The organism is Geitlerinema sp. PCC 9228 (assembly GCF_001870905.1).
In the GTDB taxonomy this organism is placed as follows: domain Bacteria; phylum Cyanobacteriota; class Cyanobacteriia; order Cyanobacteriales; family PCC-9228; genus PCC-9228.
This window is the reverse complement of record NZ_LNDC01000074.1, coordinates 1-49,541: the sequence shown is the minus strand read 5'-3', so window position 1 is coordinate 49,541 and position 49,541 is coordinate 1. Positions and strand designations below refer to the sequence as shown.

Below are 49,541 nucleotides of genomic sequence, written 5' to 3'. Positions count from 1 at the left end.
TGAGAAGATGGGGTTGGCGAAAAGGCGCAAATTCTGGATGCTGGCGGAAATTATTCGCTAGGTCTATCGCTTCTTGAACCAACGGAGGTTGCAAACCAGGATCGAATTTTTGCAGCGTATCTATACTATCGATGTCGCCTTCCAGCGCCTGGTGGGTTAGCTGACCGATGCGATTTTCATCCAAACCTTGACCGACACCTGGATGTCCATATATATAGTTTAATTTAAATTCCCACGGACAACGATGGTACACGCTTAAAGCCGTAACCGGTAGTTCCCACAATCCCAATCCCGCCGAATCCAACAGGATTTCCCCGTTAGCCGATGGCGGTTGGGGAAGGGGAGGCGTTGGCGGAATGGCATTTTCGGAAGTGTAGGGAATGGCAGTGGGAGAAATATTGGCAGCTTGCAAACCCGGTTCGAGAATATCTAGCTTGCCGCCTTTTTCATTGCTAGCGGTTAGCAGCAGAAAATCGCGACTTCTGGTTAAAGCCACATACAACAGTCGCTTGGCTTCCATCTCTTCCCGCTGTTTTTGCTGTTGTTTTAGAAATCGATATAGCTGGGGTTGGCTATTTTTGTCGGTAGCGTCGCCAAACTTCAAAGCCACCCCGTATTCCGGATCGAAATAAATATCTTCGCCTTGGTTATTTTCTTTACGACTCAAATCGGCAACGATAACCCACGGCCATTCTAATCCTTTGGCGCGGTGAACGGTCATCAAGGAAACGGCGTTTTCGATTTCTAAAGGCAGTCGGGGAATGGAAATTTCTTCGGCGGCTTCCAAACTTCGCAAACGTCTGACTACGGCGAAAACGTCGAGGTTGCCGCTTTCCAAACGACGAATTAAATCTCGAAATCCCCGCCAGTCGGCTTCCCGTCGCTGGGCATCTGGTAAGTTGGTAATAACGGCAGTGTAGCCAGTATAGGAGTCTGCCAATTGTAGCAAACGGGTGGGGGGTTCGATGTCGCGATCGCTTCTTAATTGCTGCAAAACCGATAGCGGCTGGGAAATTTCCGGATGCTGGCAAGTTTGCAACCGCTGCCACCAAGATTCGCTATCATTATTATTAGCGATTTCGTACAAAACGCGATCGCTAACGGCAAAAAAAGGACTCCGCAACACCGCCACCAACGCCACATCGTTTCTCGCATCGGCTAAAAACTGCAACAATGCCATAGCATCTTTGGCTACCCGGGTTTGCAGTAAATTTTCTCCCCCCACAATCGCCGCTGGAATGCCAGCCGCCGCCAATGCTTCTGCATAAATATCCAACGGCGACCAACTTCTCGCTAAAATGGCAATATCCCCAGGCGCGATCGCGCGTTCTGTTTGTAGCTTAGAATCGTAAATTGGGGTTTCGCTATCCAAAACCCTACGTATTTTCTCGGCAAGATAGTTCGCTTCCACCCGCCGTCGCTGGTCTATGGTAATTTCCTTATCGCCACCAGTTACCGTTGCCACCTCCACATGCGGCGGTTGCTGGGGTGCCGACTGGCGAAAAGCGGTTAAATCTTGATGGTTTTCCGCTAAAATAGGTGTAAAAATGTGGTTAATGCTGTCCACCAATTCCACATGGGTGCGAAAACTTTGCTGTAAATTCACCTCAGTGCCACCGGCAGCCAAAATTTTATCGCGAAATTCCCGAAACACCCGCACATCGGCACGGCGAAATCCGTAAATGGATTGCTTGCTATCCCCAACAACGGTCATTTCTGCGGTTTTGGTTAGATATTCTAGCAACTTTGCCTGTACGGGATTGGTATCTTGAAATTCATCTACCAGAAAAACCTGCCATCGCCGGTGGTAATATTTGCGAACTTCCTCCCACTGCAACGCCTGCAATGCCTGTGCTTCCAAATCGGCAAATCCCAATTTCCGGGTTTGCTTTCTTGCCGCTGCAATTTCTGCGGATACAAGTTCAAAGGCTTCTTGCAAACTCGGCAACGCTGCCGCCAGTTGTTCGTCTGCTACCAGCGATTGACCAAGACCATCTTTATAAGCTTCTTTGATGGTTTCTTTCAGGTTTTTCAACGCCTTTTTGACTTCTTCAAATTCCCCCGCCTGCCATTTTTTCTTGCTTCCTTTGCGCAGGTCAATTTTACAAATGGCATCTAAATTCTGTATCGATGGCGTTTCTTCTGCTTCCCATGCTGCCATTGCCGCTACGGCTGTTTGACGGGATTGTTCCAGCGCGTCGTTTTCGGCACCGCTATATTGAAATAAAATCTCTTTCGCTTCTTGCCATGGGGAACTAGAATGCAAATTTTCCCAAAGCTGCTTTTTTCTTTCTTTGGCAAAATTGAGGATGGTTTCGCGAAATGACCCTACTGCTAAGGCTTCTGATGCCGAAATCGGATCGTTAAGGAGGCTGTGAATTGCTTTTTTTAGCAGCGAGTAGGGGATTTTCTCAAAAATTCTTAGGGGTAAATTTGCGATCGCTTTTTCGCGAACCTGCAACTGCCACAGTTTGCCTTCCTGTTCGTCCAAAATTTCAAAATCTGGGGGCACATCTGCCTTTTGTGGGTGTTCCCGGCAAATACGCGCGGCGAGAGAATGCAGGGTACTAATGGGGGCAGCTTCTAACTCGGCAAAGATATCGCTGCGGTGGGGAAGGCGATTTTTGACCAGGCTGCGAATCCGCGATCGCAATTCGTCGGCGGCTTTGTTGGTGAAGGTGACGGCAACCACTTGCAAGGGAGATTTCTCTTTTTCCTGCAAGTAATACAAATACCGTTCCGCTAGCATATGAGTCTTCCCCGTTCCCGCACCAGCAGTAACCACCACGCTTGTGGGTGCGCAGACGGCTTGTTGTTGGGTGGGGGTGAGAGGCATAGGCGGCGGCAGGGAGATTGGGCAGATGATGTGGTTATTTTATCAGATGTCGCCGGAACGGGGCAACCAAATTTCAAAGGTGGTGCCTTGGTTGGGGGTGGCGTAAAAGTGAAATTTACCGCCGTGTTTGGCGGTGACAATCCAATAACTCAAGGCGAGGCTGGTTTCTTTGCCGGCTTTTTTGTTGCGGGAGAAGGAGTCGAGGATTTCTTTTTGCTTTTCTGGGGAAATACCGGGTCCGTTATCGGCGATTTGAATGCATATCCATCGCTGTTCTAACTGTTTTTCCCGGGCGTTTTTGGGTGATTTTTCTGCAGGTTCGGAAAGTAGTTGGGTGATAATTTCTATTTTAGGTTTTTGGTAGGCAGGCAAATAAGGTTGCGGGCGATCGCTTTGTTGAAATTCTAAGGAAAAGTTCTGGGATGTGGCTTGATTGATTAACGCATCCACGGAGTTGCTGAGGATGTTCATAAAGACCTGTGAAAGTTGTCCTATATAACAAGGAACTGGCGGTAAATTGTCGTAGCGACGGACAATTTCAATATCTATGGTACTGCGACTTTTGAGCAATAAAATAGCACTTTCTAAGCTTTCGTGCAAGTTGGCTGGACGGGGATAGACTTCGTCGATGTGGCAGAAGTTTTGCAAGCTGGTAACGAGGGTTTTAATCCGTTCGGCACCGTTTTTCATACTCGCGATCGCTTGTGGCATATCTTGTTGTAAAAATTCAAATTCTACGTCTTCTTTTAACTCTTGAATTTCTTCCGGTTCGCTGTTAAATTGTTTTTGATAGGCGGTTAGAATTTCTAGTAAAATATCAATATAATTGGTAATGTGGGATAAATTTCCCCAAATAAATCCCACCGGGTCTAAAATTTCGTGTGCCACCCCATCCACCAAACGACCCAAACTAGCCATTTTTTCGTTTTGAATCATTTGTGCCTGTAAATGTTCGAAACGGGTTTGGGTTTCGATGCCGCGAATTTGCCAGTAAGCGATGTTGAGTTCGTGAACGTTCAGCAGTTGGCTGTTGCCACTATCTTGACGCACCACAATTGGTTCTCCTAATAGTTCTGGGGAACGTCGCAATGCCTGTCTGGCAGCTTCTACGACTGGGGTATGTTCGGAAAGCAACAAAACTGGCGATCGCGCGTAGCTGTAGAGAATTTCTAAAGGTTTGTGCCAAAATAATTCTTGACCCCCAGGTCGCATTAAAAATTCCATAATTCGCTGGCGAGAAATCATACCGACATATTCTCCTTCTGCCAGCAAAACCACTCCTGGCAGTAAAGGATATTGGTGAAAAATTGGCACAATCTCTTCAGCGGCAAACGACCAATCTACCTGAAATTGATAGAGTGGCAGTTCCCCAATGGTTGACTCCAAGCTTAAATAGCGATCGCTTTGCAAAAAAAAAGGCTTGGGAGGTTGGCGATGGGAAGTCATGATGGAATTCAAAAGACAATATCGACACTAGAACTATTGTACCGTTTTTCTTGAAAGGATATAACCCAAAATCCTACCGAGATGGCTGCGAAAATTGGCGGCTATAGTAGCGAGTGGAAAAATTTTGTGTTGCTTTTTCTTGGTTGAACTCCAATTGATTGAAAGAATTCCTTGCATTCGGCAACCAAACTGCACGAAAAATGGTATGTTCGTGGTATAGGACACTTAATTCAGAACAGCATGGGAGACTGTGCTTTTGCTATTGGGGTGACCTACCGACAATTTCTGATTTGAGGTTTGACCATGCAAGAAAACCAACCCCATCCCACCCCAGGTTTCATATCGCGTTCGGTAATGGCTCTCGCTCTTATTATACGGATTTTTCAAGGAATCGGACTGGCAAGTAGTTTGGATAAACTTGCGATCGCGCTTGTATCACTCTACCAACGCTATCTCTCTCCCTACAAAGGATTCCGCTGTGCGCATAAAACGCTTTATGGGGGAACTTCTTGTTCCCAATACTTTCAGACGGTTGTTCGAGAGAAAGGTTTGGTGGCAGCGATTCCAAAATTCCAGCAACGTTTGTTAGACTGCAAGCAGGCAAATGTCCTAATACACGCGCAAGATAACTCCGAAGAGAAAACCAAAAAGAAAAAAAGGATAGGTTCTTCAACTGCAACTGCTGCTACTTTCCTACTGGCGGCGATAGCAGCAGTGAGGGGGAATTTTGCGATACGCCAGATTGCGGATTTGACTTTGGTAATTGCGATATGCCAGATTGCAATTGCGATATACCAGACTGTAGTTGTGGATAATACGAAATCCGCACTGCAAAACCGATAAATCCCCCAAGCTAAAACTTCTGGTTGTCTCTCCCCCTCCTCCCCCCTCCTCGCTACTCTTCTGTCTCTATCTAAAATGTGGTTTTCACAAATCGGATTTGCTATAACAGCCAATTATCCCAAAAAGCCAAGGGGAATCACCTGCAAAATTGGCTCCCATGGTTGACAGCTAGCAATTTTGTTTCTATAATAGGGAAAAAGATAAGATTCGGGGAAAAGCTGTTTTTTTTTGAGAGCTTTTCACTCAAATATCCAACCTGCCCAAAAATACTTTTTCGCCGCAACGCCTTCTCTATCTTCCCAGCTTCTATTTATTGCGATGGCGGTTCTACGGGTAATTTAATTACAAACTCCGTTCCCTTATCTGGTTCTGTATGGAGTTCCAATTTGCCGCCATGCTTGTCGGTAATAATCTGATAGCTAATCGCCAATCCCATACCAGTTCCTTTGCCAAGGGGTTTGGTAGTAAAAAACATTTCAAAAATGCGTTCTTGAATATCTTGGGGAATGCCACCGCCGTTATCAGCAATTTTAATAACGATCCATTGCTTGTCGTCTTTGGTTTCTTGGTAAGTAGTAATACCAATCCACCCTTCAAAATAGATCCCTTCTTCTTCCTTTTTCTTCAGCCGCAGGTCTTCCAAAGCATCGCTGGCATTAACGATTAAATTCATAAACACCTGGCTCAGCTGACCGGAATAGCAAGGAATTTGGGGGAGTTCGCCATAATTTTTCTCTACTTGAATATGGTATTTCAGGCGATTGCGCAGAATTAATAGCGTACTTTCAATACATTCGTGAATATCGGCCACTCTACGTTCCCCTTCGTCAACCCGAGAGAAGTTGCGCAGGGTTCCCACAATTTTAGTCATCATGTCGGTTCCCGTTTGCATTCCCTCCACAATTTTGTTTGTGTCTTCTAAAAGAAAATCCAATTCGATATCTTCTTTTAACTCTTGCAACTCTTCGGAATATTCCACCTCTTCTTTTTCGTATGTAGAAATCAATTCCACCAAATCCTTGACATAGGAAGAAAGATATTGTAAGTTGCCGGAGATAAAATTAATCGGATTGTTTAACTCGTGAGCAACGCCAGCCACCATTTGTCCCAAACTGGCCATTTTCTCAGTTTGGACCATTTGATTTCTGGTTTGTTCTTGCAGTAGCTGAACGGTGAGTTCTTGAATGTAAGCTTGTGCCAGGAGAAGTTGGTGAACGTCTAACAGTCGGTATTCCCCTTCTTGAATGGTAACAACCACCGGTTCGTACAAACATTCTGGCGATCGCTGCACGCATTGTTTGGCCACATCAATAATCTGCGTATCCAACGAACAAATTAGGGTATCTTTGGGAATAAAAGGACGCAAAGAATATAAAGGACGGCGGGAAAAAAGTTCGATGCCGTAAGGACGGCTCATAATTTCAAAAAAACGCCGCCGCGATAGCATAAAAGCGTATTTGCCTTTTTCCGTTAAAATCACCCCTGGCAACAGCGGATTGTTCTCAAAAGCTTTTTCCACCTTTTTCCCAGGCTGCGACAGTTCGATTTGGAAGTCGTATAGAAACAGTTCTTTGACTGTAGACTCCAATCCTAAATTTTTGACCGAATCGCTCAGATGCTGCGGTAGGTTTTCCGACTGTAGCATATGTAAAATCATGGCCCTTCCTGGAAAAGGGAGCTAGCTGCAAGATGAACCGGGAAAATACCAATCTTTTAATTTGGAAAAGCCAGTCAAGGAATTTTACTGGAGGAGATGAGCACTGGTGCTAAGCTACACCGAAGCATCGGAAAAAGTGCCAAGGGCATCCCTTTCTCCCCCTATTTATTTTAATAGTCACCGGGGCAAGTTGACTGCGAGAATTTGTTTCTTAACTTAGTATTAACTTCATCTTAGCTACTAACTTTCTGTGGTTTCATGAGATTCCGTTTCCAGAATATCGACCGTACCTTTGGTCCCATCAATACGAACCCGCCAACCATTTTGCAAACGCCTGGTGGCATCTTCCACATCCATAACTGCGGGAATACCGTATTCGCGGGCCACAATGGCACCATGGGATAGGATACCCCCCACACTGGCGACAATACCAGCAGCGCGAGATAAAATTGGCACCCAACCAGCATCGGTATAGGGAACCACCAAAATGGTAGGCTGGTCTAAGGGTGGCATGGCTTGCAGGGAGGTAACCACTTGCACCATGCCTTCTGCCTGGCCGGGACTGGCACCAATTCCCCGCATGGTTTGGGTGGCCGGTTTGGGGAGAGAAAAGGTTTTGGGGGGATCGTTGCCGTAAACGACACTGGGTGGGGGTTGCATTTCCCCATCGCGATTGACGCGATCGCGACGATCGCGCAATAGAGATAAACTATACTGTTGTAGCTGTTCGTCGCCAGCCACCAAACGGCGAATTTCCGCTAGTTCCAAGAAAAATATATCATCTGCTTCCGATAAGATGCCCCTTTGCACCCAGCGATCGCCAATAGCCAAAAACGTCCATCTCAGGTGAGCCAGGAGTCGGTTGTAGCTTTTCGCCACCTGTCCTTTCAAATTCAAGCGTTTCTGAACCGCAGACACCCGCCAGGAAAAGGACCAATTGCCAAACCGCTGGCGTTGGGGAGAAGATATCGTCTCGGTAGCAGTTTGATTGACGGTGGTTTCGCCGCTGATGAGTTGTTGTGCAAACAGCCGGCGTAGAGGTTGGGGGTCTTCCTGCCAGGTAGGAACAGCGATATCAGTAGCCACTTCGCTGAGGTAGCCGTAGCGTTGGACGATGCGGTCGAATTGCTCCAAAATCACGCCACCGTCGCTCATTTCTGCTAGGGTAGCAAACAAGGATGCTGCATCGGTCTCGGGTTCCAACTCCCCAAGCAAATGACGTGCGTTATCAGCCAACTCTTGCAGCGATCGCGTTACCGCCACTTCCGGCAGCTTGCTGTTGTTGAGATTTTCCGGTTTGACCCGCAATAGCGATCGCCGCAGGGACAAACTCAGCGGTGCCAAAATATTGTAGTAGGTAGTGGTTTGCAAAGCCTGCAAAATCCGATCCACCCGTTCTAATAATTCCCTTTCCGACATGCGGTCTAAGCGATGGCCGGTGCCGTAGCCACCATCGCGCCGCAGCTGCAACAGCGTTGGTGCCAACAGCCGCCGGTGGTCGCGCTTAAAATCTTCCACCAACCGCATTTCCCGGCGCAGCAACCGCCACAATCCCGGGATATTGCGCACAGTAGAAGTCCAGGGTGGCTTGCCTAACTTGCTGCCGCGGGTCAGAAATTCCAAGCTTTCCGCCGGCAATCCCATACGACGAAAGATGTCTGCCAGCAAGGAAGCATTAAAATAGGCTTGGGAAAAATGTAGGGTTGCAGTTTCGTTAAAATCCAACCCCCGCGCGCGATCGCCGAGAACGATGGTAAAGATATTTCCCCATACCCCACAGGTGAGGGGACGGTTGATGGACCAGGTCAGCGGACGAATGACCCCCGGAATCACCTCGGCGGCAATTTTGCGGGTCCAAATCGGCAGCAAAGTGGTAATGGGACGGGATTGCAACACCCACAAGCGATCGCCATCGTAGGTCCATTCGATATCCTGGGGAATGCCGTGGTATTGCTGTTCGATGTGACGCGCCAGAAACGCCACCTGTTGAATGAGTCTTGGCGAAGCTTCTTGACTTTCTCCTTCAACCGGTAAATCCACATCTTCCGGCAATACCCAACTGCGATCGTCCACCAATTCGTTGGGAACGGAGGCACGAAATCGCTGCGGCGTGGTTTGACCGGAAACCACCTGCGACGGCGAACCAGCTAACGCTTCGATGAGAACGCTATCCCCTTGACGCAACAGCGGATCGCGGCTAAAGGCCACCCCAGAAAAGACCCCTTGAATTTGCTCTTGAACCAAAACCGCCATGGCATCGGTCCGCAACTGCTGCGACTGGCGGTAACCAACGGCGTGGGGACGTTCGGCTGAAGACCGACAGGTGGAAATGGCACTGGCGAGGGATTCTCTAGAGGTTACGTTTAAAACCGTTTCGTACTGTCCGGCAGCGGAAGCTCGTTGCGAATCTTCTTCAATAGCTGAAGAACGGACGGCCAGAGGCTTTTCCTCAGAAGGAGACAGGAACTTTAACAGCGGTACCGGGTCGTCGCCGGGAGGCAGAACCCAACCCGAGGGAACTGGATATCCCCAACGCTTTAGCTGGGAGAGGGTAGCCGCTTTGCCACCAGCTTGGTCTACTTCCAAAGAACGGTCTAAGGACATGATGGCGCGATCGCCTCGAAAGAAGCGAAATAATTTGCGGTTTTCCGGGGTGGTGTTCTCAGCAGGCAAATCCAAATCGTCTTCCAATTGTCGGTAAATCCAAGCCAGCAAACTACTTAACGCCATCGCGGCGAAAACGCGATGGTCCCGCGGATTGTGCATCAATCCCATCATAAGGGGAAACAGCACCAATACAGCAATTTTTCCCCGCTGGCGTTCCCGAAAAATGGTGAAGCTAATCCCACCAATCAGAAACACCAAACCGGCTACAATCGGGTCGTGAACCACAACCCCCCACACCACATTGGTGGTACCGGCTCCTTTGCCAAACCAGTAACGTCCGGCAACCAAAGCCATTAACGCCACCAGTTCCCACACCGGCGTGGTGGGAAAGAGCGATCGCGCCAGCCAGACAGCGGCAATGCCTTTGAAAGCTTCCGAAAGCACCGCCAACACGCCTACCAGCGTTCCTCCGTGGTAAAAAGCCGCTTGAACGCCAACATTTCCAGTTCCCAATTGCTGGAGTTTTTTGCCAGTGAGTGCGTAGGTAATCCAGGCAATCAGCGGCAAACCACCCAGCAGGGGACAAACGATTAAAACAATCGGCGCGTAGTATAGTTCCAACGTTACGATCCTACCCGAGCAGCCGGCGAATAGTTTTGCTACGAGTTTATCCTAGCAAAAGGTGGAGAGGGATATGGGAGCATGAGACCATGGGAGTATGGGAGAAAATCATTCATTTTATTGTACTTTTTTATTTCCCCTATCTCCCCCATTCCCAATTTCTAAATTAGGATGAACCTATGGTGCATACATTACCGGTTGGAGAATTATATTTACAACAACAGGGAAGCGGATTTCCGGTGCTTTGCTTGCACGGACATCCTGGTTCTGCTAGTGCGATGTCTGTGTTTACCCATCATTTATCCCAACGGTTTTGGACCTTGGCACCGGATTTGCGTGGTTACGGTCGCAGCCGTCAGGATGCATCCTTTTCTATGTCCGACCATTTGCGGGATTTGACCGCATTGCTCGATCGCTTGGCGATCGAACGATGCGTGGTGCTGGGATGGTCCTTGGGAGGGATTTTGGCCTTGGAGTTGGCGTGGCAATGTCCGGAACGTATTGGCGGGTTGATTTTGGTAGCAACGGCGGCCAAACCCCGCAGCAACCATCCGCCGGTTACTTGGCAGGATTTGCTGTATACGGGTCTGGCTGCGGCTAGCAATTGGCTGCAGCCGGGAAAACGCTGGCATCGAGAACTTTTGGGAAAGCGATCGCTTTATCGGTATCTTTTGCAACAGCATACAGAACTAAGTTACCGCTATTTGGCTCGCTGGGGAATTTCGGCGTATTTGCAAACATCGGCGGCAGCGCGCCAAGCACTCTCAGCCGCTTTACACTCGGGATACGATCGCTTGGCAGACCTATCCCAAATTCAATGTCCGGCTTTGGTTTTAGCTGGCGAATGCGATCGCCATATTACCGCTGCTTCCAGCTACGAAACCGCACAAAAACTGCCAGGCAGTTCCTGGCAATGCTACCCTGAGACAGCACATTTATTTCCTTGGGAAATTCCCCAGCAAGTCCTCACAGACATTGACGTTTGGTTCGATGTCTATCAAGGTGAATTGGTATCGTAAGAACCCTCTTGCGGGAGATCCAGTAGGTGGCGGCGTTCTAGCCAGCGGTGGAAAACTGCGGATCCCCCGCTTGGCTAGGGAACTCGGTTTCTTCCTCCTGCAAAACCGTTACTTTCTGCGGTTGGCAGCGTTTCATTTGTAGCGAGGCAATGCTGGCACCTTCATTTTTTAAATCTTCGATGTAGCCGGCGTGCATTTGTTCGGCATCCCTACGGGTTAAAAAAGGACCAAAATAATAAATGCACCTGGGATTTTCCGTTTGAATTTCTACCCACCAGGCTTGTCCAAAAAAGTTGAGCAGGCTAATCAATACTTCCTTCATAATCAAGAACCTCCGAGAGAACGGAAACCGCATTTACAAGTAGATCGAAGTGCGGTGTGAAGACAAACAGTCAAAGGAACACCAGTTTGTCGGTGGTTCGCCATTGGCAAAAAGAATTTCCCAAATATCCCTCAGGTCTGGGAATCAAACGGGAATTGGTTGGCAAACAGCCATGGATAGGAACGGATAACCTGTGACAGCCGGTCCTTATAAGTCCTTATTTACTGGCGTTTTCTAATTTTCTACGCCAAATTCTACAAGATGGCAATTGCGATCGCCACTTGGATCGAGGTCCGGTTATATAGGTATCAATGGCTGTCAGTTCTTAGGCGTCCTATCTCCACATCACTATAATCGATCCCCAAAATGTTGGCGATAAATTTCATAAAGAGCAATTCCGGTAGCCACGGATACATTCAAACTCTGGGTTTTTCCAGACAAAGGGATGGAAACTAGAGTATCGCAGCGTTTCTGGGTCAGCGAACTGATGCCGCTGCCTTCCGATCCCACCACCAAAACCGTAGGTTCGGTAAACCGTACTTCATGGATGGGGACACTTCCTATCACTGCCGTGCCGTAAATCCAAAATCCTTCCTCTTTTAACCAGTCTAAAGCGCGATTTAAATTGACCACCCGAGCAATGGCTAAATTTTCTAACGCGCCTGCTGCTACTTTGGCTACTGTGGCACAAACTGATGCCGACCGCCGTTGGGGAATGATGACTCCTTGGGTTCGGAAAGCTTCCGCTGTCCGCGCGATCGCACCTAGATTGTGGGGATCGGTAACGCCATCAGCAGCAACCAACACGGGAAAATCAGTAGCGGCTTTGGCGGCAGCGACTAACTCTTCCAAATCTTGGTATTGATAGGCTGCCATTTGCGCGACAATTCCCTGATGGTTGCCTCCCTGGCTGAGGCGATGCAGGTGTTGGGGATCGGTTTTTTGGATAACAGTTCCCTGCTGTTTGGCTTGCTGCAACAGGGGTTGAAAGCGACTGTCTTTTTGTAAGGATGCGACTAGCCAAATCCGATCGAGGGGTCTTCCCTGTTCCAAACAAGATAAGACGCTATGGCGTCCAAATACAATATCTGTTGAAGATGCTACTGTTTCTGTAGCTTTTTGATGGGATTTTGCGGAGTTTTTGGCTTTGGATTTGGGTTTAGAACGATGACGGGGAGAAGCAGCCATAAGAAATTACCAAAATTGCCAAGAAGCTTTCTGTTTTCCCGACGGCGAAGCGAAGGGCCCTACTTCGATAGGGTAGTCGCCAAATTTATAATTATAGCGCAATTGAGATCTCCGATGCTACGACGGTTTTTCAAGATTTTTTCCAGATGGGAAAGTCCCTAGCTTGAGAAGGGAATAAAAAGTCATCGCTTGGGGATTGATTCTATTTATACAAGTAAATTTGAAAGCCAAACTCCATACAAATTTAACTAGAAAAATTAAAAGTTGCTTGGAAACAATCAAAAACCATGTTTGGCTACACAAAAGTTAAGCCAATCTAACAATCTATCTTATAAAGAAATTTTTATCTGATTTTTATAGAAACACTCCCTACCATATATCCATTTTTGGCAGATATTTTGCCTTCTAGCCCAGGGAAAAGAGGTATAGAACTTCACAAATATTGGGTAAAGAGAAAGTTAAGGTCTGTAGGGGAAAACTTGTGGTAGATTGGTAGGCGATCGCCAACCACCCCAAGGCCATTCAATCCCATCCAGACGGGAAAATGGAATTTCATGCAAACGATGGCAAACCAACTGTTCGCGATCGATCGCAGTTGCCTGCGATGAAAGGCTGGCAATTCTCGTGGGAAGGTTAGTCCCCATCCAGATACAGCGACCACATACCAAGCAATTGCGGATATTCGCCATGGCTGTTGGTTTCGATGAAGATGGATTTGACTGGTGTATCCGTTGGTTCTGGTGTGGCGGATTGGCTTGGCATAGGCAAGGTTGGCTTTGGCAGAATGGGTCGTATCGGGAACATTGGCAATACTGTTTGTCTCAATGGTGGCATGGGTGTAGCAATCGGAAAAGCGATTCTATGGCTATACAAAAGAAGGGAAATCCCCTCTCTTGTTCCCAAACCATCGACCTCAAGTATCTAGTTTTCCCCAATTGGTTGGTTCCCCTTGCTATGTGGGAATATCTAAAGGTAAAGCCTCTTTAGAATCGAGGAAGTAGCAGGCTCTGAGCCTAACCATTATTACCAGTGCTTCGGAGATATTTGTTTATGAGTAAAGCAACCACAGAAGCCAGCAATCCAGAGCTTCCGGAGGTGAACGAAACATCCAGTGTCGTTTTAATTGTAGACGACAATCCTGCCAATTTAGGCGTTCTTTCAGATTTTTTAGACGAAGCTGGATTTGAGGTGTTGGTGGCACAGGACGGGGAAAGTGCGATCGCGAAGGTGGAGTATGCCAGCCCCGATATCATTTTACTGGATATCATGATGCCGGGGATTGATGGCTTTGAAACCTGCCGCCGCCTGAAAGCCAATACCGATACTCAAGATATTCCGATTGTTTTTATGAGTGCCTTGGCGGATACGCCGGATAAAGTAAAAGGGTTGTCCATCGGTGCTGTTGACTATATTACCAAACCTTTCCAACAAGAAGAAGTACTGGCGCGGGTAAGGCTACATTTAAAGCTGCGGTTTCTCACCAAACAACTGGCGGCACAAAACGAACTCTTAGAACAACGGGTGCAAGAACGCACGGCAGACTTAAACAAAGCCTTAGACGAGTTAAAAAAAGCGCAAGTTAAACTTATCCAAAGCGAGAAAATGTCCAGTTTGGGACAGCTGGTGGCGGGGGTGGCCCACGAAATTAACAATCCGGTTAATTTTATTTATGGCAATTTGGTCCACGCGAAAGATTATACGGACGATATTGTGGAAATTTTACAGCTGTATCGCGATCGCTACGCCGATAACGACCCGGAAATTGCCGAAAAAATCGAAGATTACGACCTGGATTTTCTGGTAACCGACTTACCCAAACTTTTACAATCCATGCAAGTGGGTGCCGATCGCATTCGTTCCATTGTTTTGAGTTTGCGGAATTTCTCCCGCATGGACGAAGCGGAACTAAAATATGTAAACATTCACGAAGGCATCGACAGTACGTTAATGATTCTACACAACCGCATCAAAACCAAACACGACCGACCGGGGGTGGAAATTCGCAAGGAATACGGGGAACTTCCCCAAATAGAATGCTACGCCGGTCAGCTCAATCAAGTTTTTATGAACCTGATAACCAACGCTTTGGATGCGGTGGACGAACGTAACAAACAGCTTTCCCCAGAGGAAGTGAAAGAATATCCCGGTTACGTGAGCATTCGTAGCTGGAGTTCCGAAGAACGCGATCGCATTTTTGTGGAAGTTTCTGACAACGGTCTGGGAATTTCTGAAGAAACCCGCCAAAAAATCTTTGAACCCTTCTACACCACCAAACCAGTAGGGAAAGGAACTGGCATGGGACTAGCAATTTGCTATTCCATTGTCGTAGATAAACACAGCGGTCAGATTAGCTGCCACTCCCAACCAAACCAAGGGTCTACCTTCTTGGTGGAAGTTCCGGTGCGCCAATCCCATCACGACACTTAACGGTTATCTGCAGGTGATTCTATAGGCGGAAAATCAAGTTGGGAAAGCAGTTGCTGCAGCCGCTGGCGGTCTTGTAAGTAGAGGTAGCCAATTAACGTTTCCAGGCTGCTGGCTTGTTGGTAAATTTTGCGGTTGAGGCGTCGCGGTTTTCCCGTGGCGGCGTTGCGACCCCGACGTATAATTTCCAATTCCCCTTCGTTGAGAAAAGGTTGTAGAATTTCTAAATAACGAGCTTGGGTTTCCGCGCGTACCTGGGTAACCACTTGTTGGTGATATAGTTGTTGCTGTTTGGGGGGGAACAGATATAGCGAACGGACGTAGAGTTCGTACACTGCATCGCCAAGATACGCCAAAGCAGCCGGGGAAAGCTGCTGGATCTGTTCCGGCTTGATATGGCTGTCGAAAAAATGCTCCCTATCGGAAGTAGCAGTCCCATCGTAGGTGGGGAAATCTTGAGACATAGAAGCAATATCGGAGAATCGAACAATTTGCGATCGTTTTTTGACAACGACCGCAGCGATCGCGACTACAATCTATCCGAACCAAAAAACAAGCTACCCAGAATCGCTTCTGGATAGCCAACCAGCTATTCAAACCCAGAATCACTGCTGTTCCAGGTTCTTCAAAGCATCTTCTACGGAAGATTGCAACGAGAGGAAGTTTTCCAAACGCACCAACTTAACAGTTTGGGTTACCCGTGCGTTGCTAACGATTTGTACGGTACCGCCGGCATCTTGTGCCTTTTTGACCGTTTGCACAAGTGCACCTAATCCAGAACTATCTACAAAATCAATTTTCGATAAATCTAAGATTATATTCACAGGTTTATCCTGAATGCATTTTTCCATGACCTTTTGGAAGGTTGGTTCGGAAAAAGCATCCAACAAACCCGTGAGGCGGATAATTTGACAGTTTTCCCTGACATCGCGAGTTCCTCGTAAGCTCACAGTCAGGTTCAGCGGATCGGGAATAGCCACCTCCTAGCTTGACTGTCCACAAAGCAGATAGTTAAGTATACCAAATTTTGGCGATCTTGTCTAGAGTCCCCGGTACCAGGGCAGCCCTTTGGGACCCAGTTCGCCATTGGCCAATATTGCTACTAGTTTACTGCAAATTGATACCACTGACAGCAAGCGATCGCCTTCACCCTAACTTGGCAGTTTTTTCCTGGCGATTTTGCCGCATAGCAGCGATAAACTGCTCGAACAAATAATCGGCATCGTGGGGACCGGGACTTGCCTCTGGGTGGTACTGTACCGAAAACATGGGAAGAGACTTGTGCCGCATCCCCGCCACCGTGCGATCGTTAAGATTTAAATGGGTAATTTCTACATCCGCACCCAAAGAATCGGCACTGAGTGCAAACCCGTGGTTTTGGCTGGTAATTTCCACCCGATGTTCCAACCCAGCCGGCTGGTTCAACCCCCGGTGACCGAACTTCAGCTTAAACGTTTCGCCGCCGAGGGAAAGTCCCAAAATCTGATGTCCCAAACAAATCCCAAACATGGGTTTTTGGGTATTGAGCAATTCCTTCGCCGTGGTAATGCCTTCCGAAACCGCCGCCGGGTCGCCAGGTCCGTTAGACAAGAAAATGCCATCGGGGTCGTACTGGAGAATCTCCTCAGCCGAAGCATTGGCAGGCACCACAACCACCCGACAGCCGTAGCTAGCCAGCCGTCGCAGGATATTGCGTTTCACCCCAAAATCAATCGCCACTACCGTCAGGGGTCGTTCCCCATCGCTTTCCGTTTGCGGCGGAGGTCGAAACTCCCAAACCGATTGGGTGGGTTCCGACCATTCGTAGGTATCCTGGGTGGTTACCTGGGGAACCAAATTCAAACCGACCATTTCCGGTGCCGATTGCAATTCCACCAGCAGTTCGTTGGCATTGAGAATTTCTGTAGAAACCGCACCATTCATGGCCCCAACCGTACGAATCTTGCGGGTAATGGCGCGAGTATCCACCCCATAAATACCAACCACATGCTGCTGTTGCAAATAGTCCGGCAGCGATTGGGTAGACCGCCAGTTGCTGGGTCGGCGACAGATATTGCGCGCCACCGCAGCTTTCACCTGTACCCGCGAGGATTCTTCGTCATCGGGATTGACACCAGTATTCCCCAATTCCGGATAGGTAAACGTAACAATTTGTCCGCAGTAACTGGGATCGGTTAAAACTTCTTGATAGCCAGTCATTCCCGTGTTAAAAACGACCTCTCCCAGTGCCGTTCCTTTGGCACCAAACGACCAACCCCGGTATACCGATCCGTCTGCGAGCACCAAAATCGCTGGTTGTGCTTCCAAAATGGGCATAATAAACTACGAAGCTCGTTTGCTGTTATGTTGCTGTTATCACGAGATTATACCTATGAAGTCCTTTCTAAGTGCATTAATTTTTACCACAGGAACATTTTTTCTCATCCCCGGTGCCACTTCCCAGGAACAGCCTGGTTGCTTCATGGTTTCCCCCAATGGTGAAATTGTTGACCTGAATAATGTCTGTCAGGGTCAACAAGTCGAACTAGAAGCTTCGCCAAATAGCAGCAGCAACCAAAACGCGCAATCGGGGGTCTATGAAATTCCCATCCAACGTCGCAAAGGCAGGGTTCCGGTTGTGGAGGTTACCTTCAATGGGAACCAAACCTTTGAAATGCTTTTTGATACTGGTGCCAGTGGTATTTTAATTAGCGAACAGGTGGCGCAGGAGTTGGGTGTCGAACCGGAAGGTACGGCAATTGTGGAAACGGCCAGCGACCGAGAAGCGGAATTTCAAACCGGTCGTGTAGACTCTGTAGAAGCCGGTGGTTTAAAACGGGAAAATATCCGCGTCGCTATTGGCAATCGCATTGATTTGGGGTTGTTAGGACAAAGCTTTTTTGGCGATTTTGACGTAACCATCCGGGAGGATGTGGTGGTTTTGCGCGAACGTGACTAAAAAAAAGACCTCATTTTAGATAGTTTACCAGCTCTTCTAATTTCGACCAAGCCGTACCAGCAGATAGGATGTCCTTAGCCACAGTAATTCCTTGAATATGGTCTCCCATGGGTACGGCTTCTCCTACTTGTAACGCCAGGGAAGCATTTAACGCCACCACATCCATTTGTGCGGCGGTGCCTTTTCCTTGCAAAACTTGCCGCAAAATATCGGCGTTTTCTTGTAAATTGCCACCCCGCAAAGCATCTAAGCCAACTGGCAACAGTCCAAAGGCTTGCGGGGTCAATGTCGTTAATTCTACTTCCCCTTGGGATAAAATGGCCAAATCGGTAATGTATCCCAAACCGGCTTCGTCCAATCCTTCCCGACCGTGTAAAACAATGGCACTTCTGGTCTGTAACAAATTTAATGCTTGTGCCAAGGTTTCCACCAACTGGCTGTCAAAGACTCCTAAAACTTGACTGGTGGGTCGTAGGGGATTGACCAAAGGTCCGAGTAAATTAAAGACCGTACGCACTTTCAAGGTTTTGCGAATGGGTGCCACGGCTTTCATGGCTGGGTGCCATCCCGGTGCAAATAAAAAGGTGATGCCTACAGCATCCAAGGCTTCGTAAACCCGGTCGGGATTGGCACTCAGATGCACTCCCAAGGTTTCCAAGACATCCGCCGAACCCACTTTGCTGGAGGCGGAACGATTGCCGTGTTTGGCAACTTTGACGCCAGCGGCTGCCGCTACAAAGGCAACGGCGGTGGAAATATTGAAGGTGGAAGCACCATCGCCGCCAGTGCCGCAGGTGTCGATGACAGGTTCATCATAAGAACGGTTTGGCGTTTGTAAAGATTGCGCTTGCAATACTTGGGCCATTCCTGCTAGTTCCGTGGCAGAAACGCCTTTGGCTTGCAATGCGGCTAGGATGGCACCAGAAAGCATGGGAGGAACGCTTTCGTTTAGCCATCCTTGCATGAGTTCGGCGGCTTGGCTGCTGGTGAGGGATTGTTGGTCCAGCAGTTGCTGTAGTAAAGTTGTCCAGTTAACGGTTGGCGATACGGTAGACTCGGTCATTCGTGTTCAATTTCGGCGCACTTTGGTTTATCGTACTACTTGTTGGGGGGTTTGGCAGCAAGCGATCGCGTCAAATCTTCCTATGGGAGAACTAGGGAAAAATTTAATTATCAATCCTGTTATAACAATCTAGTTCCAATTTTTACAGACAATATGTTTGCCAACCAAGATACAGATACGCCGAACAATCAAAATATCATTGCCGAATTTTTTCCGATTAACAGAGATAAAATTCCGCCTCTATACGCTTATAAAATCCAAGTCAACGGTAGCGATAGTTACCGCAAAGTTGGCGCTCAGCTCTCCTATCGTTTGAGAACGGTTTTTGCTGCCAACAACCAGGATGCATGGTTTTGGTCGCGAGGTTTTTTAATTTCCACCCAACAAAAAAGTCAAACGGAACTCAACGAAGCTTTGAACCAAATTTGGGAACAACATCCCCAGGATTTTTACCATTTACATGCGATTTTTCCCGATCCTACTTGGCAACCCCATCCCCAAGCGATCGCAGATTACGTCAATCGTACTTTGCTTCAAGATAAAAGAAAACCCTTCAACCAAAAAATCCAACAAATTTTAAAATCCTATAGTCACACGATTCAAAATCTAACCGTAAGACGCAATTGGTCAACGCGCGGTTGGGATATTTGGGGAGAACCTGCAATTTCCATTTCCATTACGTCTGAGTTGCTGTACAGTATAGATTTTTACAACTTTGCGAACAGGCAGAATCATATTGAAGAACTGATTGGCTTGTGGGTTTTGGTAAAAGCTCAAGATTTTAAAGGAAAAATCGTACAAATTGTGGGTCAGCTGAAAGAACATCGAGAACGCTTGCTGGCACTTACCAAAAATCCAGCCACCAAAGAAAAGATTCAAAACGCACCAGATGAAGAATGGTTGGTAAAAATTGAAGCCAATCGCAGAAAATACGACTATCTCATTTCCGCTTTGCAACCCATCGTCACAATGAATACTTTAAAAATATTCAATCTAAACGCCGAGAAAGTTGTGAACGATCTGCGGTTATCTCCCGAACAACGCTACAGTATTGTAGATAAAATTGTGCAGGTTTTGCATAAACACTTGTACAGTTCTCAATACCAAGACCAAAAGAAATATTTTACATCGGCTTCTGAAATTGCCAGTTCTAGCAGGCTCAAATTTGGGAATAATCAAATCGTGGCAGCCAATAATGGCAAATCCCTATTGCAAAGCCTGCAAAAATTTGGCGTTTACAAAAAAAGATCGGATTTTCAAAGCAAACAAATTAAAGTCTTTGTTTTGGATTGCCGTCCGCAGAGTAATAAAACTAATTTCAGTCAAAATATTAAAGATATATTCCACAAAATAGGATTTGATATTGGTTTTAAAATTAGCAAAACCACCATTCAGAATTTTTCCCGAGTAGAACTAGAAAAAGCCGTACGCGATGCACAAGCCAAAAATCCCCATTTATTGCTATGTATTTTACCAGATCGTCTTGGCAATCAGGAAGAACCTTACGAACTATTGAAATCGATTACCATCAACAACGACTTACCCAGCCAGTGTATTTACGAATCGACCCTTAAAAATCAATATGCTTTGGGAAATATGGTATTGGGAATTTTAGGAAAAACGGGAAACATCCCCTTTGTTTTAGCAGACCCCTTGCCATTCACCGATTTTATTGTGGGATTGGATGTAGCGAGGGAAAAGAAAAAAGATTTGCCTGGTTCCATCAATACCACAGCTATTGCCAGAATTTACTGCAATGATGGCGATTTGGTGAAATATACCATCAACGATACGGCCATTGAAGGGGAAACGATTCCCGATAAAGTTTTGGAAGCCTTGTTTCCCTACCATCATTTTGCTGGCAAACACGTCGTTATTCACCGGGATGGGTTATTTCGTGGCAACGAAAAAGCCGCTTTGCAGCAACGAGCCGTACAATTAGGTGCTACTTTTTATTTAGTGGAGATAATTAAAAACGATGCGCCTCGATTGTACTGTCAAAGCGAGAAACACAAAAGCGATGAAAATCCCCATGGCATCATTCAGCCTGCCAAAGGAACTATTTTTAAAATTAGCGAGACGGAAGCATTTTTGGTTTCGTCGCTGCCGCCTTTTCAAAATTCCACGCCGCAACCTTTGCATCTTCGTAGCGATACATCATTAGGAATTGACAAGGCGATAAAATCGGTATTGGCACTAACGCTTTTGCACTACGGTTCCCTCAGACCGCCAAGATTGCCGGTTTCTATCCATTACAGCGATAAAATTGGCTATTTAGCCTTGAGAGGTATAAGACCCAACAATTCCCAAGGTCAGATTCCCTTTTGGTTGTGACCGCGAAAGTGGTACAGTATCAAGGCGCGATCGCGTCATACCATTGTATTGGTTTGCCGTTCGCGTGGGGGATTCCCAAAGCATCAAATGCTGTTGCTGGTATAAATTTTATTTTCCCAAACTATATAAATAGTCAAGAGCCAAAACAACCATCCATGCGAACTCCCAAAAAAGTAGAACGAGTGCGGGGTGTTAGCGATGTTCTCTGGGACACCTGCCATGCCGACCAAAAAATCCAAACCATCCTGCAAAATAGCTTTGAATCCTTTGGCTATCGTCCCATTGACGTTCCCATTATCGAACATACGGAGCTATATTTGCGCAAATCTGGCGAGGATTTAATTGCGCGTACCTACGATTTTACCCACCACAACCGCCGCCTGTGTTTGCGGCCGGAACTGACGGCTTCCATTGCGCGTGCCTATATCGATAACCTGCAGGCAGAACCGCTGCCGGTACGATTGTACTACCAAGGTCCGGCGTTTCGCTACGAGAAGCCGCAACGGGGGCGATCGCGCCAGTTCAACCAAATGGGAATCGAACTCATTGGCGCTGCTGGTGTAATGGCGGATGCGGAATCCATTGCGCTGGCTTGCAAGGGATTGGAACAACTCGGTCTCAAAAATTACTACCTGGCCTTGGGAAACAATCAAGTTCTGGGAACGTTTTTGGAACGTCTCCAGCTAGAAAATCGCCTGTGTAGTTTCCTCATGGCTAGCATGGAAACCCTACGCAAAGAAGGAAAACACCAGGTCATCCAACGTTTGCAAGAAATTTACCCCGATTTTGAACCGTACACCGAAGAAGACCCCACCGCTTCCAATCCCGAGGGAACCCAAAAACTGGTGCGCCTGTTCCAACAAATGGGCGATCGCGAAGCCAAATCCGCTATCCTAGAACTAATCGAGAGCATGAACATCCGTCTCGACCGCACCCGCGACCCGGATGAAATTGCCGACCGATTGCTCGCCAAAATCCGCCGCCAAGACCAAAGTCCCATGTTAAACCATGCTTTGGACTTCATGCAGGAATTGAGCCAGTTGCGGGGAACCCCCGAAGAAGTCTTTCCCGCCGCCGAAAAACTGCTTGCTTCCCACCACATCGAAAGTTCGGCACTCAACCACCTGCGGGAGTTAATTACGGCTCTCGATGCCTACCATATCGACAAAAGCCGCATTTACGTGGACTTTGGCATGAGTCGCGGTTTGCAATACTACACCAGCACCGTCTTTGAAATTCACTACGACACCGGCAAGGAAACCCGCCAGTTGTGCGGTGGCGGTCGATACGACGAACTAATTGCCACCCTCGGTTCTCGCAAAAGCATCCCTGCCACTGGCTTTTCCTACGGCATCGAACGATTGCGTTGGGCCAGCGAACAAGAAGGATTGCTGGAAAAAACGTCGCGACCTGCCGATATTTTAATGATTCCCGTCAGCGAAGGGGAAAACAGCTATGCCATTGAAGTGGCGGAGAAACTGCGCCAGTACCAACTGCGCGTGCAAATGGCCATTCGCGGCAAGCAACTGTCGAGCAACTTCCAATATGCTGACAGAACCAACATTCCCTTTGCTGTGGTTGTCGGTTCGGAAGAAAAAACCCAAAATTTAGTCAGGGTTAAACATTTGGCTTCCGGACAGCAGCAGCAATTTTCCATTCCCGAAGCTGTTGAATATATCCAATCGGTGCAGCAGTCCCCCTCTTAACGAAGATACTCCTAATTGAGCGAAGGATACGAGTCATGCAATCGTCTTTGAGACTAGCCATTCCCAGCAAAGGTGCCTTAGATTCCGACACCAGAGCCTTTTTAGCCGCCTCGGGGTTAAAAGTATCCCGACCCAACGAACGCCAGTACGTCGGCAGCATCCCTTCCGTACCCCATATTTCGGTTTTGTTCCAACGCGCTCCCGATATTTTTACCAAAGTGCGCGAAGGTAGCGCCGATTTGGGAATTACCGGCTACGATGTGGTGCGGGAAATGGGGGTAGACCACGACGATGTGATTACCATCCGCGAGCGTTTGGGATACGGAAAATGCCAGTTGGTGCTGGCGGTTCCCGATAGCTGGTTGGATGTGAACTCCATCGAAGACCTGGCGGACCTAACTTTGTCGTTCAAGGAAAAAGGTCGGGAGTTGCGCATTGCGACCAAATATCCCAATCTCACCCGCCAGTGGTTGTATCAAAAACGGGTGATTTACTTTTCCCTGGTGGAAGCTCACGGTGCCATGGAAGCCGCTCCCAGTATGGGATACGCCGATGCGATCGCGGATGTGACCTCCACCGGCACCACCTTACGGGAAAATCGCCTCAAACCCATTTCCGGCGGCACCATGCTCGACTCGCAAGCTTGTCTGATTGGCAACAAACGATTGCTGGCTCGCGACCCCGAAAAGCTCAACACCACCAAGTTGATGTTGGAGTTAATCGAAGCGCAAATGGAGGCGAAAAAATATATCTCCATCAGCGCCAACGTGCAAGGCAACTCCGACGATGAAGTAGGCAAATCCCTGATGCAAAATCAGGAACTAGCTGGTGTGGCTGGTTTGCGCGGACCGACGGTGTCTAAAGTATATTCTGGCAGTGGCGAAAATAACTGGTATGCCGTCACCATTGTTGTGGAAGAAAAACGGCTCATGGATGCCGTAAAACACTTACGCAATGCTGGCGGTCAGGATATTACTGTTTTCTCTCCCAAGTATGTATTCCGCGAGAAGTCGCAAAATTACTTGGAATTCCTAGAAAAATTGGACCTAGATGGGAAATTTGAGGAAATTGCCAGAGCTTAATTGCTTGTATAACGCGACATATCCAACATAAAAATCATAAATTCCTTGGGTGGGCATTGCCCACCTTACAACAAAGTTGCTGGATGATAAGTGCCAAGAAATTGCTAGAGCTTAATTGCTTTGATGGCGATAAATTTCCAACATGAAAATCAGAAATTCCGTAAGGTGGGCATTGCCCACCCTACAAAAACTGGAGCTAAATGGGAAATTGCAATGCAAGATTCCCCGCACAAAAATCAGAAATTCCGTGGGTGAGCAATAATGCCCACCCGACAAAAACGGCAATTTAGACTTTGACTTCTTCTTCCGATTCTGGCGCTGTTTCTAGAAACTCAGCGGTTTCCGTAGGCTGCTGGAACACTGCATACAAGGCCCGAACCGTAAAGATAGCCATTGCCGCAGCGCCGATAGCGAACATGATATCCCCAGGCATGCGCAACCAAACCATAGTTTCTATCCATGGAGAATGGGTGACCTCAGCACTGCGTGCAAACCAAGTGCCGTGGTTGACCGACTGCACCAATTGGTAAAAGCCGTTGGGAATCATGGACAGTACCAACATCAACACCAAGCCGCCGTTAATCGACCAGAACGAGAAACGCAGCAGTTTTTCGTTCCAGGCACGGTCGGGTACGATTTCCCGCAATACGAACAGCATTAGTGCCAACGCCAGACAACCGTAGACCCCAAACAAAGCCGAGTGTGCGTGAATGGGGGTGGTGTTCAAGCCTTGGGAATAGTACAAGACAATCGGCGGATTGATTAAGAAACCGAAGATGCCAGCACCCACCAAGTTCCAGAAGCAGGTCGCCAGGAAGAAACGCAGCGGCCAGCGATAGAATCCTTCTGCTTGCCGGGACAAACGCAGGGTTTTCACAATTTCAAAGCCAATTAAGGTTAGGGGAACCACTTCCAACGCCGAGAAAACCGAGCCAATGGCGGCAATAAAGGCTGGCGTTCCTGCGAAATAGAGGTGGTGCAGGGTACCGATAACGCCGCTTCCCAAATAGAGAATGGTGGTGAGGTAGGTGGCGCGTAGAGCGGAAGATTTTTTCAAGAAACCAATTTGACTGCACAAATAAGCGATCGCAACGGTAGCAAAGACTTCAAAAAAGCCTTCTACCCACAAATGCACCACCCACCAACGCCAATACTCAGCAACGCTCAGCGGCGTTTCGTTGGTGTACATCAATCCTGCGGCGTAAAACACGGGAATGGTAATGGAACTGTACAGGAAGAAATGGTTTAACCCAGTGCGGCTGCCTTCCCGTTTCAGAGCTGGGGTAAGCGCGCGGACCATCAACCACAGCCACAGGACCATGCCAGCAATGAGCAACAATTGCCAAACGCGACCCAGTTCTACGTATTCATATCCCTGGTGTCCGAACAAAAAGCTCATGTCGCTGCCGAACATGCCGTGAACGCCTCCCAAAGAACCAATCATGGAGCCGACCACGACCACAGTCAAAGCCACCAGTAAGCCACTGGTTCCCCAAACTTGTTTTTTGGGTTCCCGTTTGCTAAAGCGAGGACCAAAATACAGACCCGCTGCCAGCCAGCAGGTGGCAATCCAAAAGACAGCTAGCTGCAAGTGCCAGGTACGGGAAGCGGCATACGGCAAGAAGCGGTCTAAGGGAACGCCGTAAAAGCCATCGCCTTCCACGGCATAGTGTGCCGTTACCATTCCCATGCCAATCTGTATTAAGAATAGCGCGATCGCGACTCCGAAAAACAAACTGGTAGCTTTCTGGGAAGGCGTTGCCAACCGGATGGCAGGACGTTCCGCCACTGGCTGCACTTCGTCCCCTTCTTGAACCAAATACAGGAACAAAAATCCGCCAATGGAACCAATTAGAACGATAACCGAAACAATGGACCAAATAACGAACTGACCCGGCGCTTCGTTGCCAATGAGTTCGTCGTGAGGCCAGTTCGCCGTGTAAGAAAAAGGCGCTCCCGGCCGGTTGGCAGAAGCGGCCCAAGCGGTCCAAGTAAAGAAAGCCGTCACATTGCGAATCTGGTCGCGATTGCTAAACCAATCCCTGGGAATGGCATAGTCAGCAGAACCGTTGGCAAGCAGTTCTTGATAGTCACGAAAAACTTGTTTCAACCCTTGCGCTTGCGAGTTGGTCAGCAGTAGGTTTTCCGTGTCCTCGTCGTAACGATTGGCTTTGAACTGCTCTCGCACCCGGGTTTGCAAGCTGGCTCGTTCGGCGGCTGGCAAGGATTCCAGGTCTTCTTGGGTGAACTGGGGGTCGTTTTGATACAACACGCCAGCGGTTGCCAGTCCCCAGCGATGCAAGACATCAGCAGTCCAATCGGGAGCCACGTAGCTGCCGTGTCCCCAAATACTGCCGATGTGCTGTCCGCCGCGTCCGAGATAGGTTTTTTGACCTTGTTGGATTTGCTCGCCGCTGAGGATGGTTTCTTCTGCCGGAGATTGAATGCTGGCAGGGATGGGAGGTGCGTTTTTCCAAATGGCCGCGCCTGCGGTTAGCAGGACGGTAAAGGTAACGATACAAACAAAAACCAACCAAGCGGGTAAGCTCAATCCTTGGCGTTTTGGCTCTGCTGTGGCGGTGATACTTGTGGAATTTGCCATGGGTCAATGCCAAAATTTACACAACAGATATATTCAAGTTAGAAAATTTAAACGGTTTCTAGTTGCTGTTTTTGGTCCTGTTCCCGCGCATCTGCCGAAAGAACGGCGCACAAAATCGCGATCGCGCGTTGCCATTCCCAGCGCACTCGGTCGTCGTCTACCGCATCAAATAGACCAACCAGTCGGGGAATCGCCTGTTCTAGGGATGGCGGTGGCACGGGACGGTGCAGTTCCACCAAATGTTGGATGCTTTCTTGATTTTTGAGAAACTGGGTGACCCAGGTGGTGGTATGGTTGGGACTATCTGGCACGCGCTGAATCCCCAACTCATTTTGCAACCAGTCATAAAAAGCTGGTAGTTTGTCCACCATCACTTCTTTGGCCGTTGGCAAAGTTTCTTTCAACAAAGCCGTATCCAAATTGTTGAGTTGTCGTTGAAATTCTGGGTCTTGGGTAAGATTTTCCACTCCCAATCGCAGCATGCTTTCTACAATGGGATAAGGTAGATTGAGATATTTCGTAAACGTTTCTACAGTTGCTTGAGATTCCATAAGATTGTAAGATTTTGAGAAAGAACGGTTAGGACTGAGGTTTCGTGGCGCGAATGACGATATATCCCAGTTCGTGACGGTATTGAGAAAAGACCCGCCGCATTTGCAAAATCCGCCGTCGGAGAACGGGTCGGCTAGCAACATTCCACAAAATCTTGGCTGTGGAACCAATGCCTTCATCGCGCACCAGTTGCCTGGGGTCGAGCAATCCCATGGAACCGGTTTGATGTTGCTGTACGGTCAAACCAGCTTCGGAAAATAGGTTCATCCAGTCGGTTTCCGATAGGGGTTGGGAGTTGGTGCGGATGGTTTGGGATAAAGCGCGATGGATTTCTTCGTATTCGGAATTCGCTAGCAACTCGTGGGAGAGAAACGTGCCGCCGGGTTGGAGGCGATCGCAAATACCTGTCAATAATTTTCGTTTGGCGGGGGAAGACTGCATGGTAACAATGGCTTCGGCAATGACAAAGTCGAATTGCTGTTCGATTTCGTCCAAATGAAAAATACTGCCTTCCACCACGCTGACCTGCTCTTCCAGACCCGCTGCGGCAATGTTGGCACGAGCGCGCGCCACGCTGTCGGGATTTTTCTCAATTCCCACCACGCGGACCCCAAAACGCTGTGCCAGTGCGATCGCGGTATATCCAAAACTAGAGGCCAGCTCCAAAACCGTTTGTCCTGGCTGCATATTACCCCAGGCTAGCAATTGCTCGGTAGCCGCTTTACCCCCGGGTCGGAGCATGGTTTTGCCAGCGGCTGCCAAAACTTCGTGGCCTGGCGCTTTTGATAAATCGACGGCGGCACTCATAAATGCCCTCCCAACTCAGATGCTAGGTCCAATTTGACAAATTTTTTCAACTGCGTCTTTGAGCTACCTCAAAGAAACGCCACAATCTCTCAATGCTAGAAATGCAGTAGTCTGTTTTACCAATACGCCTTGGTTCGGAAAAATGTTATGATACCATGACATTTAGCTCGTTGGTCGCATAAAAGTCGATGAGATATAACTCAAGTCAGACAAAAGTTCGCGGTAAAAGCAAAGGAGGCATTTTCCAACGGTGGAGAAGCTTTTTTGCCCAACTTTCTGGTGCGGCTCTCCACCAACCCAGATTTCCCATCCAACAGGTTGCTTTCTCTTATATCAGTAGTTTTATCGGAATTGCTGCCTTAGCTTATCTGAGCGTGAATACTGAGTATCCGCTGATTGCAGCACCTTTCGGTGCCACCGCCGTCCTGGCTTATGGCGTTCCCAGCAGTCCCCTGGCACAGCCGCGCAACATTATTGGCGGCAATTTCATGGGAGCTATCTCCGGTATTGTTGCTTTCCAGTTATTTGGCGATGCGCCTTGGGTGATGGCGCTGGCTGTGGCTACCGCTATTAAATTAATGCAGCTCACCAAAACCGTTCATCCTCCGGGTGGTGCTGTGGCTTTGGTAAGTGTTATGAGCCATGCCACTTGGACGTTTTTGGGAACGCCAATTTTGGTGGGATCGATTATTATCGTGTTGTGGACCTATGCATTCTGTAAAATTGTCCCGGGAAGACCTTATCCCAGACATTGGTTTTAAGGTTTTCACTATTGCGATCGCTGATAAAAAGCGATTTGGCAACAGCTGAGAAACGATGTTAGGAGCGCTTATGGTTCCGTTTTATAAAATTTTTGAAAACACCACGGGAGTTCAGTACGAATACTTAACCATTCGATACGATATCAAAGGACGCGGCATTACCGGGGAATTTGACTTTCTGGATGTCAATGGAGAGCGGGTTATCGATCGCGGTGGTGATGGCGACACCCACTTTTGGGGCGATCGCGAATCTAGCTTATTTGAAAAGTTAGGTAAGGCCGGTTGGATGCTGGTGAATCACTCCGAAGGGGGAGCAGAAGAAATTTTTCACTTTGCTACCTTTATGCGGCAGGTGCAATATGACGATAGCGATTCCCCACCCCCTGTCAAATACGATGAGTAAGGTAGGGATTGTATGTTTTCCCGTCATTTCATATCAACCCTAAGGAATTTATGAATCCTTCCCTCGAACAGTTGAGGCGCATCCGGTTTTTTGCCGACCTTTCGCCGAGCGATTTGCAGAACTTGCAATCCCATACGCGCTTGCATACCTATCAAAAAGGGGAAATTGTTATGCATGAGGGCGATCGCCTGCCACCTTGCTTGCATATTTTAGAGCAAGGTCAATTGCACATCAAGAAAATCTCTCCCAAAGGTAAGGAAAGTTGGGTGCGTACGATTTCCAGTGGAGAAATATTTGCTGCTCCTGCGGTTTTTGGCGATCGCATGGCACCGGCTACCGCCATTGTTGCTATTAAATCGCAATTGTTGCTCATTCCCAAAGCAACCTTATTGGCAACCATTCGCAGCCAACCAGACATAGCTTGGCAACTTTTGGAAGAATTCAACCAACGCTTGCAGCAACTGCACAATACCGTCCACGGATTGATTTCCGAACCAGCCATCGTGCGTTTGGCGCGTTTGTTGCTTTGCGAGGCTTGTTTGTACGGTACCCAAACCACCCAAACCGGCGACCAACTACAAATTCAACTGTCCTACTATCAAATGGCGCGTCGCATTGGCATTACTTACGAAGAATGCGCACGATTGGTGAAAAGCATTTCCCATATCATTACCTACCAGCGTGGCGGCAAAATTCATATCAAAGACTGGCAAGCGCTACAAGGGTTGGCGGAAGACGAAAATGCTACAATTGATGGCAGCGAATAGGAACGGTATTCCAGATTTTCGTGCCAGGCGCAATCAAATAGATATTTGCCACTTGTTCTCAGGTAAACCAAAAGGAGATATTCATGGCGGAACTTACTTCATCGAAGCAATCTTTCAACACGCCGCTACAGGAAATTATTGAATATCCGGAAAGCGGCATTCTCAGCAAGGTCATTGTCAAAGACCAAAATTGCCAGCACACGCTATTTTGTTTGGGAGAAGGAAGCGACCTAGAGGAACACACTTCTACCCGCAACGCCACAATTACTGTCATTGAAGGCAACGGCCAGCTCACTTTGGAAGGTCGCGATATTACCCTGCAACCGGGGGTTTTTGTTTTTATGCCAGCCAATGCGCCTCACGCACTGAAGGCAACGTCGAATTTAGCCTTTTTGCTGACTTTATCGGAACCATCTCAATAAAAATAATAGCGATCGCCCTTAGAAATTAAAATAAAATCAAAAAGGCGATCGCATTTTTTTAAAAAACCTACTGCGGGGTTTTCTGCAAATCCGGCCGTTCGTCAGGGAGAATGGCCCCTTCTACGGGACATACTTGCAAGCAGATACCGCAGTCAATGCAAGTATCGAAGTCGATCCAATACCAATCCGTACCCTTAGCATTTTTCCCAGGACCGGGATGAATGCAGGCAACAGGACAGGCTTCTACGCAATCGGCGACCCCTTCGCAAATGTCAGTAGCGATGGTATGAGACACGGTGTGTTCTCCTTCCTTCGTTTTCTACACAAGATAAGCAACGATAGTCCATGTTTTAACCTAGCGCAACCATGTGGCGAATGGGAACGATGGGTTCGATAAAACTATTTCATTAAATGGGAAGCCAAATGCACTTGGGAGTCAAATTTTTTCAACTCATCCACCGAAATGGGACCAAATTTCAGAGTAACTGGAACGTCCACCGTACAGTCTACTAACGTCCCTCCCATATCGTACTTGCTTTGACCACCATCCACAATTTTTTTGGTTGATTTTTGTTTAAAGTAAAATATTTCTTAAAAAGTAGAAAACGATATAATTGTAAATAAATTATATTATTTCTGAAAAACAACGATTTTCTGGAATTTGCCAATTGCCCTGGTAGGGGCGCTCACACGTTGCGCCCCTACAAAAATGCTCTATTATCTCTTGCAGACTATTAAGGAAATGGTATTAGTAAGAAGCAATTCCCAACCTACAAGTTTCTGAGAATTTCTTCAGCACCTTCTCAACACACACTCAGCCGGTCTTAGGCAGTGCCTCAGCCAGGGGAGAGAGACTTAATAACTAGACTGGGATATTTTCCCCGTTGGTTCTCAAGGGCGCTCACGCGAAGCGCCCCTACTAGCCAGGTCTTCCCGCAAGACCTGCCGCTTTTCCTCCCTTTGAAACCTCTGGAGTGTGCCTATGCCAAAAACCAAAGCCATTAGCTTCTCTGTTGGTGCCTTGCTGTCGGTGATGGCTGTTGCTGCTTTCGGGGAACCGGCTTCCGCGCAAATGCTGTGCGGTGGCGGCGACCACGGCAACACCACCGAAACCAGCGATTCCTCCGGGAATCAGGGCAACTAACTTTTCACAAGCATAACCAAAAAGCTATCCTCCAACCGCTATTCTCTCCACGGGAATAGCGTTTTCTATGTGTTGGCAAGCAAAATGATTTGATATGAGTTTAGAGTTCTGGTTCACATTTCCTATTTCCGTTCTCATTGCCACCATCGCCATGGCATCCGGCGTAGAAGGCGCTACCTTTTTCACGCCTTTGTTTATTTTGGGATTGGGATTGCCAACCGAAGTGGCTATCGGTACGGGATTGATTACAGAAGTATTTGGCTTTTCTAGCGGCTTGTATGCCTATATTCGCAAAGGCTTAATCGACTACAATCTCGGTAAAATGTTGCTGGTGGTCAGTATTCCGGTTACCCTACTGGGAACGTGGGTGGCGAAATTCATTCCCGACGATGTTTTAAAAGCGATTTTGGGTGTAGGATTGTTTGCGATCGCGTCTAGTTTTCTGCGAACCCCAGAACCAGAATCGGAAACCGTCGCACAAATCGACCGCGATATTTTCCAGCAACAAGACAAAGAACCGCAAACCTGTATCACTGCCAATACCGGCGAAACTTTCTGCTACACCGTCGCCAATCGTACGGAAGGACGTTTTCTCATTGGCATTGGGTCTTTGTTTCTGGGTATGGTTTCCACAGGATTGGGAGAGTTAAATGGTTTTTTCCTGATTCAGCGTTGTCGGGTTCCCAGTAAAGTTGCCGTTGCCACCAGCGTTTTTATCGTAGCGATTACGGCGCTCACAGCTTCCATCAGTCACGTGGTAGAATTCGTCAATGCCGGTGGTGACAACTTAAACACGGTGCTGAGTTTGGTGATTTTCACTGCGCCTGGGGTGTTGATTGGCGCGCAGCTGGGTTCGTTGGTTGCCAATCGTCTCTCGCAACAGCTTTTGGAACGCAGCATGGGAATTTTGTTTGTTTTGGTCGGTACCCTCATTTTGGGTGAAATTGCCTGGCGCAATGCCACATCCATGCAAGCAACCGTGGAACCGCTTTTACGATTGGTTGGGGTGACGTTCTCAAAAGTTATGCTTGGTTAGTATATTCTTGAAAGGAATGGGTCATACCAAATCCGTACTGGCAAGCCCCGATAATGCCAGCGGGTCAGAACCCCCTGTTGTCCCCCTTGTAAAGGGGGACGGTTCGGGTTATGTTTGTAGTTTAGCAATATCGGATTTCGTATCAAACGATACGCAAGTATTCCCTTCGTTTCCTGTTTCCCTGCCTAACATCAAATTAGGATATTCATGTTTTTCTAAGAAATAGCATGGAAGCGCGATCGCTGAGGCAATTCGTGATATACTTAAAGATGGTCTTTTGTATCTATACACCAGCGATCGCTCTATGAAAGACAGGGTAAAAAGCCTTCCCATAAGCAAGGAGATACAACCGTAAGATTGGTTTGCCTGGAAGACGATGCCCAGGGAGAAGAAATAGAAGTTTTCTGGGAAAGAGAAATTGACGCGCAGCTTGTCGGTACGGGGTCTTGGAATGTTTTGGTTCCTAAAGGAAAGGTGAAAGTCCGTCGCGTGGAACTTGTAGGATTGGTATATCTTGGCCGGATTAGCGGTTAAGATAGAAACAGTAGTAACTGATAAGCATGGATTGGCAGGAACTCGCAGAACTTTTTCGGGATTTGGAATCCGACCGAGTGGAACGAAAGGCATCTGCTGCGGATGGCAAAAAAATCAGACAAGCCATTTGTGCTTTTGCCAACGACCTTCCCAATCACCAAAAGCCTGGCGTTCTTTTTATCGGCGTCAACGACGATGGCAGTTGTGCTAATCTATCAATTAGCGATCGCCTTTTAACAGAACTGGCTGGTATCCGTTCTGAAGGAAAAATTTTGCCGATGCCTGTTTTGCGGGTGGAGAAACATACGTTTGATGGGTGTGAAGTTGCTGTGATTGTGGTACAACCATCCGATGCGCCTCCCGTACGATTTGAAGGACGAACTTTTATTCGAGTTGGACCCAGACGTGCGATCGCTACACTAGAAGAAGAACGTCGCTTGAACGAAAAAAGACGTGCTGGTGATTTACCTTTCGATTTACGTCCTTTGCCTTCCGCTTCCACAGACGATCTGGACTTAGATATTTTCCAACGCGAATATTTACATTCCGCCTTAGCGCCGGAGATTTTAGAAGAAAACCAGCGTTCGATTGAACAGCAACTGGTTTCCCTGCGTTTTTGTACGCCGCCACCAGAATTCTCCCCCACAAATTTAGGGATTCTCGTCGCTGGCAAGCAACCCAGACAGTTGGTTCCGGGATTTTACATTCAATTTGTTCGCTTTGATGGCAAAGAATTAACCGACCCCATTCGCGACCAAAAGGAAATTGATGGTTCTCTCATCGATTTGCTGCGTTACATGGATGAAGTGCTACAAGCCAATATTTCCACAGCATCGGATATCACCACACAACCATTAGAAATCAAAAAGCCGGATTATCCCATTGTGGCGTTACAGCAACTCATCCGAAATGCCATTATGCACCGCTCTTACGAACAAACCAACGCTCCCGTAAGGGTGTATTGGTTCAGCGATCGCATTGAGATCCACAATCCAGGAGGATTGTTCGGACAAGTAAACCGCCAAAATTTTTATCAAGGAGTGACCGATTATCGCAACCCTCACTTAGCCGAAGCCATGAAAAACCTAGGCTACGTCCAACGTTTTGGCGTTGGCATTCCCATAGCTCAAAAACAACTAGAAAAAAATGGGAATCCTCCCGCCGAATTTGACATTCAAGATTCTTATTTATCGGTAACCGTCAGGAGGGCAGCATGAACCCACCCATCGTTACTTTTTTAAACAATAAAGGGGGCGTAGGCAAAACATCTTTGGTCTATCATCTCGCTTGGATGTATTTCGACCTGGGACTAAAAGTAGTCGCCGCCGATTTGGATCCCCAAGCCAACTTGACCGCTGCTTTTATAGATGAAGAGCGTTTGGAGGAAGTTTGGGAAGGAAATAGCGATCGCAATACGGTCTTTCGATGCGTTCAACCCTTATTAAAAGGAATCGGCGATATTGCTGCCCCCAAATTAGAAAACTTAGAAAAAATCGAAGATGGCTTGTATCTTTTCATTGGCGATTTGCAACTGTCGGGATTTGAAGATGAATTATCTTCTCAATGGTCTGCTTGTTTGGATGGAAAGGAAAGACCCTTTCGCGTCATTTCCGCTTTTTGGCGATTGCTAACCCAAGCTGCTACTGACAGCGAAGCCGATATCGTGTTGGTCGATTTGGGTCCAAATTTAGGGGCTATCAACCGCGCTGCTTTAATTGCCGCCGACTATATGGTTGTTCCCCTGTCTCCCGACCTTTTTTCCTTACAAGGCTTGAAAAATTTAGGACCCACCGTCGTGCGCTGGCGTAAAGAATGGCAAGAACGAATTCCCAAAAATCCAGCCACTGATTTCAGTTTGCCCACCGGTCAAATGCAGCCCATTGGCTACATTATCCTCCAGCATGGCGTTCGATTCGATCGCCCCGTGAAAGCCTTTCAACGATGGATCGAGCAAATTCCTACAACATACCACACAGAAGTCCTACAAGAATCACCCGAATCCCTTGTACCTGCATCTAATTCCTCCACCGATGTCAATCGTTTGGCATTAATCAAGCACTATCAAAGTTTGATGCCCATGGCGCAGGAATCTCGCAAACCAATCTTTCATCTGAAACCTGCTGATGGGGCGATTGGCGCTCATCTGTCAGCGGTCAGAAACGTCTATTTTGACTTTAAAGAATTAGCCGAGAAAATTGCGACAAAAATTGAACTGCCACTGCCATCGTTGGAAACATAACAACTGCCAGGAGAAAGCAAAGCATGGGTTTTGACTACGAAACCTCAAAACAGACGAACCAACATCGGGAATGGTTGGGATTTTTGCAGCCAGTGGGGTTGGTAGAAACAACCCTGCAACCGGTTTTCCAAAAGTTGGGGGAAAAACCCACGCCAGAACAACTGTTAAGTTTGAAAGTGTGTGACTTTGCCATGGGCAGTGGGGCATTTTTGGTGGAAGCTTGCCGGCAAATTGCCGGCCGTTTGGTGGAAGCTTGGGAACGAAACGATGCCATTTCCCCGGATACGGAAGAACCGGTGTTTATTGCGCGGCGGTTGGTGGCGCAACAGTGTATTTATGGGGTGGATCAAAACCTCTTTGCTGTTAATTTGGCCAAGCTATCCCTATGGTTATTTACTTTAGCAAGCGATCGCTCTTTTACGTTTCTCGACCATGCGTTGAAACCTGGCGATTCCCTGGTGGGATTAACCCGCAAGGAAATTGGTGCGTTTAGCCAAGACCCCAAGGCCGATTTACCGTTGATGAAAATGTTACAGAATATCGACCAGGTGAAGAACTATCGCATGGAAATTCAATCCGCCGATACTCGCAGCGATGAAGACGATACGCGCAAGCGGCAGCAATTGGATTTAGCAGAAAGTCAGTTGGAACAAGTACGCTTGAATGCCGATGTGGCGGTGGCTGCATTTTTTGATGCGGAAAAGAAAACCAAAACGGCTAAAAAAGAGAAAAGCCAGGAATACAAGGAAATTTTGAACAATAATGATGAAAGCAAGGTAAAAAACATTTCCCAGCGGTTGCGAGAAGGGGAAAAAGGCGTACAAGTTTTCAATTGGGAGGTTGAGTTTCCCGAAGTATTCGACCGCGACAATCCCGGATTTGATGCCATTGTGGGCAATCCTCCGTTTGCGGGGAAAAATACCGCCATTGCTGCCCATGCCCCAGGGTATATGGATTGGTTAAAAGTGGTTCATCCCGAATCCCATGGCAATTCCGATTTGGTCGCCCATTTTTTCCGCCGGGCATTTGTCTTACTTAGAGAAGAAGGCGCTTTGGGATTAATTGCTACCAATACCATTGCCCAAGGCGATACGCGCAGTACCGGTTTGCGATTTATTTGCAACAATGGCGGGGTGATTTACAATGCCAAACGACGGTATAAATGGCCGGGTCTGGCGGCGGTGGTTGTTAGTTTGATACATATTTTTAAGCCAAAGTCCAACCAGTCTTAAAGTTATAAGATAAAATCGTACTTAAAGAGGCATCATGAACCGTCAAGAACTTTTATCTCGAATTTCCATCAATCCCCATGTTTGTTTTGGAAAACCTTGCATTAAAGGTCATCGTATTTGGGTTTCTTTGATTTTAGATTTTCTAGCCAGCGGTATGACCGTGACAGAAATTTTAGAAGAATATCCACAGTTGGAACAGGAAGATATCCTGGCTTGCATCGCCTATGGTGCAGAAATGTCAAGAGAACGATTTGTGGAAATTCCCATTGACTCGACTGTATGAAAATTAAACTTGATGAAAATATTGGCAATCGGGGAAAATTGCTGTTTGCAGAAGCAGGTCATGAGGTGGCAACGATTGTCGAAGAAAATTTACAAGCTGCTAGCGACCTAACTTTGATTGGAGTATGTCAGCAGGAACAACGGTGCTTGGTAACATTAGATTTAGACTTTAGCAATCCGCTGCGTTTCGATCCTTCTCAATATGCAGGAATTGCGGTGTTAAGACTGCCGAATCGTACAAGCCATCAAGATTTGCTGAATGCTATTGCTACTCTGATTGCTGCTTTTCAGAGGGAGGAAATTTATGGAAAACTCTGGATTGTTCGTCAAGGACGGATTCGGGTTTACCAACCAAACGATTAAATAGGACACCAATTATTTTTGATAGCAACGTATGACGAAAGAACTTTTACCACCCAATGTTCCGATTATACTAGATGGAAAACCGGTCGGGTAGTGATGAAGCATAACGATTTTGTTGCATTAAAATTTTTCACGATAGGCGTGGAAAATTAAAAGAAGTATTACCATTCAGTACTACTTATAACAATTCAATTTGGCAATCAAATTAGTATAGGGATTCAGGCAAATACTAGTATTACTAACAAAATAATGAGTAAAAGAAAACTCAACGAAACTGAAATTTGCGATCGCTATATTACCCCAGCCTTAGAACAAGCGGGATGGCAAAAGCGCCAAATCCGGCGAGAATATCGGTTAACCCAAGGGCGAATTATTGTCCGGGGACAAATGATAGCTCGTGGAAGGCAAAAATGGGCAGATTACGTGCTGTTTTATCATCCCAACCAACCCCTTGCTGTCATTGAAGCCAAGGATAATCAACACAATTTAGGGGCGGGCATGCAACAGGCATTGGAGTATGCGGATTTGTTGGAAGTTCCGTTTGTGTTTTCCAGCAATGGAGATGGATTTTTATTGCACGATCGCGCTGGAACATCGTCTCAAGTGGAACAGCAGCTTTCTTTAGATGCGTTTCCCTCGCCGGAAGAACTTTGGGAACGCTACAAACGTTGGCGACAGTTGGCGGATGGGGAAGAAACATTATTAGCTTCCCGCAACTATCCCGCAACGGAAGGGAAAGAACCGCGCTATTACCAACAATTGGCGATTAATCGCACCATTGAAGCGATCGCGCAGGGACAAAAACGATGTTTGCTAGTGATGGCAACGGGCACCGGGAAAACGTTTACCGTCTTCAATATTATCTGGCGGCTGTGGAAAACGGGAACAGCCAAGCGCGTGCTATTTCTAGCGGATCGCAATGCCCTGGTGGATCAAACCATGATTAACGATTTTCAACCCTTCGGCGGGGCAATGAAAAAGCTGAATCGGAAATTAGTGGATGAGACAGGGCGCGTTGATACCTCCTATGAAATTTATTTGGCGCTGTATCAGGCAATTGTCGGGGATGAAGAGCGCGAAGCCATTTATACCAAGTTTGAGCCGGACTTTTTTGATTTAGTGGCGATCGATGAGTGCCATCGCGGCAGTGCTTCCGAGGATTCCACCTGGCGGCAAGTGCTGGAATATTTCGACAGCGCCATTCAAATCGGTTTAACGGCAACGCCGAGGGAAACGGAATATGTTTCCAACATTGACTATTTTGGAGAACCCATCTACACTTACTCCTTGCGGCAAGGGATTGAGGATGGGTTTTTAGCCCCGTTTAAGGTGGTTCAGGTAAATTTGGATATCGATCGAGAAGGATGGATGCCCGATAGCGGGGAAACGGATGATTATGGGCAATTAATTGAAGAACGGGAGTATAATTTGCGGGACTTCGATCGCGCAATTAAATTTCCCCAACGTACCCAGCGCGTCGCGGAATATGTCAGCGAGTTTCTGCATCAGGGCGACCCCATGCGAAAAACAATCGTTTTCTGTGAAAATGTCGACCATGCGGAAGCCATGCGGCAATGTTTGATGAATGTCCCGGCCAATCGCCCGTTTATCGAGCGCGATCGTCGTTATATCATGCGCATTACCGGGGATGATGCGGAAGGGAAAGCCCAGTTGGATCATTTTATTAATCCCAAAGAACCCTTCCCCGTTATCGCGACAACCTCCAAATTGATGACCACTGGCGTTGATGCCCAAACCTGTCAACTGATTGTTTTAGATCGGCGCATCTTGTCGCTGACTGAATTTAAACAAATTATTGGCCGGGGCACTCGCCTGCGAACCGATTACAACAAGCATTTCTTCACCATTATTGACTTTCGCGGGGCCACCAGTCATTTTGAAGATCCCAGTTGGGATGGGCCGCCGATTCAGGATCGAAATTATAGTCCAACTTATCGCACGGATAACCCCGACGAAGAAATCAGCGAAGTTTTACAGGAGGAAGAGACTAGTGTTAATTCGCAACAAAAGTATGTGGTAGGACGACAAAAATTTTCCGTTGCAGCCGAACGAACGAGCTACTATGATACGAGCGGCAAGTTAGTGACCGAATCGTTGCGGGATTATACACGCCGTACCGTTAACGAAAACTATCACTCTTTGGATGAATTTATTAAACGCTGGCAAGACAGCGATCGCAAACAGGCGATTATTGAAGAATTGAAAGAACAAGGCGTGATGTTAGAAGCGTTGCAAGACCTGGTGGGAGAAGATTACGATCCCTTTGATTTGATTTGTCATGTGGCGTTTGACCAACCGCCCTTGACGCGCCAAGAACGAGCGCAACAAGTTCGCAAGCGGGATGTGTTCAGCAAGTATGGGGAAAAAGCGCGGGCAGTTCTCGATGCCTTGTTGGAAAAGTATGCCGACCAGAATGTCATTCCCCCTGACGATACCAAAGTGTTGCAGCTAAAACCCTTTAGCGAAATTGGCACGCCCGTGGAAATTGTGAAAACCTTTGGCGGGAAAAAGGAATATAAAAAGGCGGTGCGAGAATTGCAACAATTGCTCTATGATGACGAAAGTGCATGAATGGTGCTAAATGAACTAATCTCGGAAGTGTTTTGCCAAAGGGCTGTTAATTTGCCAACAATGAATGATGGAGTAACCAGGAAACGAAAAAACAATATGTCTCTTAATGCCACCATTAAATCCATTCAAGACATCATGCGCAAAGATGTGGGCGTTGATGGGGATGCCCAGCGCATTGGGCAATTGGGTTGGATGCTGTTTTACAAAAAATTCAGCGACCAAGATAAAGAATTGGAACTCAGCGAGGATGATTACGAATCGCCCGTTCCCATGCATTTGCGGTGGGAAGAATGGGCAGATAGGGAACAGTTAGGCAAAGATGCCCCCACTGGCGAGACATTATTGGATTTAGTGGATAATCAACTGTTTCCCAAGCTGAAAGAATTAGATCCGGCAAATTATACGGGGTTAGCGCAACAACGGGCGAAATTGCTGCGCAGTGTGTTTGAAGATGCGTATAACTACATGAAGTCGGGAACCTTGTTGCGACAGGTAATTGATAAAATTAACGATTCCATTGACTTCAACGAATCCAAAACCCGAGATTTATTTGGAGATATTTATGAAAAAATTCTGAAAGATTTGCAGAGTGCCGGGAATTATGGCGAGTTTTATACCCCTCGCGCGGTTACCCAGTTTGCTGTGGATATGGTGAATCCCCAGTTAGGGGAAAAAGTATTAGATCCGGCTTGTGGAACGGGGGGCTTTTTAACCGCTGCTTATGAGAAATTGAAAGCCAAAGCGGAAACGCCGGAAGAATTGGAAGATATCAAAAGCAAGGTTCAAGGAACTGAGAAAAAAGCCTTGCCGCACTTACTCTGCGTTACAAATTTGATGGTGCATGAGGTGGAAGTGCCCACAACGGTGCGTCATGCCAATGCCCTCGCCAAACCGTTACGCGATTATGGGCCGAGGGATCAAGTGGATGTGGTGGTTACCAATCCCCCGTTTGGCGGGATGGAAGAAGACGGCATCGAGGTCAATTTTCCCAACGAATTTCGCACTCGGGAAACGGCGGATCTGTTTTTATTGTTGGTGATGGAGTTGCTGAAACCCAAAGGCCGCGCGGCGATTGTATTACCTGATGGCACTTTATTTGGCGAAGGCATCAAGACGCGATTGAAAGAGAAGTTGCTGCGCGATTGCAATTTGCATACCATTGTTCGTTTGCCCAGCGGTGTCTTTAATCCTTATACCAGCATTCGCACCAATGTTTTGTTCTTTACCAAAGGCGAACCCACTGAGGAAATCTGGTATTACGAACACCCCTATCCGCCAGGGTATAAATCTTACTCCAAAACCAAGCCCATGCGGATTGAAGAGTTTGAACAGGAGAAACAATGGTGGAATAATCGCCAGGAAAATGAGTTGGCTTGGAAAGTATCGGTGGAAGATATCAAAGCCAATGGGTTTAATCTGGATATCAAAAATCCCAACACTCCAGAAGAGGATTATCAAGATCCCGAAACGTTGTTGAAGAAATATCGAGAGGCAGAAGCGCAAGCGGAAGAAGTCCGAAACGAATTAAAAGCAAGTTTGATGGCATCGTTGGAAGGAGAGGAAAATTAGATGGATTTGAAGACGCTTTGGGAAAATTTTGATGTCATTGCAGAAGCAGAAAATGGGATTCAACAGTTAAGAAATTTAATTTTAGATTTAGCAATTCGTGGAAAACTTACATCACGAAATTATAATGATAGTTCTGCAATACAAATTATCAAAAATATTCAATCATTAAAGGAACATTTATACCACCATAAAAAAATTCGCCGTCAAAAGCCTTTAGCTCCTATTGAAAAAGACGAGCAAAAATTTGAAATCCCATCGGCATGGGAATGGGTTAGGTTAGGAAGGATATCGCCAACAATTACAGATGGATCCCATTATACTCCTAAATATCAAGAAAAAGGAGTTCCATTTATTTCAGTTAAAGATATAAGTGCTGGATTTCTAAATTTTTCAAATTGTCAGTATATTTCAACAGATGAGCATGAGGAAATCAATAAAAGGTGTAATCCTGAAAAAAATGATATTTTAATTTGTCGCATTGGAACATTGGGTAAAGCAGTTGTTATAGACACAGACCAAAGATTTAGTATATTTGTCAGTGTAGGACTAATTAAGTTAACTGAACAAACCAACTCTAATTATATTCAATATGTATTAAACTCGCCTTTTCTAGAGAAACAATATCAAAAAGTAAAAGCTGGAGGTTCACATACAAATAAACTTAATCTTCGAGATATTCCTAATCTTTTGATTCCTTTGCCTCCACTGGAAGAACAGAATCGAATTGTTAAAAAAGTTGATGAATTAATGGCACTCTGCGATCGCGCCCAAGCTAGCAAGGAAAATCGCAACAAATTACGCCAACAGCTACGGCAATCCGCAATTCATGCTTTAGAAACGGCTGAAACCGAGGAAGAATTTAATAAAAGTTGGCATTTTGTTCGGGATAATTGGAATCGTTTAATTTCCAATTTTAGTGATCTTACTGCTCTTCGTAGAATAATAATGCATTTAGCTGTTAAGGGTAGGTTGACAACTCAAAAATTAAAAGATGGTAATGCTGAAAATGAACTCAACATAATGAGACAAGTTAGGTATGAAAAACTAGACTCTTGTTCTTCAAAAAATCACGAATATCGTCGAATGCTAAAAAAACTGTCGAATTTAGAAACAGCAAAATCTCCATATAAGCTTCCATTTAATTGGACTTGTGCACATTTAATTGACTTATCTTTTTTAATAGTGGATTGCCACAATAAAACTGCTCCTACTCAGCCTGATGGAATCCCTCTTATAAGAACGAATAATATTAGAAATGGTAAACTGAATTTAAATGATTTAAAGTTTGTATCAGAAGAAACTTATAAATATTGGTCTCGCAGATGTTTTCCACAACCTGGTGACATCATTTTTACTAGGGAAGCTCCGATGGGAGAAGCTGCAATCATACCTGAGGGAATGAAAGTGTGTCTTGGTCAGCGAACCATGTTAATACGAGTTCTTGATGAATATATTGATAAAAACTATTTATTAATTGCCCTTACAGAGCCAGGTCTATTAAAGCGAGTTTCTGAAGATGCTGTTGGGATGACAGTTAAGCATCTTCGTGTTGGAGATGTAGAACAAATTGTACTTAATTTACCGCCCTTAAAAGAACAAAATCGAATTGTTGCTAAAGTAAATGAACTAATGAAAATCTGCGATCGCGTAGCAGAAAACCTGAGCAAAAAAGAAGAACTTGCCAATCAAATTTCCGCTTCAGTCATTCACCATTTAGACATTTGAAGCGAAATTGCAATCGATGCAAAATTGATTTAAAATTGCTTTGCGCGATCGCGATCCTAAAAATTGGAAACCCTGTCTATATTGCTTTGCAATTGGATAGAGAAGATGTCATGGAGATAACCGTATGAAGTCGCATACTGAGTACCTAACATTTAACCAGCAAGGGCGAATGTCCTTTAAAAACATTACGCCCAAAGTCGAGGAAATCGTGCGCCAAAGCGGCGTTAGCGAGGGCATGGTGCTTTGCAATGCCATGCACATTACTGCCTCCGTCTTTATCAATGATGATGAATCGGGGCTTCACCAGGACTTTCAAAAGTGGCTGGAACAACTAGCTCCCTTCGATCCCTCGCCGCAGAAATACGCTCACCACCGTACTGGCGAAGATAATGGCGATGCCCACCTCAAACGGGAAATTATGGGTCGCGAGGTCGTGGTAGCGATTACAGAAGGAAAACTCGACTTCGGCCCTTGGGAGCAAATTTTCTACGGCGAGTTTGACGGCGGGCGCCCAAAACGGGTGCTCATCAAGGTCATTGGCGAGTAGCCGATTCAGTTCCCAAACTCGATCGTATTTGCCCTCCTGCAGTTTATCCGCCTGCAGGAGCGCTTAATTGGCGCGAAACAGGTGCTGAAAAGGCCCATGGCTGCCGCCTCGATTTTTCGATTTGGAGTGTTTCAGATGGCAACGTGGCGCCATTTGCCTTGGAAGAAAATCGCCATTAGCGTGAAACAACGAACCATTGTCTGGATTTTTCCAATTGCCCTGGTAGGGTCGCAACGCGTGAGCGACCCTACAAAATGCCTCTATTATCTCTTGCAGACTATTAAGGAAATGGTATAAGGCGACAACTTCTTGTGGTTTTTTCTCTCCTCCCCCTCCTCTATCTCAAATGTGGTCTATGCACATCGGATTTGGTATTATACAGAACCTGCAAATCCCGATCGCTTACTTGCGAAGTGGCAACATCCAACACCAACTTGCCATTCTGAATACCCAAAATGCGATCGCTGTACTGTTTGGCATACGCCACCTGATGCATATTGCAAACCACCGTCAACCCCTCTTGCTGGCAAAGCGACCTTAACAAAGCCAGGACATTATGCGCCGTTTGTGGGTCCAAACTGCTCACCGGTTCGTCTGCTAAAATCAAATTGGCTTGTTGTGTCAAGGCACGCGCGATCGCAACGCGCTGTTTTTGTCCCCCAGAAAGGCGATCGGCACGTTGAAAAGCATATTCTAACAATTCCACCTTTTCCAATGCCACCAACCCCGCCTCCAAAAGGTACCCAGGATATTTGCCAGCCAAACAACGCCACAAAGGAATTTCCCGCAACCGTCCTCCCAAACAGTTTTCCAAAACGCTGCGGCGACGTACCAAACTAAATTGTTGCGTCACCGTGGCAATGCGCGCGCGGCTGGCGCGTAGGGTTTTCGGCGAACACTGGGTTAAATTGGTATCTTCCAACCAAATATGGCCCTTTTGTGGCGGCAACAGTTGCAAAATCGATCGCATGAGTGTGGTTTTGCCAGAACCACTCGGTCCCAAAATGGCGACAAAGGTTTGGGGAACAATGGAAAAACCAATATCTGCCAAAATGGTATGGTTTTCGTAAGTTTGATAGAGATTATCAACGGTTAGCATGGCAGTCATTTTCTCATTTTTCCTTAATTTAAGCGCCGCCGCCAATGCGCACTCAGCGCATCAATCATACTTACCATCGCTAGAATCAGAATTAAAATGGTTGCCAAACGGGGAAAATCGTGCAATTTGAGGCTGACCGTCAGTTCGTAGCCAATGCCGCCAGCGCCGACAATGCCGAGAATCACCGAAGAACGAACGTTGTACTCCCACAAATACAAGCTAATCCCCACCAACGATGGCATCGCCTCTGGCAACACAGCAAACGCAAAGGTCCGCAAGCGATCGCTTCCCGTGGCTTCTACGGCTTCAATGGGTTCTGGGGGCAAGGTTTCCAACACTTCGGCGTAGAGTTTAGCCATGGAACCGGTGGTGTGAAACGCTACCCCCAACACGCCAGCAAACGGTCCCAATCCCACAACCGATACGAAAAAGAGGGCAAAAATTATCGTGTCGATGCTACGTAAGAAATTTAAAATGCCTCGCAAGGGAATTCGTAGGAAAGGAAAAGGCGCAACGTTGCTAGCAACCAGAAAAGATAGGGGCAAGGCTAACACAATGGCGGTTCCGGTTCCCACGATCGCGATCGCTAAGGTTTCCCAAGTGGCTTGCAAAAAAGTGGGCAATTCCGATAAATCCGGCGGCCAAAAGCGAATTAGCCATTCCCCCAGTTGCGGCAAGCCTTCCCAAAAGGTTTGTAGGGAAACTTCCGCCGTCCGCAGGCTGGCTACCAGAATCGCGATCGCGATCGCACTCCAAAAACCCCGTTGCAGCAACCGCCAAATGCCGCCGCGCCGTTGCCGTTCTGCCTGCAGCATGGCTTGCAAATCAGGACGCTGTTTTGAATCTATTGTCGATGCCATTATTGAAGTTTTCCGACTAATTTCCCTGCTTGGCGAATGGGTTTGTAGTTAGAACCATCGGAAGCGGCAAATCCGGTGTAGTTCTCCGGTAGCAAGTCTTTCGCTTCTTCTGTCGATAGATTGGTAGCTGCTTGGCGCAATCCGGTTTTTACTTTTTCCGGCAAGCCACCGCGAATGGCAATGGGATCGTTGGGTAAGCGTTCCGACTGCCAGATAATTTTAATTTCGGAACGGTCGATTTTGCCGGTACTGGCGAGTACGTCTAAATTGCGGTTGTAATCGGAGGCAATATCGGTTTGGTTGCTAATCACCGAGATGGCTTGCGCGGCGTGGCTGGCTCCTTCGTTGTAGTCAAAAACTTGTTTGGGGTCGATGTTTCGTTGTTTGAATTCGGCGGTGGGAATAAGCCAGCCGGAAGTAGACCCCACATCCGCCAGACTGAGTTTTAATTGTTCTTGGTTTTGGCTGTAGGCGATCGCTTCTTCTAATGTGTTGTAAGGCGCATCTGCTCTAGTCATGAGCAGCGAATAATAATAAGGATTGCCCTGATATTTCACCGTCGCGATCGCTTCTAGAGAGGGTTCGGCATGTTGTGCCAGAACGAATCCCCACGGACCTAACCAAGCCACATCTAAGGTACCAGAACGCAACGCCTCGGAAATGCCTACCCAGTCTTGGGTAACCGTCACATCTGCATCAGCATTCACCGACGCTGCCATTTTTTGAAACAGGGGTTCAAACTGGTTGCGGGTTTCGCTGGGTGTGGGAAAATAAGGACCAACGCCAAATTTTAACTCCCTAACCTCCGATTCTCCTTCTGGATTGCCCGTACAGGCAACCACCACGACCAAGGTGACTGTACTTAGAACCGCCAACCGCAACCAACCAGATACGAGTTTGCGTACTTTTCTACCTATCATAAATTGCTCCTAATTTTCATCAAAAAAAGACAGCAAGCAACAACCCAAATCGATGGCTTCCCCAGAATCCGTACGAAACTCTGGAGATAGATGGTAGAGAACGGCTTTGCCATCGCGGGTTGACCTCACAAATCCTTCCCGTCTCAGGACTTGCAGGTGATGGGAGAGCAAGCTTTGTTCTATTTCCAATAACATTTCGAGTTCGCCGACATGTTTGGGTTCTTGCATGAGAATTCTCAAAATATCCAAACGGGTGGTATCAGCGAGAACTTTCAGCCGGCGGACGCAAAATTGTGTGGTGTGGGATGGGGAACTGGATGTCATAGCGGTTTCTATTAACAATCGAGTTTGCTACGGCGAGTTTTTCGATTAAGCTGTTTTCATATGAAGCAAAATTCATTCTTTTAGCATAGTTAAAAACTTATTGCCATGCCAATCATCCTCGCGAAACCAGGTTAACGGTAGCTGAGAGCTTCCTCAATTTTTCCTGAAAAAGGTAGCTCTCCGGAAGTGAAGGGTATAGTAGGGAACAATAAAAATAGAAAATTGTTCTCAACCTACTAGCTGGGCAGAATTTTAGGAAATCATGAATCAAGAATTACTCGATCGCGTTATCGAACGAACGAACTTGGAACGAACCCAACGGGGTTTGTCGCCTTTGGTTCCCAATCAGGATTTGACAGAGGCAGCGCAAACTCATAGCGAAAATATGGCATTTCAGGATTTCTTTTCCCATACAGGGGTGAATGGTGCTGATGTGAGCGATCGCGTTTTGGATGAAGGCTATCGGTACACCTCTGTAGCCGAAAATATTGCTGCCGGATATACCAATGCAGAAGCCGTCGTTGAAGGGTGGATGAACAGTCCCGGTCATCGCGAGAATATCCTCAACCCCGACTTAAAAGAAATTGGCGTGGGATATCATTTCCTTGCCAACGATACCGGCGATACCAACTACAATCACTACTGGACGCAAGTATTTGCTACCCCTGCCAATCGAACCGTCACACCGACTCCCGATCCCAATCCCAGTCCCAGTCCTTCCCCTACGCCTACAGAAGGCAACGACATCATCATGGGAAGCGATTTTGGGGAACAGTTGTTGGGATTTGCTGGCAATGATGCCATCGCTGGTTTTAGCGGCGACGATGCTATCAGCGGTGGCCTTGGCGACGACACCCTCAACGGCAACGCCGGCAACGACGAACTCTTTGGCGATCTCGGTAATGATATGATGATGGGAGGTCGGGGAAGCGATCGCCTCATCACCGGTGATGGCATCAACGTCGCCAACGGGAACCTAGGCAACGATATTGTCGCTGGCGGCAACAACGACGATAGCCTGTACGGCGGTCAAGACCAAGACAACCTGCAAGGCAACAACGGCAACGATTTTCTTGCTGGCGATTTAGGCATCGATACTCTCATTGGTGGTGTAGGCTTCGACACCTATGCATTGCGACCAGACACCTACGATGTGGTTTTCTATAACGACCAGGAAGACTTTATCCAATTGCCAGACAACTTTCTGTTTGAAGACGTACGATTCGTACAAGGATTTGACGAATTTGTTCCCGACGGTCAACCGGAAACCCAAATTATCGATACTCTTACCAACCAAGTTATTGCCGTTCTGCCAGGCATTGACCCAATTCAGTTGAACGAACAAGATTTTATCGTTGGTTCGTAGGAGCGTATCGAGATTGGGAGATTGGGAGATAGGGAAATTTAGGAGATTGAGGAAATAAATTGATTTCTCTCTCCCATGCCCGGTATGTCCATACCGAACTAATCCTTCAACGTCTGCAACACTTGCTCGTGAATGACCCCATTGCTAACGACTACGCCTTGGTTGTCTAGCATTTTGTGATGGTCGCGGAAATTGAGGGGTTTGCCATGCATGTCGGTGACCTTGCCGCCGGCTTCTTCCACCACAATGGCTCCTGCGGCGTGGTCCCAAATTTTTTCCCGGTAGTCGGGGGTTTCTGGAGAAGGCAAACGCAAATACAAGGCAGCTTCACCGGTGGCGACAATGCCGTATTTGGCTTGGGAGTCTACCCGTTTGGCAGGCGCGTGAATGCCAATGGCGTTGGCAACGGCTTGCTGGCGTTTTTCGTCGCCGTGGCTGGGTTCTACGCTTTCTACGAAGCGGAATTTTTCTCCGGCAGTGCTGGTGGATACGTGAATGGAACGCGCATCGCCGCCAGAAATAGGCATGACGGTGGCTCCTTCTCCCCGCACTGCTAGAAACAACTGACCCATTTCACCGTTTTCTCCTGGTAATGCCGGACAAGCCAATACTCCTAGTTTGACTTCTCCTCCTTCAATTAAAGCCAAGGCAACGGCGTATTGGTCCTGACGCAGAAATCCTTTTGTACCGTCGATGGGATCGAGCGTCCAATATCGAGGCCCCACGTGGCCATTGCCTAGGTTAATCCAGTCGGTAATTTCTTTGCTAGTGGCAGTTGGTAGAATTTCGCGAACGTAGTTGGTAATGGCGTCTAAAAATTCTTTTTTTTCTGGCTGCCGCAGTTCGGCGGCGTCTTCTTCTCCTACAATTGGATCGTTGGGAAAGGTTTGCGCGATCGCCCGACAAATCAAACTTTGGGAACCGTAGTCGGCCACGGTAACGGGACTTTTATCCTTTTTCTCTAGGCTTGCGGGAATATTAGCACGTACCCGCTCGCAAAGTTTGGCTGCTTCTAGGGCAGCTTCCAAGGCTACTTGTTTTTCTTTGGTATACGCCATTGCGAATAGAACTGATAGTTCAAGACTGAACAATACTATACATTAACTGTAAAAGTAAAGCAGTCAGAGCGTACAACGGAGGTGTACGGTGCTATCCCACAACGCCTTGAGGAAATTCCCCAAAGCTCCTACAAAATCTCTTTTTAGAGAAAATCCACAGTTAGGACAATTGACACTCTCACGAATAGAATTCGTGAGATTCTCGCTTCATTGGGTGTGCCTAGATGGATTAGCTATGCTAGTCCATCCCC

Annotated in this window: 46 protein-coding genes; 24 read left to right on the top strand and 22 right to left on the bottom strand. The window is 47.2% G+C overall.

Translation table 11 applies throughout. The annotated features are described in order from the left end of the window. The coding region (locus AS151_RS06025; protein WP_139240533.1) for a UvrD-helicase domain-containing protein at positions 1-2,836 on the bottom strand (2,836 nt) is incomplete at its 3' end. A gap of 42 nt (positions 2,837-2,878) precedes the next feature. Then, a complete protein-coding gene (locus AS151_RS06020) occupies positions 2,879-4,282 on the bottom strand; it encodes an ATP-binding protein (protein ID WP_071516151.1) in 1,404 nt (467 codons plus the stop codon). A gap of 303 nt (positions 4,283-4,585) precedes the next feature. Here AS151_RS06020 and yidD point away from each other — a divergent pair, with 303 nt between their 5' ends. Further along, entirely contained in the window at positions 4,586-5,125 is a 540-nt protein-coding gene (gene yidD, locus AS151_RS06015) for a membrane protein insertion efficiency factor YidD (RefSeq protein ID WP_071516145.1), read from the top strand. A 310-nt stretch (positions 5,126-5,435) separates the two neighbouring features. On the opposite strand, the gene AS151_RS06010 is transcribed toward yidD, so the two are convergent. Further along, a complete protein-coding gene (locus AS151_RS06010) occupies positions 5,436-6,782 on the bottom strand; it encodes an ATP-binding protein (protein WP_071516144.1) in 1,347 nt (448 codons plus the stop codon). A gap of 240 nt (positions 6,783-7,022) precedes the next feature. Next, positions 7,023-10,010: a glycerol-3-phosphate acyltransferase gene (locus AS151_RS06005; RefSeq protein WP_071516143.1), complete on the bottom strand. Its 2,988-nt coding sequence runs from the start codon at positions 10,008-10,010 to the stop codon at positions 7,023-7,025. 179 nt (positions 10,011-10,189) lie between these two features. Between AS151_RS06005 and AS151_RS06000 the strand changes: the two genes are divergently transcribed. Further along, positions 10,190-11,029, top strand: a complete 840-nt coding sequence (locus AS151_RS06000; RefSeq protein WP_071516142.1) for an alpha/beta hydrolase — start codon at positions 10,190-10,192, stop codon at positions 11,027-11,029. A gap of 37 nt (positions 11,030-11,066) precedes the next feature. Here the strand turns inward: AS151_RS06000 and AS151_RS05995 are convergent, their stop codons facing one another. The 4 genes from AS151_RS05995 to AS151_RS23040 form a co-directional block, all read right to left on the bottom strand. Then, a complete protein-coding gene (locus AS151_RS05995) occupies positions 11,067-11,351 on the bottom strand; it encodes a DUF1816 domain-containing protein (protein ID WP_071516141.1) in 285 nt (94 codons plus the stop codon). Between the two features lie 348 nt (positions 11,352-11,699). Then, positions 11,700-12,539, bottom strand: coding sequence for a 23S rRNA (guanosine(2251)-2'-O)-methyltransferase RlmB (gene rlmB / locus AS151_RS05990; protein ID WP_071516140.1), 840 nt, complete (start codon positions 12,537-12,539; stop codon positions 11,700-11,702). A 458-nt stretch (positions 12,540-12,997) separates the two neighbouring features. Beyond that, entirely contained in the window at positions 12,998-13,183 is a 186-nt protein-coding gene (locus tag AS151_RS21375; protein ID WP_139240531.1) for a hypothetical protein, read from the bottom strand. Next, a complete protein-coding gene (locus tag AS151_RS23040; protein ID WP_275527973.1) occupies positions 13,173-13,301 on the bottom strand; it encodes a hypothetical protein in 129 nt (42 codons plus the stop codon). Before AS151_RS23040 ends, AS151_RS21375 begins: the two co-directional genes overlap by 11 nt. A gap of 288 nt (positions 13,302-13,589) precedes the next feature. Here AS151_RS23040 and AS151_RS05980 point away from each other — a divergent pair, with 288 nt between their 5' ends. Further along, entirely contained in the window at positions 13,590-14,966 is a 1,377-nt protein-coding gene (locus AS151_RS05980; RefSeq protein ID WP_084639432.1) for a response regulator, read from the top strand. Here the strand turns inward: AS151_RS05980 and AS151_RS05975 are convergent. The 3 genes from AS151_RS05975 to carA form a co-directional block, all read right to left on the bottom strand. Beyond that, positions 14,963-15,427 (bottom strand): ribonuclease III domain-containing protein, encoded by a 465-nt coding sequence (locus AS151_RS05975; protein ID WP_071516138.1) that lies wholly within the window; start codon positions 15,425-15,427, stop codon positions 14,963-14,965. The two genes, AS151_RS05980 and AS151_RS05975, sit on opposite strands and share 4 nt — an antisense overlap. A gap of 141 nt (positions 15,428-15,568) precedes the next feature. Then, positions 15,569-15,937 (bottom strand): STAS domain-containing protein, encoded by a 369-nt coding sequence (locus tag AS151_RS05970; protein ID WP_084639433.1) that lies wholly within the window; start codon positions 15,935-15,937, stop codon positions 15,569-15,571. A gap of 172 nt (positions 15,938-16,109) precedes the next feature. Next, on the bottom strand, positions 16,110-17,279 hold the full coding sequence (gene carA, locus AS151_RS05965) for a glutamine-hydrolyzing carbamoyl-phosphate synthase small subunit (protein ID WP_071516136.1): 1,170 nt from the start codon (positions 17,277-17,279) through the stop codon (positions 16,110-16,112). Between the two features lie 55 nt (positions 17,280-17,334). Between carA and AS151_RS05960 the strand changes: the two genes are divergently transcribed. After that, positions 17,335-17,901, top strand: coding sequence for a retropepsin-like aspartic protease (locus tag AS151_RS05960; RefSeq protein ID WP_170861330.1), 567 nt, complete (start codon positions 17,335-17,337; stop codon positions 17,899-17,901). A 10-nt stretch (positions 17,902-17,911) separates the two neighbouring features. Here AS151_RS05960 and trpD read toward each other — a convergent pair whose 3' ends face one another. Continuing rightward, a complete protein-coding gene (trpD, locus tag AS151_RS05955; protein ID WP_071516135.1) occupies positions 17,912-18,964 on the bottom strand; it encodes an anthranilate phosphoribosyltransferase in 1,053 nt (350 codons plus the stop codon). A gap of 153 nt (positions 18,965-19,117) precedes the next feature. Between trpD and AS151_RS05950 the strand changes: the two genes are divergently transcribed. From AS151_RS05950 to hisG, 3 genes are all read left to right on the top strand, one after another. Beyond that, complete coding sequence (locus AS151_RS05950; RefSeq protein WP_071516134.1) at positions 19,118-21,298, top strand: Piwi domain-containing protein; 2,181 nt, start codon at positions 19,118-19,120, stop codon at positions 21,296-21,298. Positions 21,299-21,453: 155 nt separating this feature from the next. Next, entirely contained in the window at positions 21,454-23,004 is a 1,551-nt protein-coding gene (hisS, locus tag AS151_RS05945) for a histidine--tRNA ligase (protein ID WP_071516133.1), read from the top strand. Between the two features lie 35 nt (positions 23,005-23,039). Further along, on the top strand, positions 23,040-24,086 hold the full coding sequence (hisG, locus tag AS151_RS05940) for an ATP phosphoribosyltransferase (RefSeq protein ID WP_071516132.1): 1,047 nt from the start codon (positions 23,040-23,042) through the stop codon (positions 24,084-24,086). Positions 24,087-24,372: 286 nt separating this feature from the next. Here hisG and AS151_RS05935 read toward each other — a convergent pair whose 3' ends face one another. From AS151_RS05935 to AS151_RS05925, 3 genes are read right to left on the bottom strand one after another with little or no spacing between them, the layout of a single operon-like run. Then, the gene (locus tag AS151_RS05935; RefSeq protein ID WP_071516131.1) at positions 24,373-26,688 is read right to left on the bottom strand and encodes a nitric-oxide reductase large subunit; all 2,316 of its coding nucleotides are present in this window, start codon (positions 26,686-26,688) and stop codon (positions 24,373-24,375) included. Positions 26,689-26,735: 47 nt separating this feature from the next. Then, entirely contained in the window at positions 26,736-27,239 is a 504-nt protein-coding gene (locus tag AS151_RS05930) for a hypothetical protein (RefSeq protein WP_071516130.1), read from the bottom strand. Between the two features lie 28 nt (positions 27,240-27,267). Further along, positions 27,268-28,047, bottom strand: a complete 780-nt coding sequence (locus tag AS151_RS05925; RefSeq protein WP_071516129.1) for a class I SAM-dependent methyltransferase — start codon at positions 28,045-28,047, stop codon at positions 27,268-27,270. A 188-nt stretch (positions 28,048-28,235) separates the two neighbouring features. Here AS151_RS05925 and AS151_RS05920 point away from each other — a divergent pair, with 188 nt between their 5' ends. The 4 genes from AS151_RS05920 to AS151_RS05905 all read left to right on the top strand — a co-directional run bounded on the left by AS151_RS05920 (position 28,236) and on the right by AS151_RS05905 (position 30,400). Next, on the top strand, positions 28,236-28,808 hold the full coding sequence (locus AS151_RS05920; RefSeq protein ID WP_071516128.1) for an HPP family protein: 573 nt from the start codon (positions 28,236-28,238) through the stop codon (positions 28,806-28,808). Between the two features lie 70 nt (positions 28,809-28,878). Then, the gene (locus AS151_RS05915; RefSeq protein ID WP_071516127.1) at positions 28,879-29,211 is read left to right on the top strand and encodes a hypothetical protein; all 333 of its coding nucleotides are present in this window, start codon (positions 28,879-28,881) and stop codon (positions 29,209-29,211) included. A gap of 50 nt (positions 29,212-29,261) precedes the next feature. Continuing rightward, a complete protein-coding gene (locus AS151_RS05910) occupies positions 29,262-29,978 on the top strand; it encodes a Crp/Fnr family transcriptional regulator (protein WP_071516126.1) in 717 nt (238 codons plus the stop codon). Positions 29,979-30,061: 83 nt separating this feature from the next. Continuing rightward, the gene (locus AS151_RS05905) at positions 30,062-30,400 is read left to right on the top strand and encodes a cupin domain-containing protein (protein WP_071516125.1); all 339 of its coding nucleotides are present in this window, start codon (positions 30,062-30,064) and stop codon (positions 30,398-30,400) included. Between the two features lie 67 nt (positions 30,401-30,467). Here the strand turns inward: AS151_RS05905 and AS151_RS05900 are convergent, their stop codons facing one another. Together AS151_RS05900 and AS151_RS21990 are read right to left on the bottom strand one after the other, a co-directional pair. Beyond that, positions 30,468-30,695 carry a ferredoxin family protein gene (locus tag AS151_RS05900; RefSeq protein WP_071516124.1) on the bottom strand — a complete coding sequence of 76 codons (228 nt, stop codon included), beginning with the start codon at positions 30,693-30,695 and terminating at the stop codon, positions 30,468-30,470. 104 nt (positions 30,696-30,799) lie between these two features. Continuing rightward, positions 30,800-30,952, bottom strand: coding sequence for a hypothetical protein (locus AS151_RS21990; protein ID WP_170861329.1), 153 nt, complete (start codon positions 30,950-30,952; stop codon positions 30,800-30,802). 430 nt (positions 30,953-31,382) lie between these two features. Here AS151_RS21990 and AS151_RS21985 point away from each other — a divergent pair, with 430 nt between their 5' ends. The 12 genes from AS151_RS21985 (at position 31,383) to AS151_RS05850 (ending at position 43,663) form a co-directional block, all read left to right on the top strand. After that, positions 31,383-31,544 (top strand): hypothetical protein, encoded by a 162-nt coding sequence (locus AS151_RS21985; RefSeq protein WP_170861328.1) that lies wholly within the window; start codon positions 31,383-31,385, stop codon positions 31,542-31,544. Positions 31,545-31,638: 94 nt separating this feature from the next. Then, entirely contained in the window at positions 31,639-32,580 is a 942-nt protein-coding gene (locus tag AS151_RS05895; protein WP_071516123.1) for a sulfite exporter TauE/SafE family protein, read from the top strand. Between the two features lie 357 nt (positions 32,581-32,937). After that, a complete protein-coding gene (locus AS151_RS21980; RefSeq protein ID WP_170861327.1) occupies positions 32,938-33,114 on the top strand; it encodes a hypothetical protein in 177 nt (58 codons plus the stop codon). 26 nt (positions 33,115-33,140) lie between these two features. Further along, entirely contained in the window at positions 33,141-34,331 is a 1,191-nt protein-coding gene (locus AS151_RS05890) for an ATP-binding protein (protein WP_071516122.1), read from the top strand. After that, complete coding sequence (locus AS151_RS05885; RefSeq protein WP_071516121.1) at positions 34,328-35,353, top strand: ParA family protein; 1,026 nt, start codon at positions 34,328-34,330, stop codon at positions 35,351-35,353. Before AS151_RS05890 ends, AS151_RS05885 begins: the two co-directional genes overlap by 4 nt. A 23-nt stretch (positions 35,354-35,376) precedes the next feature. Continuing rightward, a complete protein-coding gene (locus AS151_RS05880) occupies positions 35,377-36,585 on the top strand; it encodes a DNA methyltransferase (protein ID WP_071516120.1) in 1,209 nt (402 codons plus the stop codon). A gap of 34 nt (positions 36,586-36,619) precedes the next feature. Further along, positions 36,620-36,868 (top strand): DUF433 domain-containing protein, encoded by a 249-nt coding sequence (locus AS151_RS05875; RefSeq protein ID WP_071516119.1) that lies wholly within the window; start codon positions 36,620-36,622, stop codon positions 36,866-36,868. Continuing rightward, a complete protein-coding gene (locus tag AS151_RS05870; RefSeq protein ID WP_071516118.1) occupies positions 36,865-37,230 on the top strand; it encodes a DUF5615 family PIN-like protein in 366 nt (121 codons plus the stop codon). The genes AS151_RS05875 and AS151_RS05870 overlap by 4 nt, the downstream gene beginning before the upstream one ends. A gap of 249 nt (positions 37,231-37,479) precedes the next feature. Then, positions 37,480-39,822, top strand: a complete 2,343-nt coding sequence (locus AS151_RS05865; protein ID WP_071516117.1) for a DEAD/DEAH box helicase family protein — start codon at positions 37,480-37,482, stop codon at positions 39,820-39,822. A gap of 96 nt (positions 39,823-39,918) precedes the next feature. Beyond that, positions 39,919-41,391 carry a class I SAM-dependent DNA methyltransferase gene (locus AS151_RS05860; protein WP_071516116.1) on the top strand — a complete coding sequence of 491 codons (1,473 nt, stop codon included), beginning with the start codon at positions 39,919-39,921 and terminating at the stop codon, positions 41,389-41,391. Beyond that, on the top strand, positions 41,392-43,116 hold the full coding sequence (locus AS151_RS05855) for a restriction endonuclease subunit S (protein WP_071516115.1): 1,725 nt from the start codon (positions 41,392-41,394) through the stop codon (positions 43,114-43,116). A gap of 124 nt (positions 43,117-43,240) precedes the next feature. Continuing rightward, positions 43,241-43,663, top strand: coding sequence for a secondary thiamine-phosphate synthase enzyme YjbQ (locus AS151_RS05850; RefSeq protein ID WP_071516114.1), 423 nt, complete (start codon positions 43,241-43,243; stop codon positions 43,661-43,663). 337 nt (positions 43,664-44,000) lie between these two features. Here AS151_RS05850 and phnC read toward each other — a convergent pair whose 3' ends face one another. From phnC to AS151_RS05825, 4 genes are read right to left on the bottom strand one after another with little or no spacing between them, the layout of a single operon-like run. Beyond that, positions 44,001-44,771, bottom strand: a complete 771-nt coding sequence (gene phnC / locus AS151_RS05840) for a phosphonate ABC transporter ATP-binding protein (protein ID WP_139240530.1) — start codon at positions 44,769-44,771, stop codon at positions 44,001-44,003. A 14-nt stretch (positions 44,772-44,785) separates the two neighbouring features. Beyond that, positions 44,786-45,622 (bottom strand): phosphonate ABC transporter, permease protein PhnE, encoded by an 837-nt coding sequence (gene phnE / locus AS151_RS05835; RefSeq protein ID WP_071516112.1) that lies wholly within the window; start codon positions 45,620-45,622, stop codon positions 44,786-44,788. Beyond that, entirely contained in the window at positions 45,622-46,542 is a 921-nt protein-coding gene (locus AS151_RS05830; RefSeq protein WP_139240529.1) for a phosphate/phosphite/phosphonate ABC transporter substrate-binding protein, read from the bottom strand. Before AS151_RS05830 ends, phnE begins: the two co-directional genes overlap by 1 nt. 9 nt (positions 46,543-46,551) lie before the next feature. After that, positions 46,552-46,866, bottom strand: a complete 315-nt coding sequence (locus AS151_RS05825) for a metalloregulator ArsR/SmtB family transcription factor (RefSeq protein WP_071516111.1) — start codon at positions 46,864-46,866, stop codon at positions 46,552-46,554. A 262-nt stretch (positions 46,867-47,128) separates the two neighbouring features. Here AS151_RS05825 and AS151_RS05820 point away from each other — a divergent pair, with 262 nt between their 5' ends. Then, positions 47,129-48,232 (top strand): CAP domain-containing protein, encoded by a 1,104-nt coding sequence (locus AS151_RS05820; RefSeq protein ID WP_071516110.1) that lies wholly within the window; start codon positions 47,129-47,131, stop codon positions 48,230-48,232. Positions 48,233-48,330: 98 nt separating this feature from the next. Here AS151_RS05820 and AS151_RS05815 read toward each other — a convergent pair whose 3' ends face one another. Next, the gene (locus AS151_RS05815; protein WP_071516109.1) at positions 48,331-49,290 is read right to left on the bottom strand and encodes a 3'(2'),5'-bisphosphate nucleotidase; all 960 of its coding nucleotides are present in this window, start codon (positions 49,288-49,290) and stop codon (positions 48,331-48,333) included. Positions 49,291-49,541: the final 251 nt, after the last annotated feature.

Bases quoted from the DNA above. Each gene is read 5' to 3' on its own strand.
- AS151_RS06020 (WP_071516151.1), bottom strand. From the start codon at position 4,282: ATGACTTCCCATCGCCAACCTCCCAAGCCTTTTTTTTTGCAAAGCGAT.
- yidD (WP_071516145.1), top strand. From the start codon at position 4,586: ATGCAAGAAAACCAACCCCATCCCACCCCAGGTTTCATATCGCGTTCG.
- AS151_RS06010 (WP_071516144.1), bottom strand. From the start codon at position 6,782: ATGATTTTACATATGCTACAGTCGGAAAACCTACCGCAGCATCTGAGC.
- AS151_RS06000 (WP_071516142.1), top strand. From the start codon at position 10,190: ATGGTGCATACATTACCGGTTGGAGAATTATATTTACAACAACAGGGA.
- AS151_RS05995 (WP_071516141.1), bottom strand. From the start codon at position 11,351: ATGAAGGAAGTATTGATTAGCCTGCTCAACTTTTTTGGACAAGCCTGG.
- rlmB (WP_071516140.1), bottom strand. From the start codon at position 12,539: ATGGCTGCTTCTCCCCGTCATCGTTCTAAACCCAAATCCAAAGCCAAA.
- AS151_RS21375 (WP_139240531.1), bottom strand. From the start codon at position 13,183: ATGGGGACTAACCTTCCCACGAGAATTGCCAGCCTTTCATCGCAGGCA.
- AS151_RS23040 (WP_275527973.1), bottom strand. From the start codon at position 13,301: ATGCCAAGCCAATCCGCCACACCAGAACCAACGGATACACCAGTCAAA.
- AS151_RS05980 (WP_084639432.1), top strand. From the start codon at position 13,590: ATGAGTAAAGCAACCACAGAAGCCAGCAATCCAGAGCTTCCGGAGGTG.
- AS151_RS05975 (WP_071516138.1), bottom strand. From the start codon at position 15,427: ATGTCTCAAGATTTCCCCACCTACGATGGGACTGCTACTTCCGATAGG.
- carA (WP_071516136.1), bottom strand. From the start codon at position 17,279: ATGCCCATTTTGGAAGCACAACCAGCGATTTTGGTGCTCGCAGACGGA.
- AS151_RS05960 (WP_170861330.1), top strand. From the start codon at position 17,335: ATGAAGTCCTTTCTAAGTGCATTAATTTTTACCACAGGAACATTTTTT.
- trpD (WP_071516135.1), bottom strand. From the start codon at position 18,964: ATGACCGAGTCTACCGTATCGCCAACCGTTAACTGGACAACTTTACTA.
- AS151_RS05950 (WP_071516134.1), top strand. From the start codon at position 19,118: ATGTTTGCCAACCAAGATACAGATACGCCGAACAATCAAAATATCATT.
- hisS (WP_071516133.1), top strand. From the start codon at position 21,454: ATGCGAACTCCCAAAAAAGTAGAACGAGTGCGGGGTGTTAGCGATGTT.
- hisG (WP_071516132.1), top strand. From the start codon at position 23,040: ATGCAATCGTCTTTGAGACTAGCCATTCCCAGCAAAGGTGCCTTAGAT.
- AS151_RS05935 (WP_071516131.1), bottom strand. From the start codon at position 26,688: ATGGCAAATTCCACAAGTATCACCGCCACAGCAGAGCCAAAACGCCAA.
- AS151_RS05930 (WP_071516130.1), bottom strand. From the start codon at position 27,239: ATGGAATCTCAAGCAACTGTAGAAACGTTTACGAAATATCTCAATCTA.
- AS151_RS05925 (WP_071516129.1), bottom strand. From the start codon at position 28,047: ATGAGTGCCGCCGTCGATTTATCAAAAGCGCCAGGCCACGAAGTTTTG.
- AS151_RS05920 (WP_071516128.1), top strand. From the start codon at position 28,236: ATGAGATATAACTCAAGTCAGACAAAAGTTCGCGGTAAAAGCAAAGGA.
- AS151_RS05915 (WP_071516127.1), top strand. From the start codon at position 28,879: ATGGTTCCGTTTTATAAAATTTTTGAAAACACCACGGGAGTTCAGTAC.
- AS151_RS05910 (WP_071516126.1), top strand. From the start codon at position 29,262: ATGAATCCTTCCCTCGAACAGTTGAGGCGCATCCGGTTTTTTGCCGAC.
- AS151_RS05905 (WP_071516125.1), top strand. From the start codon at position 30,062: ATGGCGGAACTTACTTCATCGAAGCAATCTTTCAACACGCCGCTACAG.
- AS151_RS21985 (WP_170861328.1), top strand. From the start codon at position 31,383: ATGCCAAAAACCAAAGCCATTAGCTTCTCTGTTGGTGCCTTGCTGTCG.
- AS151_RS05895 (WP_071516123.1), top strand. From the start codon at position 31,639: ATGAGTTTAGAGTTCTGGTTCACATTTCCTATTTCCGTTCTCATTGCC.
- AS151_RS05890 (WP_071516122.1), top strand. From the start codon at position 33,141: ATGGATTGGCAGGAACTCGCAGAACTTTTTCGGGATTTGGAATCCGAC.
- AS151_RS05885 (WP_071516121.1), top strand. From the start codon at position 34,328: ATGAACCCACCCATCGTTACTTTTTTAAACAATAAAGGGGGCGTAGGC.
- AS151_RS05880 (WP_071516120.1), top strand. From the start codon at position 35,377: ATGGGTTTTGACTACGAAACCTCAAAACAGACGAACCAACATCGGGAA.
- AS151_RS05875 (WP_071516119.1), top strand. From the start codon at position 36,620: ATGAACCGTCAAGAACTTTTATCTCGAATTTCCATCAATCCCCATGTT.
- AS151_RS05870 (WP_071516118.1), top strand. From the start codon at position 36,865: ATGAAAATTAAACTTGATGAAAATATTGGCAATCGGGGAAAATTGCTG.
- AS151_RS05865 (WP_071516117.1), top strand. From the start codon at position 37,480: ATGAGTAAAAGAAAACTCAACGAAACTGAAATTTGCGATCGCTATATT.
- AS151_RS05860 (WP_071516116.1), top strand. From the start codon at position 39,919: ATGTCTCTTAATGCCACCATTAAATCCATTCAAGACATCATGCGCAAA.
- AS151_RS05855 (WP_071516115.1), top strand. From the start codon at position 41,392: ATGGATTTGAAGACGCTTTGGGAAAATTTTGATGTCATTGCAGAAGCA.
- AS151_RS05850 (WP_071516114.1), top strand. From the start codon at position 43,241: ATGAAGTCGCATACTGAGTACCTAACATTTAACCAGCAAGGGCGAATG.
- phnC (WP_139240530.1), bottom strand. From the start codon at position 44,771: ATGACTGCCATGCTAACCGTTGATAATCTCTATCAAACTTACGAAAAC.
- phnE (WP_071516112.1), bottom strand. From the start codon at position 45,622: ATGGCATCGACAATAGATTCAAAACAGCGTCCTGATTTGCAAGCCATG.
- AS151_RS05830 (WP_139240529.1), bottom strand. From the start codon at position 46,542: ATGATAGGTAGAAAAGTACGCAAACTCGTATCTGGTTGGTTGCGGTTG.
- AS151_RS05825 (WP_071516111.1), bottom strand. From the start codon at position 46,866: ATGACATCCAGTTCCCCATCCCACACCACACAATTTTGCGTCCGCCGG.
- AS151_RS05820 (WP_071516110.1), top strand. From the start codon at position 47,129: ATGAATCAAGAATTACTCGATCGCGTTATCGAACGAACGAACTTGGAA.
- AS151_RS05815 (WP_071516109.1), bottom strand. From the start codon at position 49,290: ATGGCGTATACCAAAGAAAAACAAGTAGCCTTGGAAGCTGCCCTAGAA.